The following is a 55,411-nucleotide window of genomic DNA, read 5'->3' as shown; positions in this document are numbered from 1 at the left end:
CCGAGCTCTTCGAGCTGCATCAACACGTACGGAGTGAAGTGGTCGTAGAGCACCGCGAGGTCCATGTCCGTCGGTGTCATTCCCGACTGCGACCAGAGCTGTCCACCGACGACCCCCATCTCCGGCAGCCCGGTGAGGGCGTCGCGGTAGTAGCTGGTCATCACGTACTGATCGGGGCCGCTGCCCTGCGCCGCCGCAGCGATCACAGCGGGCGTCTGCTTCAGGTCACGGGCGCGTTCGGCGCTGGTGATCACCAGCGCCACACCGCCGTCCGACTCCTGGCAGCAGTCCAGCAGGTGCAGGGGCTCGGCGACGTACTTGGACGCCTGATGATCGTCCAAGGTGATCGGTTTGCCGTGGAACCACGCCTTCGGGTTGGTGGCCGCCCGCGCGCGGTCGAGCACGGCGACGCGGCCGAAATCCTCACTGGTGGCACCGTAGTCATGCATGTATCGCCGGGCTGCCATGGCCACGGTGGCTGCGGGCGTCGCGATCCCGGCGGGGTAGTGGAAGGCGTTGTCGATGCCATTGGTGTTCACCTGCTGCGCCGCGGCATTCGAGACCTGCCCGAACCGGTGCCCGGACCGCTCGTTGAAGGCGCGGTAGGCCACCACCACATCGGCCACGCCGGTGGCCACGGCCATGGCCGCCTGCTGCACCGTGGCCGCCGCGGCACCGCCGCCGAAGTTGATGCGGCTGAAGAACTTCAGCTCGGGAATCCGCAGCTCGCGGGCCACGGCGATCTCCGAGTTGGTGTCCATGGTGAAGGTCACCAGGCCGTCGACGTCCTGTGGCGTGAGCCCGGCGTCGTCCAGCGCCGCACGGACGCACTCGACGGCGAGGCGCAGTTCGCTGCGGCCGGAGTCCTTGGAGAACTCGGTGGCGCCGATACCGGCGATCGCGGCCTTACCGCTCAGCGCGCTCATCCCGGCAGCACCACGGTGGCCGTGCCGGTGATGTGGTCGCCCAGACTGTCTTTCGCGGTCACGGCTACGATCACTCGATCGCCGTCGATCTCGGTGACGGTGCCGGAGAAGGTGAGCGTGTCGTAGGCGTAGCAGGGCACGCCGAGCCGGATGTCGATAGCGCACACGAACGCCTCCGGGCCCGCCCAATCGGTCATGTACCGCTGGACCAGCCCGTTGTCGGTGAGGATGTTCACGAAGATGTCCTTGCTGCCGCGCGCGTGCGCGGCGTCCCGGTCGTGATGCACGTCCTGGAAGTCGCGGGTCGCGATGGCCGTGCTCGTCACGAACGTGGGGGAGGCGTCGATCGTCAACGGGGGGAGCGCGGTTCCCACCGTCACCTCGCACAGGCGCAGGGTCTGCGGATAGCTCATGCCACCTCCCAGGCGGGCAGGGTCAGATCGTCGTCGACTTTGAGGAAGACAGCCTTCACGGGCAGGCCGATGCGGACGGCGGCGGGGTCCACGTCGATCAGCTCGCCGAGCACGCGCACGCCCTCGTCGAGTTCCACGAGCGCCACCACGAAGGGCAGGCGCTTGCCGGGCACCTTCGGGTGGTGATGCACCACGAAGCTGAACACGGTGCCGGTACCGGGGGAGACCGCATAGTCCGGGGTCGCGGCGAGATCGCCGCCCGGGTCCATGGGGCCCGGCGGGTGGCGCAGCGTCGTGCCCCAGCGTTGGATCCTGAGTTCGCCGAGCTTCGCACCCTCCCAGTAGAAGGCGGTATCGCGGGAGATCACCGGGCGCAGTACACCGCCGGCGTAGCCGGAAGCGTCGACGATCCGGCCGCTGGGACCCGATGCGGGAATCTCGGGCGGCTCGGCGGAGGGGGGCCGGAACTTGAGCAGCCGGAACACCATCTCGGCCACCACCTCATCGCCCACGCGCCACAGCGTGCGGGTGGTGAAGAACCAGCCTTCGCCGAGCGCGGTCTGCTTGGGGCCCACCACGTCCTCGAGCCGCGACGATGCGGTCACCTCCTCCCCCAGCCGCAGGTGCCGGTGGTAGGTCTGGTTCGAGTTGGTGGCCACCACGGAGGTGTATCCCGCGTCGTCCAGCGCGGCGGTCATGAGGCCGAGAGGATCGTCGTCCGCGCGGGTGCCGTGCAGGCCGTTCATCGACCACACCTGTGCCATCGCAGGCGGGGCCACGGAGCCGCCGAACCGCGAGCGCATGGCGAACTCCGGGTCCGAATACAGCGGATTGGTATCGCCGATGGCCTCGGTCCAGTTATTGATCATCGGTTGGTTCACGGGATCGCGGCCGGGGCGCGGCGCCGATTCGCCGAGCGCCCGGATCCTTTCTGCGGCAGCAAGAACCTGCTCCGTGGTGCTCATCGCGGCACCCGCGGAAGTTGCAGTCCCATGAGGGCGATGAGCTCGCGCTGGATCTCGTTGACGCCACCGCCGAAGGTGAGCACCAGATTCCGTTTCGCCTGCACGTCGAGCCAGTGCAGCAACTCGCCGGTGGCCGCCTCCCCGGGATCGCCGTGCGTGCCGACCACATCCTCGAGTAGTGCGGTGAGGGCCTGAATGCGGTCGGAGCCGAATACCTTGGTGGCGGAGGCGTCCGCCACATCCACGGGGCCACCGGCCTCGGCGGCGGCCACCTGCCAGTTCAGCAGCTCGTTGACGAGCTCGGCGGCACGCACCTGCGCGAGCGCGGCGGCCACATCGGGGTCGGTGTCGACGCCGTGTTCGGTGGCCCAGTCGGCCACGCGGTCGTACAACGACCCGATCCGGCCCGATGGTCCGAGCATCACCCGCTCGTGATTGAGCTGGGTGGTGATCAGCTTCCAGCCCTCGTTCTCGACCCCCACCAGCATTTCGGCGGGGACGCGGACGTCGTTGTAGTAGGTGGCGTTCACGTGATGCGCGCCATCGGCGGTGATGATCGGGGTCCAGGTGTACCCCGGATCGGAGGTGTCCAGGATGAGGATCGAGATGCCCTTGTGCTTGGGTGCATCCGGGTCCGTGCGCACAGCGAGCCACACGTAGTCGGCGTCGTGGCCGCCGGTGGTGAAGATCTTCTGGCCGTTCACCACGTAGTGGTCGCCGTCGCGGACCGCCGTCGTGCGCAGCGACGCGAGATCGGTGCCCGCCTCCGGCTCGGTGTAGCCGATCGCGAAATGTACTTCGCCCGAGAGGATTTTGGGGAGGAACTTCGCCTTCTGTTCTTCGGTGCCGAAGGCTTGCAGGGTGGGGCCCACGGTCTGCAGTGTGACCGAGGGCAGCTGGACGTCGGCGCGGGTGGCCTCGTTGACGAAGAGATACTGCTCGATCGGGCCGAAACCGCGCCCGCCGTACTCGGTGGGCCAGCCCACACCCAGCCGCCCATCGAGGCCCATGCGGCGCACCACGTTCCGGAACACCTCGCCGTGCCGCTGCACCAGCATCGCGGTGCGCTCGTCCGAACTCATCAGGGTGGAGAAGTAGTCGCGCAGCTCGGCCTGCAGGGCTCGCTGCTCGTGCGTGAGCGCGATGAAGCGGCCCTCTCCGGCGGTGCCGACGGCATCGTCGTGGTCGGCGATCGTGAGATCGCGCAAGGTGGCGGTGGCACCCCCCACGAACCGCACCAGATCCTTGAGCGCCGAGGAGAATCGGTGCAGCGGGTAGGTGGCGTCCACGCCGATGCCGCCGTGCAGGTGATGGCACGTCCGTGCCGCCGACGGTGCCTCCGCTGCGAGCCAGTACGCGGCCAGGGCCGTGGCCTCGTCGGCGGCCGAACCGGTGCCCACGCGCCACGCGGCGCTGGTCGCGGCCAGGTGCAGTGTGCGGGAAGCGATGTACACATCGGCGATCTGCTGTGCGACGGCCTGGAACGCGGCCAGCGGGCGCCCGAACTGCTCTCGCTTGCGCAGGTGGTCGACGGTGAGCGCGAGCGCGCCGGCCAGCGCACCGTCGGCGAGCGCTGCGGCACCCACCAGGCCGTACTCGCGCACCGATCGGGCGACGGTGCCGTCGACACCGGACCCGAGCACCGCGTCCGGCGGGAGCTCGACGGCATCGAGAACCACGGTGGCCTCCGGCGCCGCGGATGACGACGGGCTGGGCAGCACGGTGAGACCGGGAGCCCCGGAGTCCACGACGAAGATCGCGGCGCCGGCATCGGTACTCGCGCTCACCAGCAGGTGTGCGGCGTGCTGCGCGTACCCCACCGCCACCTTGCGTCCGGTGAGCGACCAGCCGTCGGCGGTGCGCTCGGCCCGGGTGCGGGGGTGGCGGGGCAGGGCGGCCCCCGCCTCGTTGAGGGCGCCCACGATGAGCTGTTCGCCGCTCAGGGCCGCGGGCAGCAGTCGCTGCTGTTGCTCCGTGGTGCCGTGCGCGGCGACCGGTGCGATGCCGAGCGCTAGGGCCGGGAGCAGTGGTGCTGTGCAGTGCAGTCGGCCCGCCTCGGTGAGCACTGCCGTCATCTCTTCGGCGCCGAGACCGGCGCCTCCGACGGATTCGGGTGCGTGCAGGCCCAGCAGGTCGGCGCGCGCGAGGTCGGTCCAGGTGGCGCGCCAGTCGCCCTGCTCCGTGGAACGCGTGAGCACGTCCGCCGCCAGGCCGGCGACGGCCGCCTGGTTCTCGTCCGGGTGGAAGTCCACGCACACTCCTGGTTCATACGGCTGAAAATCAGTGAAACGTGTTCTATTTTTAGCAAGGTGGGCGTAGCGCCCGCAAGCGAATCGAGAGACGGGACCGACGATGCGATTCACCTACGCGGAGGCGATGACCGATCCGGCCTTCTACGTGCCGTTGGCGCAGGCCGCGGAGGAAGCGGGCTATCACAGCATGTGCGTGGCCGACAGCGTGGCCTACCCCGAGGTCTCGGACTCGAAGTATCCGTACACGCCGGACGGCAGCCGGGAGTTCCTCGACGGCAAGGAGTTCGTCGAGACCTTCGTACTCGCGGCCACGCTCGCCGCGTCGACCACCACCCTTCGATTCACGCCGTTCGTGCTCAAACTGCCTATCCGTCCACCGGTGCTGGTCGCGAAACAGGCGGCCTCGCTCGCCGCTATCAGTGGCAACAGGTTTTCGCTCGGGGTGGGGATCAGTCCGTGGCCCGAGGATTTCGAGATCATGGGGGTCCCGTTCGAGCGCCGCGGTAAGCGGATGGATGAGTGCATCGAGATCGTGCGCGGCCTCTCGACCGGGGAGTACTTCGAGTACCACGGGGAGTTCTATGACATCCCGTCGATCAAGATCTCGCCGGTTCCGTCGGAGCCGCTGCCGATCCTGGTGGGCGGGCATGCCGACGCGGCCCTGCGACGGGCGGTGCGGCTGTGCGACGGCTGGATGCACGCGGGTGGCGACGGGGAGGAGCTCGACCGCATGCTGGCCCGGATCGACGAGTTGCGCGCCGAACATGACAAGAGGGAGTTCGAGATCCATGTGATCTCGCTGGATGCCTACTCCGTCGACGGCGTCAAACGGCTGGAGGACAAAGGCGTGACCGACGTGATCGTCGGCTTCCGCTTGCCCTATCAGCTGGGCCCCGATACGGAGCCGTTGCAGCCGAAGATCGACAACCTGCGCCGCTACGCCGATTCCGTGATCAGCAAGTTCTAGGAGACCTTCGATGAACGAAGACCATCCCGCCGTCCGCGCCGGCCGCGCCTCCCAGGCCGCGGCCAGTGGTCACGACAAGGAGGCCTGGCTCGACCTGTTCGCCGAGGACGGTGTAGTCGAGGATCCCGTCGGCCCCTCCGGCTTCGATCCGGAGGGCAAGGGGCACCACGGGCGCGAGGAGATAGCGGCGTTCTACGACAAGACGATCGGCGTCGCCGAAAGTTTGGAGTTCCGGTTCGGCGACGGGTTCGCGTGCGGCAACGAGGTCGCCTTCACCGGCCTCATCCGCACGTCGATCGGTGGGCACATCATCGATGCCGAAGGGGTGTTCACGTACAAGGTCGATGATGCCGGGAAGATCGTGGCCCTCCGCGCGTTCTGGGAGGTAGACCGCGCGATGGCCACCGCCCGCCCGGCGTGAGCGGGCCCTAGCGGGCGGTGAAGACCGCGTCGGAGAGCACCGGTGCACCGCGTTCCACCGATTCCGCGGTCACCAGGTGTCGGTCGTCGGCGCGCCAGATCCGCACGCGTAGGGTCTCGCCCGGCAGCATGATGCCGGCGAACTTCGCCGACCACGATCCCACCTTCGCGGCGTCGCCGTCGAGCACGGCGTCGGTCACGGCCTTCGCGACGATCCCGTACGTGCACAGACCGTGCAGGATCGGGGCGTCGAAGCCGGCGGCCTTCGCGAATGCGGGATCGGAGTGCAGCGGATTCCGGTCGCCGCATAGCCGGTAGATCAGGGCCTGCTGGCCGATCGTGGGCACGTCCACGATCGCATCGGCGGCTCGATCGGGCAGCTCGATCTTCTCGGACGGCCCGCGATCGCCGCCGAATCCGCCCTCGCCGCGGGCGAATATCGATGATCGGGAGGTCCACAGCGGCTCGCCGGCCTCGTCGACCACCTCGGTCTCCTGCCAGATCACCGCGGCCTTGCCCTTGTCGTGCACATCGATGATCCGGGTGCGCGCCGTGGCACGCCCGCTGGTGGGCAGCGGTCGGTGCGCCGTGACGGACTGGCTGCCGTGCACCACCTTCGCGAGATCGATCTCGATACCGGGAAACGAGACCTTCGGTGGCTCGGTGGCGTGGAAGTTCTGTGCGACGGTCGCGAAACTGGGCAGCACCACGGTGTCCTTCTCGGTGGCGTACCGCAGTTCGCGGGCGGAGAGCGGGTCGGCACCCGCGCCGAGGGCAAGCTGGTAGAGCAGGACGTCGGAGGTGTTCCATGAGAACTCGGCGGTACCGAGGTCGGCGCCGATCGCGACGGACGGATCGATGGGCATGGGTCTCCTACTCGTACGTGATGTGGACGGACTGCGTGCGACGCAGGGATTGGCACGCCAGGATGAGACCGTCGTCGAGGTCGTCCTGATCGAGTACCTCGTTGTGCGCGAGCTCCACCTCGCCCTCGACGATCCGGCAGGCGCACGCGCTACACGCGCCTTCGCGGCACGAGTATGGAGCGTCGAGGCCGGCATTGAGCATCACGTCGAGCAGCTTCTTCTCTGCGGGCCAGGCCAATTCGGTGGTCTTCCCGTCTAGCTCGATGGTCACGGTGCCCCCGTCGTCGGCGGGCGAGGGTGTGTCCTCAGCGGGCAGATCCTCGGCCTCGGCGAGTGCGGCTCTCTCCTCGGCCTCCTCCTTCGACGGTTCGACCTCGAAGGGGTTGCGGGGCAGCGAGCGGAACTTCTCGATGTGCACCTCGCGGCGCCCCTTGCCGAGTGAGGTCATCGCCTCGGAGACCGCGTCCATGAAGGGCCCGGGGCCGCACACGAACACCTCGCGCGAGGCGTAGGGCGCGGCGAGCGCCGCCAGGTTCGCTGCGCTGGGCAGGCCCTGCACCGATTCGAGCCAGTGCACCACGACCAGCCGGTCGGGATACTTCCGGGTGAGTTCGGCCAGGGCGGAGGCGAAGATCACCGATTGCGCATCGCGGTTGGCGTAGATCATGGCCACCGAGCCGGTACCGGTCTCCAGGACGCTACACAGGATCGACAGGATCGGCGTGATACCGCTGCCGCCGGCGAAAAGCAGCATGGCGGTGTCGACGGACTTCGGCGTGAAGATTCCCGCCGGCACCAGCACGTCCAGCTCCATGCCGGGGGTCGCGTTATCGCACAACCAGTTCGACGCGTAACCGTCGGCGGTGCGCTTGACCGCTACCCGCAACGGGCCACCGTCGTGCGGTGCGCTGCACAGCGAATAGCACCGGGCTACCGACCCGGTCTGCTCGCTCGGTACTCGGACAGTGAGGAACTGGCCGGGCTTGTAGGTGAACCGGTCCGCCAGCTCGGCGGGCACCTCGAACTCGATCGAGTGCGCGTCGTGCGTCTCCGCGACCACCTTGGCGACGAGCAGTCGGTGGATGCTCACTTCTGCAACTCTCCTAATCGACTTCCGACGGGACAGAGTCGGCGGGAACGGATTCCGAGGATGGGAGCGGCGTCGGAATCGGGACCGCGCCCAGCTTCGCCGCGCGGGTGATCGATTCCATCAGGCGCGGACAGGTGGCATGCAGGGCGGATCCGGCACCGTCGGAGGCGAATACCGCGCAGTCCCGGGCGGAGCCGCACCACTGGATGGAGGTCTGTTCGCGACTGTTCTTGCGCACCTGCACTGCCACACCGCAGGTGCCGCAGTTCAGCGGGGTGAAGCCGTCGGTGAGGAAGCCCTGTCGATCGGCCACCGTGGCCGGATCCGTGACCGGTTCGCCGAACATCGTCACCGTGGGAGACATGGCGATCAGGCCTCTGCCGTCTGATCGGAAGCCGCATTCGCCGAGGCCTTCTCGGATTCCTGGCGAGCGATGTTGTCCGCGACCTCGGCCTCCCACGCCTCGACGGCGTGGGTGGTGTCGATCTCGAACTCGAAGCGCTGGGTCATATCCTCGGTGACCTGGTCGGCGTCCACGTAGAACTGCTCGTACCAGCGTCGCAGCTGGTAGACGGGCCCGTCCTCCTCGCACAACAACGGATTGTCGATGCGGGTCTTGTTCTTCCAGATCTCCACGTCCTGCAGGAAGCCCAGGCCCACGTTCTTGGCGAACTTGCCGGCCAGGTAGTCGGACTTCTCGTCGTCGAAGCCGGGCAGCTTCTTGACCTTCACCCCGTACATCAACTTGAACGAGTGCTGATCGATCGGGTAGTGGCAGTTGATCAGGATGTTCTCGATCTGGAAGCCCTTGTAGTCGTTGTGCAGGTAGTTGATCATGTACGACGGCCCGAAGTAGTGCGCCTCGGATTTGAGCAGCACGTCGTCGCCGCCGGAGAGCCCGATATCGGTGACGTCGTTGCGGCCCTTGGTGTCCAGGTACTGCGAGGCGATGTGCCCGTCGAAGACGTTCTTGAAGTACGTGGGCAGGCCGTAGTGGATGTAGAAGAAGTGCGGCATGTCGACCACGTTGTCGACGATCTCGCGGCAGTTGCTGCCCTCGATGATGATCTCGTTCCATACCCAGTTGGACCACTCGGGCCCGTCGACGTCGCCGTCGATCTTGGGGATGTCCAGTTCCGCAGGCGGCTTGGAGTTCTCCACGTCGTGCCAGATGAAGAGTTGGTCGTTCTCGATCATGGTGGGCCAGGTGCGGGTCCGGGCCCGCAGCGGTACGCGCTTGGCGTACGGGATGGCCTTGCACTTGCCGTCGCCGCCCCAGCGCCAGTCGTGGAAGGGGCAGGCGATCTCGTTGCCCTTGACGGTGCCCTGGGTGAGGTCGCCGCCCATGTGGCGGCAGTAGCCGTCGAGTACGTTGACTTTGCCGTCCTCGCCGGCGAACACCACGAGCTTGGTGCCGAAGGCCTCGACCGAGTGGGGCTTGCCGTCGGCGAAGTCCTTGAGCAGGCCGAGGCAATGCCAGCCGCGGGCGTACCGAGTGGGTGCGGTGCCGCTATCGATGAGGCGGGCGGCGGATTCGGCGTTGGCGCTCATGAGATCTCCTCTTCCGCACGTGCGGTGGCTGACGGGGAGGACGACGAGGCTGCCATGTCCTCCACGGCGAGGTAGGCGAACACCATCGCGGGGCCGATGGTGGCGCCGGGGCCGGCGTAGGTGTGCCCCATGACCGGGGAACTGGTGTTGCCGGCGGCGTAGAGCCCCTTGATCACGGAGCCGTCTTCGCGTTGCACCCGGCCGGCCACGTCCGTTCGCAGCCCGCCCTTGGTGCCGAGATCGCCGGGAACCATACGGGCAGCGTAGAACGGCCCGGTGGACAATTCGGCGAGACTGGGATTCGGCTTGTTCCGCGGATCGCCGTAATAGTGGTCGTAGGCACTGACGCCGCGGCCGAAGTCCTCATCGCGCCCGACGCGGGCGAATCCGTTGAACCGCTCCACCGTGCTGGCCAGCGTGTCCGCGGGCACGCCCATCTTGTCGGCGAGTTCGGCGAGGGTCTGCGCGCGCACCATGCAGCCCGATTCGAACCAGCGCCTGGGCAGGGGCTGTCGCGGGGGCTGCCCGGCGAACAGGTAGCGGTTGCGGTAGCGCTGGTCGAAAACGAGCCAGCAGGGCACGTTCTCGCCGGGTCCCTCACCCTGGCCGTACGGGCCGCCGTACATCGAGTGCACGGCTTCGACATACGGGGCGGATTCGTTGACGAATCGCTCACCGTCGGTGTTGACCATCAGGCTGCCGGGGAGCGACCGCTCGGACAGGGCGAACCAGGCCATCTTGGGAAGCAGGATCGACGGACCCCACCAGGCATCGTCCATGAACTCCAGCGCTCCGCCGACCGCCTGACCCGCACGAATCGCGTCGCCGGTGTTGGCGGGGACGCCGTTGGTCCACTCGGTGCCGATCGGTTGGCGCTGGTACTGCGCGCGCATCTCTTCGCTGGCCTCGAAACCGCCGGCGGCCAAGATCACGCCGCGGCGGGCGGTGAGCGGCACCTGCTTCCCGTCGCGCTCGACGACGACGCCGGTGATCCGGCCGTCGTCCTCGGTGAGCCCGACGAGCGAGGTGTTCAGCCACAGTGGGACGTTCGCGCGCTGGAGGCCCACCCGCAGTGCGGCGACCAAGGCCTGCCCGCGACCGAGCAGATGCTTGCCGCGAGCTTTGGCGGCGTAGAACCGCCCGCCCACCCGTAGTGCGCGGACGATCCCCTTGGGGTGGCGCATGATCAGGTTGAGCCATTTGAAGTCGGCCTGCGTGACCACCAGGTTCATCGGCGCCTTGGTGTAGTCCGGCTCCAGGTTCTTCAACTCGTCGCCGAGTTGGTTCCCATCGAAGGGCTTGGGTTCGCAGGAACGACCGTGTGCACGGCCGCCCGGTGCCTCGGGGTAGTAGTCGGAGTAGCCGGGTACCCAGGTGAGCTCGAGTGGGCTCATCCGGTGCAGCATCGAGATCACCTCGGGGCCGCGATCGATGTAGGTGTCGATCCGCTCGGCCGGAACCACGTCGCCGATGATCGAGTGCAGGTACGTGCGGGCCTCCTCGGGGCTGTCCTTGACGCCCGCCTTGGCCAGCGCCTCGTTGCCGGGGATCCAGACGCCGCCGCCGGAGCGGGCCGTCGAGCCGCCGTAATGCGGGGCCTTCTCCACGATCAGCGCGCTGAGTCCGCTGTCCGCGGCCTTGAGCGCCGCAGCCATGCCCGCGGCACCGCTTCCCACCACGATCACGTCGTATTCGGTGGCTTCCGCCGTCATCGGCTCTCCTCGTCGATGTAACAGGTTCTCCGGCCTGAGCTGCGGCAATGTGCAGCACGTTCTAGCTCTGTTTGCAGCATAGACTAGAACACGTTTCAGTATCTAGAGATGGTCGAACCTGTTCGCCGAGGTCGGCTCAGCAGGGCAGAGTCATCCGCTCGTAGGTGCCGGTGCTGGGGCGGAAGACCCACTTCTGCCGGGGCGTGCACGGCGCCGAGCGCGGTGCTGTCGTTCGCGGAGGAGCCACGGTCGCCTGCGCCTCGGTGGTGGTCGCCGTGGGAGCGATGACGGGTCGGGTCGGGGCCGGCGCAGCGCCGGGCACCGTCGTCGATGTCGCCGGTGGGGCGGTGGCGCTCGATGCGATGGGCGTCGCCGGGCGCGATGACGGCGACGCCGCCGGTGCGGGGGCCGTGTCGCCGCGCGGGCCCAGACTGAGCGCCACTGCGACGGCGGTCGCACAGATCGCTGCGGCGGCCGCGATCGCGAGGAATCGTCCGGAGTATCCGCGCAGAGGTCCCGCTCCCCTGCCGGACGTGTCGAGGCGGTGGGTCATGCGCCCCAGCCTCCGCGGCGGGCGGCGGACATGTGCGCTGATGTCGCGTTCATAGCGCCATCCTCTCAGCGCTGAAATGACTTTCGTCGCAGGTGCGCGAATCCTCGAATCAGCAAGGGAACACCGGACATTCGGTAAAGGCTACTTCCGTACACCCGTGCGGATCCGTCAGGAATGCGGCCGGAGCCGAAAGCGTCCCTGATGCCGGTGTCCTGCCGGCGCAGGTGCAAAGTCACGGGGCCTTAGGTTGCGGCGGAGATGCCTGCGCGTCGGCCGAAGAAACTTCCGTCACCGAGGCTCGTGCCGCTGGCATAGCCGCCCGCACACACCCCGGAGGTGCACCTGCCCGCGGCGAACAACCCGGGAATCGGCTCGCCGTCCACGTGCAGCACCCGCGATTCGACATCGGTGTGCAACCCGCCGAGGGTGAATCCGGCGGTGAATCCACGCATGTCCCACGCGGCCACGGGCCCGGTGAGCGGGCGCACCCACTGCTTCTTCTTGTGCAGCAGCGGGTCGGTACCGGCCGCGGCATACCGGTTGTAGGTGGCGACGGTGCCTGCGAGAGTGCCGGCGGGCAGGCCCATATCGGATTCCAGTTCGTCGACCGTCTCCGCCGCCCAGGTAGGTGGCTGCCGGAAATACGGGGTGGACGTCTCGGTCGCCAACGCCTCCTCGTGCGACTGCATGTCCATCACCAGGAAAACCGTGTTGTCCTGCTGGATCAGTGCCGCCTGCCCGATCCGGCCGCCGTACGTGTCCTCCGCGATGAACCGCTGGCCGCGCCCGTTGATCAGGATTCCGCGCGCCATCATCTGCGGATCGCCGAAGAATGCCACCTCGGTCGCGTCCATGTGCGCCACCCCGGCGCCCGCGGCCTGTGCCATGAGGATTCCCGCACCGTCGTGTTCCTCGACCGCCGCGGCGGGCCGCCCGATCAGCCGTGGTGCATAGGTCGCGACCATCTCCGCGTTGTAGGCGAAGCTCCCGGTCGCGAGCACGACGCCCCGTCGGGCCCGAATGGTGAGATCCTCGCCGAACCGCCGGGCGGCGAGCCCGCACACTCGCCCCGCGGCGTCGCTGACCAGCGTGTGCGCTCGCACGTCGTACTCGGCGCGCACACCGAGGTCTTCCGCGGTGTCCACCAGTGGTTTCATCAACATGTATCCGGCGCCGCGGACGCCGGTCTGCTTGTCCGCCATCTGCGGCACATGCCCGCGGGGCGCAGGAGCGGCGATCGTGTTGAACGGTGCGGAATTCTCGCCGCCGGAGTACCCGAGGCCTTCGTCGTGCGGGACCTCCCAGCCGGGCTCGCCCCAGAACTCCTCTTTGAAGACCACGCCGCAGTCAACCAGCCAGTCGTAGTGGTCGATGCTGCCGTGGGCGTAGTCGTGGATCTTGGCGGTGTCGACGCCGGGCCCGAGCGCCGCTGTCATGAAGGTCTCCATATTCTCCGCGCTGTCGTCGAAGCCCAGCGAGCGTTGCAACGCGGTGCCGCCGCCCAAGTAGATCCAGCCACCCGAGGCGGCGGCCGCTCCGCCCCAACCGCCGGCCCGCTCGAGAACGAGGACATCGGCCCCTGCCCGTGCGGCCTCGATCGCGGCGCAGACCCCGGCGATGCCGTATCCGGCGATCACCACATCGGCTTCCAGGTTCCAGTCGGTCACGGATTCGGCGGCGATCGGGCGTCGGCGAGTGCTCATCGGGGCTCCTAGGGGCGGTAGTCGAAACCGGGTGAAACAAGTTCGTGTGCCAGATCCGACGGTGCGGTGGCCACGGGAGTTACCAGCAAGATAGGCCGATCGGCGGCGGTGATGTAGCGTTTCGGTCCAGAAAATAAGAACGTGTTCTAGTATCGGTTCCACCGGCCGGCGCGATGCCCGTCCGAATATCGCAGAGAGCGAGGAAACATGAGCGAACAGAGCGTCAGCGCCGTGCTGGCCGAGGTGGCGGAGTTGCTCCCCACGCTCCGGGATCGCGCGCAGGAGACGGAGGACGCGCGTCGCGTTCCCGCCGAATCCATCAAGGCGCTGCAGAAGAGCGGCTTCTTCCGGCTGCTTCAGCCGGTGCGCTACGGCGGTCTCGAAGCCGATCCGGTCGAGTTCTACACCGCGGTGAAGATGCTCGCGAGCGCATGCGGTTCCACCGGCTGGGTGGCATCCATCCTCGGGATCCACCCGTGGAACATCGCCCTGTTCGACGACCGTGCCCAGCAGGAGGTGTGGGGCGAAGACCAGGACACGCTGGTCTCGTCGTCGTATGCGCCGATGGGCAAATCGGAGATCGTCGAGGGCGGCTACCGGCTCTCCGGGAAGTGGAGCTTCTCCTCCGGCTGCGATCACGCCACCTGGGCACTGCTCGGTGGTCCGGCCTTCCAGGACGGCAAGCCGGTCGACTTCCTTACCTACCTCGTACCGATCAGCGACTACCGCGTGAACGACGTGTGGCGCACCGTCGGCCTGCGGGGCACCGGCAGCAACGACATCGTGGTCGAGGACGTCTTCGTGCCTGCGCATCGCGCGTTGAGCTTCCAACTGGTCAGCAAGTGCAAGGGCCCCGGCCAGGAGGTCAACACCAGCCCGCTGTACAAGCTGCCGTTCGGATCGGTGCATCCGTCCACGATCACCGCGCCGATCATCGGCATGGCGCAGGGTGCGTACGACGCGCACGTCGAGCATCAGCGCGGTCGGGTGCGCGCCGCCTATGCCGGTGAGAACGCCAAGGAGGATCCGTTCGCCAAGGTCCGGGTCGCCGAGGCGGGCAGCGAGATCGACGCCGCCTGGCTCCAGCTCACCAGCAACATCGCGGCCGAGTACGCGTTAGTGAAGGCGGGCGAGAAGATCCCGTTCAACCTGCGCCTGAAGGTGCGCCGAGACCAGGTGCGCGGCACCGAACGCGCGATCTTCGCCGTGGACCGGATGTTCGAGAACTCCGGAGGTCGCGCGCTCGCGGAAGGCACCCCGATTCAGCGGTTCTGGCGCGATGCGCATGCCGGGCGGGTCCACGCGGCGAACGATCCGGAGCGGGCGTACAAGATGTTCGGCACCGGCGAGTTCGGCGAGCCGGTGATGGATGGGATGGTCTGACGGTGCCCGAGACCGAGGTCGATGTCCTCAAGGAGGGCAAGTTCGCCACCACCGCAGCCGGTCTCACGCTGCACTACCACGAGGCCGGCGAGGAGAACCGCGACAGCGGCACCGTGGTGCTGCTGCACGGAAGCGGTCCTGGCGTGTCGTCGTGGAGCAACTTCGGGCGCAACATTCCGGTGCTGGCGCAGCGGTTTCACGTGCTCGCGGTCGATCAGCCGGGTTTCGGCCGGTCCGATAAGCCGACCGAGCATCCGCAGTACTTCGTGCACAGCGCCACGGCGCTCGCCGGACTCCTCGACGCGCTCGGCATCACCGAACGTGTGCACCTGGTGGGCAATTCGCTCGGCGGCGGTACGGCCGTGCGGTTCGCGCTGGACTTTCCGGAGCGCGCGGGGCGGCTTGTGCTCATGGGACCCGGCGGGCTCAGCGTGAACACCTTCGCCCCCGATCCCACCGAGGGCTTGCGGACGCTGCAGAGGTTCTACGCCGCACCGAGCAAGGAGCGGCTCGAAGACTTCCTGCGGATCATGGTGTTCGACCAGAAGATGATCACCCCCGAGCTCATCGAGGAGCGGTTCGATCTCGCGCTCGATCCTGAAGCGATCGCCGCCTTCACGGCCATGGGGAAGTCGTTCGCCTCCGCGGATTACGAGAAGGGCATGCTCTGGCGTGATGCCTACAAGCTGCGCCAGCCCGTGCTCATGATCTGGGGCCGGGAAGACAGGGTCAACCCGCTCGACGGTGCGCTGCTTGCGCTCAAGCAGATTCCGCGCGCCCAGTTGCACGTCTTCGGACAGTGCGGCCACTGGGCTCAGCTCGAGAAGTTCGACGAGTTCAACCGGCTCACGGCCGATTTCCTGGCCGGCTGACAAGGAGAAGCACGGACATGGCGATCAAGGCGCTCGGGTACATGCGCATCGAGGCCACCGATATGGCGGCCTGGCGCGAGTACGGGCTCAAAGTTCTCGGGATGATGGAGGGCACGGGCAACGACCCCGATTCCCTCTACTTACGGATGGACGATTTCGCTGCCCGCCTGGTGATCGTGCCCGGGGACAGGGACCGGCTCCTGGCCTCCGGCTGGGAGGTCACCGACGCCCTCGGGCTGCAGGAGCTCCGCGACACCCTCAGCGCTGCGGGCGTCGCTTTCGAGGAGGGCACCAAGGACGAGAAGGCCGAACGCCGCGTCGAGGGCCTGATCCGATTCCAGGACCCCTCGGGTAACACGCTCGAGGCCTTCCACGGCGCGCAGTACCTCGGCCGACGGTTCGTCAGCCCCTACGGCCACCGTTTCGTCACCGGCGAGCAGGGGCTCGGGCACGTCGTGCTCACCTGTACGGACGACGCCGCGGCGCAGCAGTTCTACCAGGGCGTGCTCGGATTCCGGCTCCGCGACTCGATGCGCCTGCCCCCGCAGATGGTGGGCCGCCCCGCCGAGGGGGATCCGGCGTGGCTGCGCTTCTACGGCTGCAACCCGCGTCACCACGCGCTGGCCTTCCTCCCGCTGCCGAACCCCACGGGGATCGTGCATCTCATGGTCGAGGTGGAGAACTCCGACGACGTCGGCCTCGCCCTCGACCGCGCGAACCGTAAGAAGGTCAGGATGTCCGCCACGCTAGGCCGGCACATCAACGACAAGATGTTGTCCTTCTACATGAAGACGCCGGGCGGCTTCGACATCGAGTTCGGCTGCGAGGGGCTGGAAGTCGAGAACGACGACTGGATCGCGCGGGAGTCGACCGCGGTCAGCCTCTGGGGTCACGACTTCTCCGTCGGATTCAAGGGGCAGTGATGACCGCCGCAGAGATGGTGGGACCGATCGAGCCCATCGACTATCGCCCCGCGATGGGGCACTTCTGCACCGGCGTCACGGTGATCACCGCCGCGGACGACGAAGGACCCGTGGGCTTCGCCTGCCAGTCCTTCTCGGCGCTGTCACTCGATCCGCCGCTGGTGCTGTTCTGCCCGATGAAGACCTCCGGCGCCTGGCGCACGATCGAGCGCACCGGCCGGTTCGCGGTGAACGTGCTGTCCGAGCATCAGCAGACGGTCAGCTCGGTGTTCGGGTCGCGTCATCCGGACAAGTTCGGCCAGGTGCGATGGACCCCATCGCGGGGTGGATCGCCCCTGCTCGATGATGCACTGAGCTGGATCGACTGCACGGTGGAAGCGGTGCACGAGGGGGGCGATCACCACATCGTGATCGGCCGGGTTCAGGAACTGAGCCCGCCGAATCCCGGCCGCCCCCTGCTGTTCTACCGCGGTCGGTACACGCAGACCGTCACCGATCCCGGGCAGGCCATTCCGCGAGCCCTGTCTCTCGATGCCTTTCTCACCTGGCCCGTCGGTGACGACTGGATGTAGCGGGATCCCGTTCCACGCACCGTGGCCGAGGCCGTGGCTGTGGCCTGCCTGCCGTTCAGCTGCGAGGTAGCTCCGCGGTGAAGTACTCGATGACGCCGGACAGCCGCGCCGCGTCGTCGGGCAGAACCGCGCCTCCCACGCCGTACCGCTCGCTGAGCTCCACGGGGCCGCCCTCGCGCCGCACCGTCCAGCCTTGGCCGGCCAGGTAGTCCGCCGGATCCTCACGTTCGGCGTCGGCGAGGAACAGCGAGGTGACGTCGAAGTCACCGAGCGGGTTATCGGGCGTTGCGTACTTCTGCTGGAGCGCGCGGAAGCCGTCGAGGTCGAATGCGCCGGTCTGGCCCTCCACGGCTGCCCGGCTACCGGGTGCGGCGAGTTCGACGATCCGCTCGAACAGCAGGGCCTGCGCATCGGCGGGAAGGTAGGGGAGCAGTCCTTCGGCCAGCCAGGCAGACGGTGCAGTCGCATCAAATCCGGTACCCACCAGCGCGGCCGGCCAGTTCTCGCGCAGGTCGATCCCCACGGTGTGCAGGCCGGCGGCCGCAGTCGCGCCGTGCGCGGCGAGGGTCTCCGTCTTGAAGGCCAGTACCTCGGGCTGGTCGAGCTCGTAGACCACGGTGTCGGTGGGGAGATCAAGCCGGTAGCCGCGGGTGTCGAGTCCTGACGCGAGGATGACCACCTGGCGGATGCCGGCGGCGACGGCGTCGGTCACGAAGTCATCGAAGAACTTGGTCCGGATGCCGAGGTGGCGGCTGGCGCTCAGGGGACCGTCGGCACCCTCGGCGGAGTTCAGCATCGCCTGCGTACGCGGATCGCCCGCGGCCTCGATGAAGATCCGCGCGTACGGGTCTCGGGCGAGCGCGTCTGCCCGATCGGCCTCGACGGCCCGTGCCGCGGCCACGAGGAGGGCGGTGAACCCGACGCTGGTGGTGATGTCCCAGGTATCGCCTTCGGTGCGCACGCTGTCCGTCATGGATTCCTCCGCTCGTAGGGTACTTCGCTAACGAAATTACTCGCGTTGCGGTGTGGAGACAAGAACTCGTTTCACGAGTGGGTCAGCGGGCGTAGTGCCAGGAAGGACGCAGGATCGCCGAACAGGTGGGCACTGCCGTGCGCGCGTTTGAAGTAGAGGTGCGCGTCGTGCTCCCACGTGATTCCGATGCCTCCGTGCAGCTGAATCATCTCCGCTGCCACCGCCTGGAATGCCTCGGAGCAATACGCTTTCGCGGTCGCGACCGCCTGCGGTGCATCCGGATCCGCGCGGTCGAGAGACTCGCCCGCCGCGTACGCCGCCGAGCGCGCGGCCTCGACCAGCACGAACATGTCCGCCATTCGGTGTTTGAGCGCTTGGAACGAGCCGATCGCACGGCCGAACTGCACGCGCGACCTCGTGTACTCCACGGTGGACCGCAGCGCGTGCTCGGCGGCACCCACCTGCTCGGCGGCGAGGACGGCGCAGGTCACGTCGAGCGCGTGCGCGAGTGCTGCCTCCGCATCGTCGAGCAGCACGGTACCGCTCGCGCGGTCGACGGTGACCTCGGCGAGCCGCCGAGTCGGGTCCAAGGTCGGCGTGTGCCGGCGGTGTGCCACGCCGCGGTCGGCGCGTAGCAGGACGAGCCGGCCACCGTCTCGCGCCGCGAGGAGGAGGTCATCCGCGGTGTCGCCATCGAGCACGAAACAGGCGGTACCCGAAACACGCCCACCGGACATGATCAGAGGGCGGTCGGTGAAGGCGCGCCCAGCGAAGGCGACCGTTGCCGTACGCGTGCCGGATGCCAGGTCACCGAGTAGATCGCACGCGCCGGTCCCGTTCAGCACCGAGGTAGCGAGAACCGCCGAGCCGAGGAACGGCGATGGGACCAGCCGCCGCCCGAGTTCTTCGGCCACGCTCTGGAGGGCTCGGACGCCGGCTCCCATCCCGCCGGCCGCCTCGGGCACGGCGAGCGCCGCCACGCCCACCTGGTCGCTCAGCACCGACCACAGGCCGGTGTCGTAGCCCGCGGGCGTGTCGATCGCGGTGCGTAGTGCGGCGTCGGACCACCGGCGGTCCAGGACGCTCCGTACCGCGGCGGCCAGGTCTTCGAGCTCTGAGGTCATCGCGCACCGGCCCGTGCCCGCACCGCATTCAGTACCACTGCGCGATGTTCGGATTGCGTTCCCCACGCCGATCGCAGCGCCCGGACCTTGGTGAGCCAGATGCCCAGGTCGTGCTCGGCGGTGTAACCGATGGCGCCGTGCACCTGCAACGCCGTGCGCGCAGCCAGGTTCGCGGCATCCGCCGAGGCGACACGTGCCGCCGAGACATCGCGCGCCGCATCCATACCCACTCCGGGAGAGCCGCTGTGAGAGAGCGCGACTGCGGCACCCCGGACGAGCGGCGCCGCCAACTCCAGCCGAGTCGCCACATCGGCCAGGAGATGCTTGATCGCCTGGTACTCGCCGATCAGGTGGCCGTACTGCGCGCGAGTCTTGGCGTACCCGACCGCCTCGTCGAGCAGCCGCCGTCCCGCGCCTAGCGTCTGCGCCGCCACGCCGAACGTACCGAGCAGCAGTGCCCGATCCCGATCGCCGGGCGACCCCGCGCCCGGTTCCGAGGTCACGAACAGCCGACGAGTGGGATCGATCGATCGTTGGTGGGCGCCTTCGGGAGCAACCGATTCCGCGACTCGGCCGTCTGCGGCCACGGTGAACCGGAGATCCGAGGCATCCGCGTCGAGGAGGTGCGCAGCGCGTGGCGCGATGGCGACGGTACCGATGGCGCCGCCGGCGAGCGCGGGCAGGTGGCGGGCGGCCTGCTCACCCGTCAGCAGTGCGGGAAGCACGGCGATCGACTCGACCACCGGACCCGGAACACCGTGGTAGCCGAGCGCTTCGAGGGCGATCGCCAGATCAGCGGGGTCGCCACCGACTCCGTCGTAGCCCTCATCGATCGCCAATCCGGTGACGCCGAGATCGGCGAGCGCGGACCAGATCGTGCGCCCGGGGCTGTGGTCCCCGGCCGCCCAGGCGCGCGCTGCAGCAGTGGTGCTCGCACCCGACAGCAGGTCGTGCAGCGAAGCGGCGAAGGCGAGATTCTCCTGCGATGGTGCGAATCTCATCGGGCTCCCCGAGGTAGGCCGAGCAGACGTTCGGCGATGGTGTTGCGCTGGATCTGATCGGTGCCACCGTAGATGGGACCGGCCAGTGAGAACAGGTATCCCGCCGGCCACCGGCCGCCGTCGGGTGCGTCGGGTCCGACGAGTTCGCCGCGCGGGCCGAGCAGATCCAGTGCGGTCTCGTGCATACCCACGTCGAGATGGCTCCAGAACAGCTTGTTCACGCTCGATTCGGGGCCGAGCTCGCCGCCTTCCTGCAGCCGGGTGACGGTGCCGAAGGTGTAGAGCTGGTAGGCCCGCGCGCCGATCCAGGCGTCGACGACCCGGTCCGCCGTGGTGCCGGCCGCACCGTCCTCCCGGTCCCACAGGCCAACCAGAGCGTCCGCTGCGGAGAGGAACCGTCCCGGGCTCCGCAACGACAGGCCGCGCTCGTTGTTCGCAGTGGTCATCGCCACCCGCCAGCCCTGGCCGGGCTCGCCGATCACGTCGGCATCGGGTACGAACACCTCGTCCAGGAAGATCTCGGCGAAGCCGGGTTCTCCGTCGAGTTGGGGTATCGGACGAACGGTGACCCCGGGGGCGTGCAGGTCGAACATCAGGTAGGTCAGCCCGCGGTGGCGCTCCGAGCCGGGATCACTGCGGAACAGGCCGAAGGCGCTGTCTGCGAAGGCGGCCCGCGAACTCCAGGTCTTCTGGCCCGAGAGCCTCCAGCCGCCCTCGACGCGGCTCGCGGTCGACCGCAGGGCCGCGATATCGCTGCCGGCCTCGGGTTCCGACCACGCCTGTGCCCACACTCGCTCGGAACGAGCCATGGCGGGAAGAATGCGTGCCCGTTGCTCGTCGGTGCCGTGGCTGAAGAGTGTGGGCGCCAACATGAAAAGGCCGTTCTGGTTCACCCGTAGCGGTGCGCCCGCGGCGTAGTACTCCTCTTCGAACAGCACCCACTGCAGCAGGGTGGCGTCCCGGCCACCGAACTCCGCTGGCCACGAGACCGCGGCGAGGCCGGCGTCGGCGAGCTTGCCCTCCCACCTGCGGTGTGCGGCGAATCCCTCGGCGGTGTCGAAGGACGGCAGCGGTTCGGCTGGGACGTTCGTGGTGAGCCAGCTACGCACCTCGTCCCGGAACGCGACCGTGGCATCGTCGAAATCGAGGTCCACTGCTAAGCCTTCCCGGTCGCATCGCGCGGTGCGGCGCTGCGGGCTCCGGAGGCCATCGATTTGGCGTCCTGGCCGCCGAGAGAATCGCCGCCCGACATCTCGGCGTTGTGGGCGTGGGCGAAATGATGCAGTCCGAACACCGAGTCCATCCCGGCGCGCATTCCCATCAGGTCCTCACACTGGTTCACGGCCTTCTTCGTCAATGCCAGGCCGAAGCTCGGCATTTCCGAGATCCGCTCGGCCAGTGCGAGGGTTTCCTCTTCCAGTTCGTCGCGCGGTACCACCCGGTTCACCATGCCCCACTCCTTCGCCTGCTGCGCGGAGAAGCGGTCGCCGGTGAACAGGAACTCCTTCGCGGCCCGCGGACCCATCACCCACGGATGAGCGAAGTACTCCACACCGGGAATGCCCATGCGCACCACCGGATCGGAGAAGAAGGCATCCTCGGAGGCCACGATCAGGTCGCAGCTCCAGGCGAGCATGAGCGCGCCGGCGATACAGGCACCCTGGACGGAGGCGATCACCGGCTTCGGGATCTCCCGCCACCGCCGGCACATGCCCAGGTACACCTCGGTCTCGCGGGCGAACCGCAGGTCGCCGCCATCGCGGCCCACGTGGTCCCACCACAGCACCGCCTTGTTCTCGAAATGGGTGTCCACATCGCGGCCCGGGGTTCCGATATCGTGTCCGGCGGAGAAGTGCTTCCCCGCTCCCGCCAACACGATCGCCTTGACCGCTGGATCCTCGACGGCGCGGACGAAAGCGGCATCGAGCGCGTACGTCATCGCGGAGTTCTGTGCGTTGCGGTACTCGGGCCGGTTCATCGTGACCACGGCGACCGGTCCGCGGAGTTCGTAGGTCACCACCTCGGTCTCGTCGGTTGCGGGCGTCGGGTTGTCGGTCATCGATTCTTCTCTCCTGGTGCGGGATCGGGCTCGCCGCGGAGAACGCGTTTGAGCACCTTTCCGGTTGCGTTGCGGGGAAGTTCGCTGACGAATTCCACGCTGCGAGGGACTTTGAAGTTGGCGAGCGACTCGCGGCAGTGCGCGATCACCGCATCCTCGGTGAGCTCGCGGCTCCCGGTGAGTACCACGAAGGCTTTGCCCACCTCGCCGAGCCGTGGCTCGGGGACGCCGACGACGGCGCTCTCGGCAACCCCCTCGATCCGCGCGATCACCTGCTCCACCTCGGCCGGATAGACGTTGAAGCCGCCGTTGGTGAACATGTCCTTGATCCGGTCGGTGATCCGGAGATTGCCCGCCTCGTCCATGCTCCCGGCGTCGCCGGTGTGGAACCAACCGTCGGCGTCGAAGGCTCGGGCGGTGGCATCCGGATCTTCGAAGTACTCCGCGATCACGTTGGGACCGCGTACCAGGATTTCGCCATCGTCGGCGATCCGCACCTGCATGTCGCGCACCGCCCGGCCCGATGTGGTGGCGATGACGGCGGGATCGTCGTCGGCCCGGCACATCGTGACCACGGGTGCCTCGGAGAGCCCGTACGCGGTGAGCACGCGGTCGTACCGCAGCTCGTCGCGCATCCGCTCGATGAGTACCACCGGGATCGTGGCGGCGCCGGTGGTCGCGGCGCGCAGACTGGACAGGTCGTACTTCTCACGGTCCGGATGGTCGAGCATCATCTGATGGATCGTCGGTACGCCCGGGAGAACCGAGATGCGTTCGCGGTGAATGAGATCGAAGGCCTGAACCACATCGAAGGTCTGCGCGGGATACATCGTTGCGCCGCGCTGCAGTGCCGCCAGGATGCCCGCCTTGTATCCGAAGATGTGGAAGAACGGGCTCAGGATCAGGTAACGGTCGGTGTCGGTGACGCCGACGAGTTCGGCCCAGTTCGCCGCATTCGCGAGCGTCTGCGCATGCGTGCTCACCGCGCCCTTGCTCCGGCCCGACGTACCGGAAGTGAAGAAGATGTCCGATGGTGACTGCGGAGTGACCTCGGCGCCGATAACGTCGAGTTCCGTGTCGGTGATGCCGGATCCGCGCGCGGCCAACGAGTCCCACTCGGGCAGGCGCAGCACCGTCGCGACGTTTTCGGGCAGTCCCCCGGCGCTCTGGTGTACTAGGTTCAGGCGGTCGACGCCGAGGAACGTGCCGGCGACGACGAAGGCGCGGGCGCGGGTGCGCTCGAGCAGATCAACGATCTCCGGACCCGTGTAGCGGGTGTTCACCGGTACGAGTACCGCACCGATGGTGGCGAGGCCGAGGGCGGCCTCGATCCACTCGTGGCCGTTCGGCGCACAGATCGCCACCCGGTCTCCCGGTCGCACTCCCTCCGCGAGCAATGCCTTCGCCACTGACCGCGACCGATCGCGGAGCGACGCGTAGCTGATGCGCAGATCCCCGTCGACCACTGCGGGGTGGTCCGCGAACCGCTCGACGGCGGTGTGCAGGACCGATGCAATGGTGCCCGACATGCGAAAAGCCTCCTACCTAGCAAGTGCTTGGTAGAACACGTTACAGTGCCGGTGGTTTCTATGTAACCTGATTCCACCAAGCGATCGCTTGGTAATCGGAAGGGAGTGCGGTGGCCACGGCGATGGGCGAATCCGACGCGGACTACCGCGCGCGGATCCGGGAGTGGCTGGCGACGAATCTCGCCGGCGAGTTCGCCGGGCTGCGGGGAGCCGGCGGCCCGGGCCGTGAACACGAGTTCTTCGACGAGCGGGTGGCGTGGGAGCGGCACCTGGCCGCGGCCGGGCTGAACTGCGTGGGGTGGCCCGCACAGTACGGCGGAGCCGGTGCGACGCTTGCGCAGCAGGTGATCTTCCACGAGGAGTACGCCCGCGCAGAGGCGCCGGCCAAGGTCTCCCATCTCGGTCAGGAGCTCCTGGGGCCCACACTGATCGCGTTCGGTAGTACCGAACAGAAGCAGCGGTTCCTCCCGGCGATCCGCGAGGTCCGGGAACTCTGGTGCCAGGGATACTCCGAGCCGGGTGCCGGTTCCGACCTCGCGAACGTCGGCACCACCGCACGGCTCGAAGGCGACGAGTGGGTGATCTCGGGCCAGAAGGTGTGGACGTCGCTCGCACACGTCGCGGACTGGTGCTTCGTGGTGGCGCGGACGGAGCCGGGGAGCGTCCGGCACAGGGGGCTTTCGTATCTGCTCGTCCCGATGGACCAACCCGGCATCGAGGTCCGTCCCATCGTCCAGCTCACGGGTACGTCGGAGTTCAACGAGGTCTTCTTCGACGGTGCGCGCACCGCCGCCGCCAACGTGGTGGGTGACCCCGGAGACGGCTGGCGGGTCGCCATGGGCACGCTCGCCTTCGAACGCGGCGTGGCCACCCTCGGGCAGCAGCTCGGTTTCCGCCGCGAGTTGCAGCATCTGACCGACCTCGCGATCGACAGCGGCGCGGTCGATCGCCCGGAGATCGCCGAATCGCTGCGCCGCGCGTGGACCGAACTCGATGTGATGCGCGCCCACGCGCTGCGCACCCTGGGATCCGCCGAGACGGGCACCGCCGAGGTGGCGAAGCTGTTGTGGGCCAACTGGCACCGCCGGCTCGGTGAGATCGCCATGGCGGTGCGCGGAGCCGCCGGCCTGCTCGCCGATCCCGAGTTCGATGACTGGCAGCGCCTGTTCCTGTTCACCCGCGCCGACACCATCTACGGCGGCTCCAACGAGATCCAGCGAAACATCCTCGCCGAGCGCGTGCTCGGCCTGCCGAGAGAGGCCCGACCGTGAGCAGCGACCGTCCGCCCGCCGTACCCGCGATCCCCGCACCGCCCTACCCCAGGGGCCGCAACATCCTCGAAGACCGCGTCGTCGTTGTCACCGCCGCAGCCGGTACCGGCATCGGCTCCGCGACCGCCAAGCGATGCCTGGAAGAGGGCGCGCGCGTAGTGATCTCGGACTGGCACGAGCGGCGGCTGTCAGAGAAGGCGGACGAGCTCGACGCCGACTTCAGCGGCCGCGTTCATGCCATCACCTGCGATGTGACGATCGAGGAACAGGTGCAGGGCCTGCTCGACGGGGCAGCGGGGCGGTTCGGGCGGGTCGACGTGCTGATCAACAATGCCGGACTTGGAGGCAGCGTTGCGGTTCAGGACATGACCGACGAGCAGTGGTCGCGGGTGCTGGACGTGACGCTTACCGGCACCTTCCGCGCCACCCGCGCCGCGATCAACCGCTTCATCACACAGGGCGGCGGCGGAGTGATCGTCAATAACGCTTCGGTGATCGGCTGGCGTGCCCAGGCCGAGCAGGCGCACTACGCCGCCGCGAAGGCGGGCGTGATGGCGTTGACCCGCTGCTCCGCCGTGGATGCCGCTCCGCACGGCGTACGGATCAACGCGGTCTCGCCCAGCATCGCGATGCACCCTTTCCTGGCGAAGGTGACCTCGGACGAATTGCTCGACGAACTCTCGCGCCGTGAAGTCTTCGGCCGTGCGGCGGAGCCCTGGGAGGTGGCGAACGTGATCGTCTTTCTGGCGTCGGAGTACTCGAGTTATCTGACGGGGGAGGTGCTCTCGGTGAGCAGTCAGCATGCCTAGGCCGGACGCCTCGACTCGTCGCGCGGAACTCCTCGCGGTGTGTGCTCGGCTGTTCGCCGAGAACGGCTATCGCGCGACCACGGTCCGCGATATCGCTGATGCGGCCGGCATCCTCTCGGGTAGCCTCTACCACCATTTCGATTCGAAGGAATCGATGGTCGACGACATCCTGCGCGATTTCTTGGATCGACTGTTCACTCGTTACCGCGCGGTGCTCGACTCCGGCTCGAGTCCGCGGGACCAGCTGCGCGGATGCGTGATCGCATCTTTCGACGCCATCGACGCGGATCCCGAGGCAGTGGCCATCTATCAGGCCGAGGCGCGGTCGCTCGCACACGTCGAGCGGTTCGCCTACATCGCTGATCGGCTTGAGGAGTTCCGGGCCATGTGGCGCGATATTCTCACTCGCGGAGTCGAATCCGGAGACTTTCGCAACGATCTCGATATCGACGTCACGTACCGGTTTCTGCGCGACACGGTCTGGGTAGCGGTGCGGTGGTATCGCCCCGGTGGGGCGCTGACCTCCGATGCTGTCGCCGCCCAGTACCTCGGCATCCTCGAACGGGGCATCGCCGGTCCGAACGAATCCACAAGGGAGAAAACATGACCGCGACTCCTGACGGCGCCTACATCCTCGACGCCGTGCGTACGCCCACCGGGAAGCGAGGCGGTTCGCTGGCCGACGTGCACTCCGCCGACCTGGGCGCCCACGTGCTCCGCGCCACGATCGAACGATCGGGCGTCGATCCCGCTCTGATCGACGATGTGATCATGGGGTGCTGTGACACCATCGGTCCGCAGTCGGGCAATATCGCCCGGACGGCGTGGCTGGCCGCCGGACTGCCCGAGCACGTGCCCGGGGTAACAGTGGATCGGCAGTGCGGATCCAGCCAGCAATCAGTGCATTTCGCGACCCAGGCGGTGCTCTCGGGTACCGCGGATGCAGTGGTGGCCGCGGGAGTGCAGAACATGAGCGCCATTCCGATCAGCGCCGCCATGCTGGCCGGAAAGGACTACGGATTCGACGACCCGTTCTCGGGGTCGATCGGATGGCGAGAGCGGTACGGTGACGTGGAGGTCTCGCAGTTCACCAGTGCCGACATGATCGCCACGAAGTGCGGGATCAGCCGGCGTCGGATGGAGGAGTTCGCGCTGGACAGTCACGAGCGGGCAATCGACGCGATCGACGGTGGCCGATTCGCCGCCGAGATCGCACCGGTCGGCGGTTTCGCGGTCGACGAAACGCCGCGTCGGGGTACCTCTTTAGAGAAAATGGAGTCCCTGCCACCGCTCGCTGAGGGATCGTCCATCACCGCGGCGGTCGCGAGCCAGATCGCCGATGGTGCGGCGGCTCTGGTCGTCGCTTCGGGACGGTTCGTCGACGCGCACGGGCTTCGCCCCCGTGCACGTGTGCATCACATCTCGGTCCGCGCGGCCGATCCGGTGTGGATGCTCACCGGTCCGATTCCCGCGACCAAGTACGCCCTGGAGAAGACGGGCCTGTCCGTCGGCGATATCGACCTCTTCGAGTGCAACGAGGCGTTCGCATCGATTCCGCTCGCGTGGATGGACGAGTTGGGCATCGCGCACGAGAAGGTCAATGTCAACGGGGGCGGTATCGCGCTGGGGCATCCACTCGGTGCGACCGGCGCGAAACTGATGACCACTCTGGTGCACGAGCTCGAACGGCGGGACGGTCGCTACGCCTTGCAGACCATGTGCGAGGGCGGCGGCACGGCGAACGTCACCATCATCGAGCGCCTCTGACATCCGTTCGCCTCACCGCAGAACGTACCCGTATCCGCGGACACTGTGGACGTGGTGCCACTTGGGTGTGTCGATCTTCGACCGCAGCCGTTGCACCGCGTTGTCGACGATGCGCGAGCGTCCCAGATAGTCGTGTCCCCAGGCCTGGCGCAGCAGTGAGTCGCGCGACTGCGGGACGCCGCGCCGCGCCGCGAGGGCGAGCAGAAGTCCGGTCTCGGTCGTGGTCAGCAGGACCGGATCGCCATCGAGGGAGACGCTGCGCGTGGTCGGATCGATCGACAGCCCGCTCTGCTCGATCACTACTGTGCCGCTGGCCGGAGTGCCGCCCGCCTCATGCGTCCGGCAGGTGAGTGTGCAGGATCCGGTCGAGCGGACGCGGCGTCGAATCGCACGCAACCTCGCATCGATCTCCCGGTCCGACACCGGTCGGGCCACGAAATCGTCGGCTCCCACGGTCAGCGCCGTGATGGTGTGGACCTCATCCTTGGCTTGTCCGCCGATCATCAGAATGGGTATGTCGCTGAGGCGGCGCAGCTCACGACAGGCATCGAAGGCGTCGCCGTTGTCGGATTCGATGATGACTGCCCCGACATCGCTGAGTGCGCGTACGGGAACCGGTTCGCCGACGGGCGCGAGGAACACGCTGTGCCCCTGTGCATCCAATCGCGCTTCGGGAGGCACCACGTTGGCCGGGTGGGCCCCGCTGTGTAGGTACAGGATCTGCACGCTTCTCCTCCGCTCCTGTCAATCGACAGATATATGCGCGATCACGAACTCGTTCCGTTAGCACCGCGTCAGGCCTTAGACCTCGATCGATGCCACTTCGTGTCCGAATTGCCGCGCCTCTGTCGCGACACGCCGTGACTCGATCTGATTAAGTTATCTGAGGTTCTCTCAGGCGTCAAGTGTTTACACAGGTGAGAGGCGATGTCGATGTGATAGCAAGCATGTGAAGCCGGGATGAAGATGTCGCAGGCGTGTCGCTGACATGTGTTTTATGTCGCAAAAGACTGGCTACGTGCAGCTTCTGTTTGGCAAATTCTTAGGTGACGTGATTTCCTTTGCATGCTCAATAATGACCTGTATGGAGGAGTGGAAAAGTGCGTCGAATCAAGATCGGTATGGCAGTTGCGGCGGTCGCGGCCTGCGCCGTCTCGGTGATGTCCGTGGGGCCCGCCTCCGCTCAGATCACCCCGCAGAATCCGTCCGGCCCCGTCAAGGGCGGTAAGCAGACGATCAAGTCCGAGGGCGTGAATGCGCAGATCGCGCTGTTCGACCTCAAGGCGAGGCTGTTCCCGCCGCTGGCCGGTGACAACAAGTCGCGCCTGGCCTACGTGGACGGCAAGGCTGAGGGCACCATCACCAAGGCGCCCGGTGAGATCGAGGCCGCCACCGTCGAGGTCGGCTACGTCGTCGCCTGCGGCGTCAAGGACGGCGGCTTCGAGTCCTGGATCGGCTCGAACCAGACGATCGGCGCCGCGGGCGCGATCGCCGGCAGCATCCCCGCCGCGGGTGCGGCGCTGGTCGGCGTCGGCGGTTCGCTGGGCCTGACTCAGAACCAGGTCATCAAGACCGCGCCGGGCGGCATCGTGTATCTGCCCGTGGGTTCGAAGACGATCCAGAAGCCGAAGCCCGGCGAGAACTTCGGTGTCCGGTTCGGTGAGAAGCGCGTGAGCATCGAGGGCTGCATCGGCAGCGTCGACGCCGTCGCCTACTCCACCCTGACCGTCTCGTCGCGCGCCTTCGACGATATGAAGACGGTCTACAGCGAGGTCATGCGCTTCGCGTGATCCCGCAGGGTCAGCGGAGGCTCGAGAGCGCGTCCAAGCGCGCCTCGGCCTCCGCCACGATCCGTTCGATCAGCTCGGCCACCGTCGGTAGATCGTCGATGATTCCGGCTACCTGCCCGGACGCGAGCACACCCGCTTCGGTGTTGCCCTCGACGAGGCCGGCCCGCAATAACATCGGCGTGTTCGCCGACATCATCAGCTGACTCCACGTGCGGTCACCGCCCCTCTTCAGGGCGAGCCCCTCGTCGATCAGCCCCTTCCAGGAGACCCCGGTCAGGGCCTGGAAGCGCAGCGTATTCCGCGCGGCGTGCGCGAGTGTCGCCACCCCGCGCGAGCGTTCGAGGGCCTCCACCAGAGTGGTCCGCAGCACACGGTGCGGCATACCGTCCACCTTGGTGGTGACCACCGTGTCGGTGAGCCCCCGCTGCAGGTACTGCGCCTTCACTGAATCCGGGACCCGGCTGTCTTGTGTCAGGAGGAATCTGGTCCCCATCGCAACGCCGGCAGCTCCGTAGGCTAGCGCCGCGGCCAGTCCGCGGCCGTCGAAGAAGCCGCCGGCCGCGATCACCGGAATGTCCACGGCGTCCAGGACCGACGGCAGCAGCAGGGTAGTGGCGACACCGCCCGTGTGACCGCCGCCCTCGCCGCCTTGGACCAGGACCGCGTCCGCGCCCCAGGAGGCCACCTTCTCGGCGTGGCGCGCTGCGCCGATCGACGGGATCACCACCAGTCCAGCGTCCTTGAGCTGCGCGATCATCTCCTTGCGTGGCGCCAACGCGAACGATGCCACTCGCACGCCTTCCCGGATCAGCAATTCCACCCGCTGCTGCGCGTCCTCGGCGTCGGCCCGGAGGTTCACCCCGAAGGGCCTATCGGTGCGCTCCTTCGTCTTCCGGATCGCTGTTTCCAGCTCCGGATAGGTCATCGTGGCCGAGGCCAGGATCCCCAGCCCGCCGGCGTTCGCAGTGGCGGCGGTGAGATGCGCCCCGGAGACCCACCCCATGCCGGTCTGCACCACGGGATGCTCGACGCCCACCAGCTCGGTGAGCGCGGTGCGCAGCGTCATGCCGGAACCTCCTTGGCGCGCAGAGTCCGCGGGTCGACCACGGTGCGGATCAGTTCCAGTTCGACCTCGTCGGGCAGACGTGTCTGTGGCACGTCGGAGCCGCCCAGATCGAAGCCGGTCGCCTCCCGAACCTGCTGCTCGGTAACGCCGGGATGCACCGACAGCAGAGTCATCACGCCGTCGGCATCGAAACCGAGCACCGCGAGATCGGTGATCACCCGGTAGACGTCGTGGAAGCGCGTGGCGGCCGGACCCGCGGCTCGTGCACTGTCGTGGCCGACACCGCTGATCACGTCGACTGAATCGACGAATACCCGGGTCGAGTGCTTCGGAATCCAGTACGACGTGCGGTTGTTCACGGTGTTGCCCGGTCCGCCGCGGACGCCGAGCAACTGGCGCGACGGCGCGGCATGGTCGCCGATCGCGGAGATGTTCTGGTTCCCGTAGCGGTCGATCTGGCTGGCGCCCATGATCACGTGGCGCTTGCCGTGCGGCACCACCACGTCGAGCACCTTCTTGAAGGGCTGCCAGCCCTCGATCCCCGCGGAGGGGTTCGCGGCGTCGGCCACGAGGTACGCCTCGCCGTCGGACAGCAGCAGATCGGGTTCGAAGGTCAGGCGGGCGAGCCGACCGCCCAGCGACGGGATCAGGCCCATCGGGCTGGCGGTGATCTCGCCGTCGCCGCGGAACAGGTCCGCGATGGCGGTGACGCACACCTCGGCGCGGGTGATGTCGGTCATTTCGCGTCCTCCTGCTCGGCGGACCACGCCGCCACCTCCGCCTGGTAATGCGCCTCGTCGCCGGTGAGGAATCGCTCGGTGAACGTCGCCCATGCGTCGGGGGACTTCGCGCTCGCCGCGTAGTGTCGCTGGAACTTCTCATCCCGTCCGTAGTCCGGGGCGGCGGTGGTGAAGTGGGCGCCGTTCGGCGTCTCGATCACTCCGGTCACGGCGCTGCGGTTGATCAGCAGCGACTGCACGGGCCCACCGGCCGCCAGCTCCTCGGTGCTCACGATCTTCTCGCACGAGACGTAGCAGCGTTCCGCCGCCAGCGCGAAGTCGTCGTCGAAGTAGGGGTCGGGGCCGAGGTACTGCGCGTTGCCGCGGGCATCGGCGCGATTCATGTGGATCAGTGAGGCGTCGAGGTGCAGTGGCGGCACGGCCACCAGCTCCTCGCCATCGGAGTAGGGCGAGCGCACCGTCTTCAGGTCCGGGTTGGTGCTCATGACCGCAGAGCCCAGTCCGGCACGGATCGGCTGGAAGGGAAGGCGTTGCACGGCCGCCTTGAGGCCCGCAGCGAACATGCCCTCGTCCCACTCCGAGACCTCGATGGCACCCGACTGCCGGGCGCGGGCGAAGTTGGGATCGATCGGGACCGAATCGAGGGTCACGAAACCGAAGACGAGCCGGCGGATCTTGCCCGCGGCGGCGAGCAGGCCCACATCGGGGCCCCCGTACGAGACCACGGTCAGGTCCGTGAGATCCGACCGCAGGATGGCGCGGACCAGGGCCATCGGCTTGCGCCGTGAGCCCCATCCGCCGATGCCGAGAGTCATCCCGTCGCGCAGCTGGGCAACCATCTCGTCTGCCGTCATTCGCTTGTCGGTCATGCCTTCTCCTCCCTCGCCTCGCCGACGGTCCGACCGGTCGCGACGAACTCCTGGCGATGCTCGTCGGAGAACCCGGCGAGATTCAGCTCGAAGGTGAAGCCCTGTTCGAAGCGATAGCTGGTGTGCACGTTCACCGGATCGATTCCATTGATGGCCTCCTTGGCCTTGCGGATAACCCTGGTGTCCTTGGCGGCGATCGACCGGGCCACCTCGAGCGCGGTCTCGTCGAGCTGGGCGCGGGGGACCACGCGGTACACCGAGCCGAAATGGTGCAGCTGCTGCGCGGTCACCGTGCCCGCTGTGAAGTACAGCGTGCGCATCAGGTGCTGCGGTACCAGTCGTGCCAGATGTGTTGCGGCACCGAGTGCGCCGCGATCGACCTCGGGAAGTCCGAAGGTGGCGTCATCGGAGGCGACGACCACGTCGGCGTTGCCTACCAGACCGATACCGCCACCCAGGCAGAATCCGTTGACCGCGACGATCACGGGCACGGCGCAGTCGTACACGGCGGAGAAGGCTGCTGCGCAGCCGTGGTTGGCCCCGATCAGCGCCCCGTACCCCTCCGAGGCGTCGATCTCCTTGATATCGACACCGGCGTTGAATCCGCGGCCCTCCGCACGAAGCACCACGACGTGGCAATCGGGGTCGGCCCCGGCCTCGGTGAGGGCGGCCGCGAGGTCGAACCAGCCCTGCACGGTGAGAGCGTTGACCGGCGGCGCGTCCACCGTGATCACATGGATCCCGGGGGCCGCGACGGTGCTCCGGATCAGTGTGGACATACCGCCTCCTTCGAGGTAGACAGGTAGAACGTGATCTAAACCTAGCAATTGCTTGGTACGCTACCACCGTTGTCCGGTGAGCCGGAACGGGAAGGCGGAACAATGACGACGACCACCCCGACGCTGGGCCTCGACGGTCTCGTAGTACTCGTGACCGGCGGTGTGCGCGGGATCGGCGCAGGCATCGCGCGGGTCTTCCTGCGCGCCGGTGCCACCGTGGTGGTGTGCGCTCGGCACAGCCCGGAATCCGCGATCTCGATCGAGGGCAGGTCCGCGGGCTTCGTGGCCTGCGACGTGCGTGAGCCGGAGCAGGTCGACGCACTGATCGGCGGCATCGTCGAGCGTCACGGTCGTCTGGACGTGCTCGTCAACAATGCCGGCGGCGCGCCCTACTCGGACGCGGCCACCGCGTCACCGCGGTTCCACGACAAGGTGATCGGTCTCAATCTGCTGGCGCCGCTGCTCGTGGCCCAGCGGGCGAATGCGGTGATGCAGCAGGCCGGCCGGGGATCGATCATCAACGTCTCCAGTGTGAGCGCGACCCGCCCGTCGCCCGGTACCGCCGCGTACGGCGCGGCGAAAGCAGGGCTGGATTCGCTGACCGCCAGCCTCGCCGTCGAATGGGCGCCCGCGGTCCGGGTCAACGCGCTGGATGTGGGGATGGTGCGCACCGAGGCCGCGGAGCAGCACTACGGCGACGAAGCCGGTATCGCTGCCATCGGGGCCACCGTGCCGTTGGGAAGGCTCGCCGATCCCGAGGAGATCGGTTCCTGTGCAGCCTTTCTCGCTTCACCTCTGGCCTCGTACGTCAGCGGTGCCACGCTGCTCGTCCACGGCGGTGGCGAACGCCCCGCCTTCCTCGCCGCGGCTACCGCCGACCGCGCCTGAATCCGAAACGACTAGGAGAAGACATGACTGGAATCGTCGAGGGCCGCGTGGTCATCGTGACGGGCGCGGGTCGTGGTATCGGCCGCGCCCATGCACTGGCCTTCGCTGCCGAGGGCGCCGCCGTGGTGGTCAACGACTACGGTGTGGGACTCGACGGTGCCGATGCCTCGTCGGGACCGGCCGGTGAGGTGGTCGAGGAGATCCGTGCCGCAGGTGGCAGGGCCGTCGCAAACGCCTCGGACGTCGCCGACTGGGTAGGCGCGCAGAAGTTGGTGCACACCGCGATCGACGAATTCGGACGGCTCGACGTACTGGTCAACAACGCTGGGTTCCTGCGCGACCGGATGCTGGTGAACATGTCCGAACAGGAGTGGGACGCGGTGACCCGCGTGCACCTCAAGGGGCACTTCGCGATGCTACGGCACGCCGCCGGGTACTGGCGTGACGAATCGAAGGCGGGGCGGCAGCCGGACGCCCGAGTGATCAACACCAGTTCCGGCGCCGGACTGCTGGGCAGCATCGGCCAGGGCAACTACGCCGCGGCCAAGGCCGGCATCGCCGCGATGACGATTCAGGCCGCGGCCGAGATGGGGCGCTACGGGATCACCGTGAACGCGATCGCTCCCGCTGCCCGCACCCGGATGACCGAGGTGACCTTCGCCGACGACATGGCCGCACCGGAAGGCGGCTTCGATGCGATGGCCCCGGAGAACATCTCGCCCCTGGTGGTATGGCTCGGCAGTGCCGAGTCCGCCGACATCACGGGCCGGGTGTTCGAAGTGGAGGGCGGCAAAGTGTCCGTCGCGCAGGGGTGGCGCCACGGTGCGGTGCGCGACAAGGGAGCCCGGTGGGAACCTGCTGAGCTCGGTGGTGTGGTGCGCGAGCTGATCGCCACGGGACCAGAGCCGGAACCGGTCTACGGCACCTGAGACGAGGAAGCCGGCCGCGTGGGAGGGGAATCCACGCGGCCGGCTCCGTCTCGGCCGAGGTGGTGCCGAGTCCAGTGCGGTTAAGTCCGCCGGCTGCGGAGTCGGCCGCTCTGCGTGAAGAACTCGACCAGTTGCGCCGCGGTATCCGCGATCGGTCGCGGCGCGTAACCGAGTTCGTTACGCGCCTTGGTGATGTCCACCAGCGGTGAGGCGAACAGCGGCCCCAGAGCTGCTTTGGACAGCACGTCCGAGCCCAGGCGGGCATTGATCGGCTCGAGTAGCGGCATGATCGCCGCGAGCGCGCCGATCGGAACACCGACCTGCGGGCCGGTTCTGCCGGCGGCCGCGGCGGAAAGACGCATCGCGTCGATGATCGGAGTGAACTGGCCCCCCAGCAGGTAGTTCTCGCCTGTGCGTCCCTTTTCAGCGGCGAGCATGACGCCCGCGGCAACATCGCGCACGTCCACCAGATCGAACCCGGCCTTCGAGACGAAGACGGGCATTCGGCCGCGCGCCGCGGTGTGTGCCAGTCGATTGAGGCGCGAGAGCGCGGCGCCGTGATCGGCCGGGCCCCAGACGCCCGTGGGGTTGCAGACGGTGGCGTCGAGACCGTCGTCGATCACCTTGCGGAGCTCCTGCTCGCCCGCCCACTTGGACCGATCGTAGACGGGGATCTCGGGCCGCTCGGAGCGCGGCGCGGACTCGTCGATCACGTCCACCAGGTCTTGATCGAAGGCATGGATCGAACTCAGGTGCACCATCTTCCGCACCCCCGTGTCGAGCGCCGCGCGGGCCACCGTCGCCACGCCCTGAGTGTTGAGCCGCCAGGCGGCGTCGTCCTGCATCCGGAGCGTGATCATTGCGACCAGGTGGTACACCACCTCGACGTCGGCGAGCGCCTCGCGCATCGCCTCCCGATCGAGAACGCTCGCTGGGACCCAGCGCACGCCCTCGGGCGCGTGCGGCGACCGGATCCGGTCGATCGCGACCACGTCGTGGCCCTGGTCGACGAGCAGTTGCAGGAGGTTCCCGCCGACGAATCCGGCCGCGCCGGTGACCGCTACCCGCATGCGTCAGATCCGCTCGATGATCGTGCCCGTGGCCATAGCTCCGCCGCAGCACATCGCGATCAGGGCGGTCGAGGCGTCGCGCCGCTCCAATTCGTGCAGCGCCGTCGTGATCAGGCGCGCGCCGGTGGATCCGACAGGATGGCCCAGCGCGATGGCGCCGCCGTTGACGTTGACCTTGTCGGCGTCGGGGCCGATCACGGACTGCCACGACATGACGACCGAGGCGAATGCCTCGTTCACCTCGAACAGGTCGATATCGCTGAGAGAGCGACCCGAGCGTTCGAGCACGCGCTCCGTCGCACGGATCGGACCGTCCAGGTGGTAGTACGGTTCACCGCCGACCAGAGCCTGCGAGACGATCCGGGCGCGGGGCGTGAGACCGAGCGCGGCAGCTCGGTCGGAGTCCATGAGCAGGATCGCCGCGGCGCCGTCGGATACCTGCGATGACGTTCCGGCGGTGTGGAGGCCGCCATCGAGCATCGGTGTGAGCTTCGCGAGTCCCTCCGCGGTGCTCTCGCGTGGGCCCTGATCGCGGCTGACCAGCGCGGTCTCCCCGGTCGCGGCACCATCGGCCATCACGGGTGCTTTGAGCGGCGCGATCTCGCGGTCGAACCTGCCCTCCGACCAGGCCTGCAGCGCCTTGCGCTGTGACTGGACACCGAAGGCGTCCACCTGTTCGCGGGTGAAGCCGCGGCGCTGTGCGATCCGTTCGGCGGCCTCGAACTGGTTGGGCATGTCGATCGTCCACGAGTCCGGGCGCGGCGTGCCGAGACCGGTGCCGCGGTTGGCGCCCAGAGGGATACGGCTCATCGATTCGACACCGCACGAGACACCCGCGGCGATCGCATCGGTGGCGATCAATCCCGCGATCAGACCGGTGGCCTGCTGTGCGGAGCCGCACTGCGCATCGATGGTAGTCGCGCCGGTCAATTCGGGCAGCCCCGCATTGAGCCAGGCGATCCGGGTCACGTTGCCGGCCTGCTCGCCGGCCTGGGTGACATTGCCGCCGATGATCTGCTCGACCTCTGCGGGATCGACACCTGCGCGGTCGAGCAGAGAGGTCACGGTGGCGCCGAGCAGTTCCGCGGGATGCAGTCCGCTCAGCCATCCGTTGCGCTTGCCGATGGGACTGCGGACGGCCTCGACGATGACGGGGGTTCCCATACCGATCGATCCTCACCTTCTGCTCCGCCTCGATGGGTAGAGCACGTTCTCGATTGTGGCGCTGATCCGGCCTCCTGTCGAGGGGCTCGGCGGCGCGAATGGACTCTGATTACCTCTGTGAATACCGAGCACAGTGCGTCCTGGAGCAATCTAGCTCACGAGGAGCCAGGCTGTGCTTCAATGAGTAGAACATGTTCCAGCTACGCCTGGCCAGTCCCAGGTCGAGACGCTTGAAGGAGGCGCTGTGAGCGTGCACTTCCCCGCGGGATTCGATTTCACCAGCCCCGACCTGTGGTCGGAGCGACGACCGGAGGCCGAATTCGCCGAGCTCCGCAAGTCGGCACCGGTGTGGTGGCAGGACATCCCGCCCGGGACCACCGGCTTCGACGATGGCGGCTTCTGGGTGGTGTCGAAGCTGGAAGACATCAAGGCGATCTCCCGCAATCCGAAGCAGTACTCCAACTGGGAGAACGGCGCGATCGTCCGGTTCGGGCCCGAGATCGAGCGCGAGCAGATCGATGTCCAACGGATGCTGCTGCTCAACATGGACCCGCCGCAGCACACCAAGACCCGCCGGATCATCTCTCGTGGCTTCACACCCAAGGCCGTGCAGTCGCTGCACGACGCTCTCGCGGAGCGGGCCGAGCAGATCGTGCACGAGGCCCGCAAGAGCGGCGGTGGCGATTTCGTCGAGCAGGTTGCGAGCGAGCTGCCGCTGCAGGCCATCGCCGAGTTGCTCGGTGTGCCGCAGGAGGATCGTAAGAAGCTCTTCGACTGGTCGAACTCGATGATGGCCTACGACGATCCCGAGTTCGAGGGCAACTACATGACGGCCATGACCGAGTTCATGGGGTACTCGTGGAACCTCGCTGAGGAGCGCCGGGGCTGCCCGATGGACGACATCGTGACCTCATTGATCCAGGCTGATATCGACGGCGAAGCCCTGGGCAGTGACGAGTTCGCCTTCTTCGTGTTGCTGCTCGCCGTCGCGGGAAACGAGACCACCCGCAATGCGATCAGCCACGGGATGAAGGCGTTCGTCGACTTCCCCGAGCAGTGGGAGATCTACAAGGAGCAGCGCCCGCGCACCGCACCGGACGAGATCGTCCGGTGGGCCACCCCGGTATCGGTCTTCCAGCGCACCGCCCTCGAAGACGTCCAGCTCGGTGAGCAGACGATCAAGAAGGGCCAACGCGTCGCACTGTTCTACGCCTCGGCGAACTTCGATGAGGACGCCTTCGAGGATCCGTTCACGTTCAACATCCTTCGCGATCCGAACCCGCACGTCGGCTTCGGCGGATCGGGCACCCACCACTGCGTGGGCGCGAACCTGGCCCGCTTGGAGATGGACCTGATGTTCAAGGCCATCGCCGATGTGATGCCGAATCTGCGGCAGATCGAAGAACCGCGGCGGCTGCGGTCCGGGTGGCTCAACGGCATCAAGCACTGGAAGGTCGCCTACGAGTAGGCGCTCACCAAGCGAAGCCCCCGGGAACCTCCCGGGGGCTTCGTCGTGGAGCGGTCGTCAGGCGGGCTTGTCGGCGCCTACGAGCCACATCGAGAAGTACTGGGATCCGCCGCCGTAGGCGTGGCCGAGGGCGGTGCGGGCACCGTCCACCTGATAGTCGCCGGCGCGGCCCATCACCTGCTTCGCTGCTTCCGCGAACCGGATCATCCCCGACGCGCCGATCGGATTCGACGACAGCACCCCACCCGACGGGTTCACCGGTATCCGGCCACCGATCTCCGTCTCTCCGGCCTCGGTGAGCTTCCATCCCTCGCCGGGGCCCACGAACCCCAGATTCTCCAGCCACATCGGTTCGAACCAGGAGAACGGGACGTAGATCTCGGCGGCATCGACCTGGGTGAGCGGATCGGTGATTCCGGCGTCGCGCCAGAGCGCGGCTGCGGCGTCACGGCCTGCCTGCGGACTCACGTGCTCGCGGCCGGCGTAGGCGAGCGGTTCGGTACGCATCGACGTCGCGAGCACCCATCCGGGCCGGCGGCCGGTCGTCGTCTCCGACTGCGCCGCCGCCTCTTCGTCGCCGAGGACGATCGCGCAGGCGCCGTCGGAGGATGGGCAGGTCTCGTCGAATCGGATGGGGTCCCACAGCATCTGGGAGGCCTGGACGGACTCGAGCGTGATGTCGGGCTGGTGTAGATGTGCGAAGGGATTCAGTGCGCCGTTGCGCCGATCCTTCACCGCGACCATCGCACCGACGTGTGTGGGCGCACCGGAGAGCCGGATGTACGAGCGCACGTGCGGCGCGAAGTAGCCGCCGGCTCCGGCGCCGACCGGGACGGTGAATGGGACTGGGATCGACAACGCCCACATGGCATTCGACTCGGACTGCTTCTCCCACGCGACGGTGAGCACACGGCGATGTACGCCGGCCTTGACCAGTGCGGCAGCGACCGCCGCGGTCGATCCGCCCACGGATCCTGCGGTGTGCACCCGTAACAGCGGCTTGCCGACGGCGCCGAGCGCATCGGCCAGGAACAGCTCGGGCATCATCACGCCCTCGAACATGTCGGGCGCCTTGCCGATGATGATCGCGTCGATGTCGGCCATCGCGACACCGGCATCGTCGAGAGCGCGGTCGACGGCCTCACGGATCAGTCCGGCCATGGAGACATCGGTGCGCTTGGCGCGGTGGTGGGTCTGGCCGGTGCCGAGTACGGCGGTGCGGTGCGCGCTCACTTTGCCTCCATCACAGCGATCAGGTTCTGTTGTAGCGCGTGGCCGCTGGTGGCGTGGGCCAACACCTTTCCGGCGCTGCCGTCCCACACGGCCCGTGCGGCCTCGCCGATTCGGGCCAGGCCGGCGGAGAACATGGGATTGCCCACCAGCGCACCGCCGGACGGATTGATCCGCGTCGACTCGCCGAGCCCGATCGCCGATCGCAGGATCAGCTCCTGATGGGTGAACGGCGCGTGCAACTCGGCGATCTCGGCGCCGTCGGCTCCTGCGGCGCGGGCGGCCGCGGTGGATGAGGCGCTCGTGGTGAGATCGCGTGAACCGAGAGCCGGAGAATCGATCCGGTGTTCCAGACCGGTGAGGAAGGCCGGGTTCTCGCGGAGCTCTCGAGCGCGGTCGGCTGAGGCCAGGATGACCATCGCGGCACCGTCGGTCACCGGAGCGATGTCGTGCCGGCGCAGCGGATCCGCCCACATCGGCTCGCTCAGTAGCGTTGTCGCATCGACGGTGCGCGCGACCTGTGCGGCGGGGTTCGCGGTGGCATCAGTGAGGCTGCGAGCGGCCACCTCGGCCATCGCGGCCTCGGTCCAAGCGCCGGAATCGATTCCGGCGCGGGCCTGTAACGCAGCGACCGATACCGAATCGGGCCACAGCGGCGCCACCGTGTACGGGTCGAACTGCATCGTGAGGGTGCGGCGCAGGGTGCCGGCGGAGGACTTGCCGAAGCCGTAGACGAGCGCGGTGTCCACCTCCCCGGTACGGATCTTGACCCAGGCCTCGTACAAGGCCCACGCCGCGTCCATCTCGACGTGCGATTCGTTGATCGGCGGTACCGCCCCGATCGAATCGATCGCCGCGATGAACGAGAAGGCGCGACCGGCCAGGTAGTCGGACGAGCCCGAGCACCAGAATCCGATGTCGGACTTGGTGAGACCGGTTTGGGCGAAGACCTCGGTGAACAGCGGGATGAGCATCTCCACGCCGTTGGTGGTGGTCTGCGCGGCGCGCAACCACGGGGTGGCGGCGTACCCGACGACGGCGACGGAGCCGTCGGGGTCGGTGCAGTGTCGTGACATCACAGGTGCTTCTCGTAACTGGAGTAGGGGGCGTCCGGCTCGCCGGTGGGTTCGAAGTGCGAGATGTTGCCGGGACTGCAGGTCCACTCCTCGCGCGGCTTCCATGAGGCGCGTACCCGCATGCCCATCCGGACCTCGGCGGGCTCGCAGCCCAGTACCAGGTGCAGGAACGGGATATCGGCACCGTCGATGAGGACGTACGCCGCCACGTACGGGGGCGTGATGCGTTGCCCCTGGAAGGGAACGTTGACCACGCAGAAGGTGGTGACCACGCCGGTGTCCGGCAGGTCGACCTCCTCGGTGGTGGGAATACCGTCGATCGGGCAGGCGTTGCGCGGCGGAACGTAGACGTTGCCGCATTTTCCGCATCGCTGGCCCAGTAGCCGGCCCTCGGCGAGGGCACGTAGGTAACGGGTCTCCGGCACCGAGGCGGAGTGTTCGAGGTGGAGCTCGACCGGGGTGGTCAGGATCGTGATCGGGTCCTCGGCGGCGGCGGTGCCGTCGGGTACTCCGTGGCCCTCACCCGGCTCGAAGGCGGCGATATCGCCGATCGCGCCGGTGGGATCGGCCACCCACCGCGCCCGGACCCGCATCCCCGTACTCACATCGGCGGGGTCGGTCACGTCGAGGGCGTGCAGCAGGGAGGTATCGGCACCGTCGAGCCGGATCAGGGCATAGGCGAACGGCCGGTCGAAGGGCTGTCCGTCGACCGGGTGCGCATTCCACGACCAGCTCTCCACGGTGCCGGTGTCCGAGACGGGGACCACGTCGGTGAGCGGGGCGTGGGTGTCGGGATCGAATTCGAGCGGCGGCACATGCACGCGCCCGGCGGCGTCGCGGGTGCCGACGATCCGGCGGTCGCGAAGGTTGGTCATGAACGCACTGAGCACCGGCCCGAGCGATCGGGTGTAGTCGAAGGACATGATCATCGGCGCGGAGAGCGTCTGCGGTTCGGTGGTCACCAATCGAGTGAAACATGTTCTAACTTTTTGGCGCAAGGGTATGCCGGAAAAGGGTTTATGGGCTTACCGTGGCTGCATGGACGATCTGCATCGCGAGCCGCTCGCCGGCGATATCCTGCTTCACTCGCTCGACGCCTTCCCCGACCGCACTGCGGTGCACGTGACCGGACCGGCGGGCGACAGCACGTTGACCTATGCGCAGGTGCGGGACGAGATCAGCCGGTACGCGCAGGCCTACGCCGAGGTCGGCCTCGGTGTGGGGAGCCCGGTCGCCATGCTGTCCGGAAACCGGCACGAGGTACTGATCGCCCAGTCCACCAACCTGATCACCGGTGCCCGCTTCGCGGCGCTGCACCCGATGGGATCACTGGATGACCACGTCTACGTCATGGAGGACGCGGGCATCGAGACCCTCATCTATGATCCGCGGATCTACGAGCAGCGCGCAGCCGACCTGCGGGAGAGGGTTCCGGGACTCAAGAACCTTCTTTCCCTCGGCCCCACCGAGGTCGGCACCGACCTGACCGAGGCCGCCGCGCGCTTCGATCCGGCGCCACTGGCCGCGCACACCGCAGATCCGTCGAGTACGGCCAGTCTGGCGTACACCGGCGGCACCACAGGCAAGAGCAAGGGTGTGATGCTCAGCTACGCCGGCGGCGCAGCGCTGCTGCGGATTCAGCGCGCGGAATGGGATTGGCCGCAGGAGATCCGATTCCTGGTCTGTGCCCCGCTCAGCCACGCCGGCGGCGCCTTCTGGAATCCCACCGCGATGTCCGGCGGTTCGATGGTAGTGCTGCCCCGGTTCGAGCCCGAGGCCGTACTCGCCGCGATCGAGAAGTACCGGATCACCGCCACCATGCTGGTGCCGACGATGCTGTACGCGCTGCTCGATCACCCGAAGTTCGGCGACTACGACCTGTCCAGCCTGGAGACGGTCTTCTACGGTGCGTCGGCGATCTCGCCGTCGCGTCTCGCCGAGGCGATCGACCGGATGGGACCCAAGTTCTTCCAGTTCTACGGACAGGCCGAGTGTCCGATGACCATCGCTGTGCTCGATCGCGACGACCATGCGAAGGCCCGGGCAGAGCGCCCGGAGCGGCTCGCCAGTTGTGGCCGCCCGGTGCCGTGGGTGCACGTCGCACTGCTCGATGACGATGGGAATCGGGTCCCCGCAGGAGAACCCGGTGAGATCTGCGTGCGTGGGCCGCTGGTGATGCAGGGGTATCTCAATAAGCCGGAGCAGACTGCCGAGGCCACCGCGCACGAGTGGTTGCACACCGGCGATGTGGGCCGGTTCGACGAGGAGGGATTCCTCTACATCGTCGACCGGAAGAAGGACATGGTGGTGACCGGCGGGTTCAATGTCTTCCCCCGTGAAGTCGAGGACGTCATCTCCACCGATCCGTCGGTTGCCGCCGTCGCGGTGATCGGGGTGCCCGATGAGAAGTGGGGCGAGGCGGTCACGGCGGTCGTCGTGCCCCGCGACGGCGCCGACGTCGATGTCGAGGCGCTGCGGGAGTTGGTGCGCGAGCGCAAGGGGCGGTGTACACCCCCAAGACCGTCGAGATCATCGATGCGATCCCCGTCAGTCCCCTGGGCAAGCCCGACAAGAAGGCGCTCCGCGCCCGCTTCGCCTGAAGCGTCAGCGGCCGTGGAAGACGGGCCTGCGCTTCTCGGCGAAGGCGCGCGGACCCTCCTTCGCGTCCTCGGATGTGAAGACGGCCAGGCCGAGGGCTGCATCGATGCGGAAGGCCTCCTCCTCGTGCAGGCCCTCCGTCTCGCGCATGGTGCGCAGGATGGCCTGAACCGCGAGGGGGCCATTGGCGTTCACCAGCTCGGCGAGCTCGAGTGCCTTGTCCAGAGCGGTGTCGTCGGCCACCACGTGGCCGACGAGGCCGTACTCCAGCGCCTCCGCTGCGGAGATGTGCCGTCCGGTCAGTAGGAGGTCCGCCGCCACGGTGTACGGGATCTGGCGCGGGAGCCGGACGGCGGATCCACCCATCGGGAACAGGCTCCACTTGGCCTCGGACACACCGAACTTCGCGCTCTGCGCCGCGACTCGGATATCGGTTCCCTGCAACAGCTCGGTGCCGCCCGCGATGGCGGCGCCCTCGACCGCGGCGATCAACGGCTTCTTCGGCCGGCGGCCCTTGATCAGTCCGGGGATCCGTGCCGGATCGAAACCGCCGCTCGACATGGTTTCACCCGGATTGGACTTCGTCATGTTCTTCAGATCCGCGCCTGCGCAGAAGGCGCCGCCCGCGCCGGTGAGAATCGCGCTGCGGATCTCGGGATCGGAGTCGATCCGGTCCCACGACTCGGTCATGATGCGCAGCATGTCGCCGGTGAGCGCGTTCTTCGCCTCCGGTCGGTTCATGGTGATGATCAGCGTGTGGCCACGCTGTTCGACGAGGGCGTGTGGGGCGTCGGTCATAGCGCGTTCCTTTACCGATGGGAACTCCAGGATCGGAATCGAACTGGGAAATGCGAGGATTCCGCTTCGCCCGACAGTAACACGTTCTAGTTTGGTGGGAAGGCTCTCGTCAGGAGGAAACACATGCGCACACCCCTGTGCGACGATCTGGGAATCGAGTACCCGATCATCGCGTTCACCCCGTCGGAGCACGTGGCGGCCGCCGTCTCACGGGCGGGCGGGCTCGGCGTTCTGGGTTGCGTCCGGTTCAACGATCCCGCCGAGCTGGACGCCGTTCTCGACTGGATGGATGCCAATACCGACGGCCGCCCCTACGGCGTCGACATCGTGATGCCCAATGCGGTGCCCACCGAGGGATCGGCGGGTGACCTGACCGAGCTGATCCCCGAGGAACATCGGGCCTTCGTCGAGCGCACGCTGCGTGAACTCGGCGTACCGGAGCTGCCCGACGGTGCCGCCGGAGCCGGTGTGCTGGGCTGGCTCCACTCCGTGGCCCGCTCGCATGTCGAAGTGGCGCTGGGACATCGGATCGCGTTGATCGCCAACGCCCTCGGCTCGCCGCCGAAAGACGTCATCGACGCCGCACACGAGCACGGCGTCGAGGTCGCCGCGCTCGCCGGTCGCGCCAAGCACGCCCGCGCCCACGTCGACAACGGCGTCGACATCGTCATTGCGCAGGGCTACGAGGCGGGTGGCCACACCGGCGAAATCGCTTCGATGGTGCTCCTCACGGAGATCGTGGACGAGGTGGGCGACGACGCGACCGTCATCGCCGCGGGCGGCATCGGTTCGGGCCGCCAGATCGCCGCGGCACTGACGCTCGGTGCCGAGGGGGTGTGGATGGGATCGTACTGGCTCACCACCACCGAGTACCTTCAGACGCACACGAAGTCGCAGACCATGCAGGACGCTCTCGTCGCTGCGACGAGTGCCGACACCGTGCGCACCCGGATCTTCTCCGGCAAGCCCGCCCGCCTGCTCAAAACCCGGTGGACGCAGGCCTGGGAACAGCCGGGCGCGCCGTCGGCACTGCCCATGCCCTTGCAGAACCTGCTGGTCGGGGCGGCGCACCAGCGGATCAGTGCCTCGGGTGACCCGACGGTGGTCGCGATGCCGGTGGGCCAGATCGTGGGCCGGATGAACGCTGTGCGCCCGGTCGCCGAGATCATGGCCGAGCTGGTGCGCGAGTTCGATGATTCCGTCGAGCGCCTGAACCTGGCACGCTGACGCCATGGGAACGAATCAGCGCGGCCAGATCCAGATGAGCGAGGCGGAGATCGCCGAGTTCCTCGACCACAGCCGCACCGCGACCATCGCTACGGTCGGTGCGAGCGGTGCGCCGCACCTCGTGGCCATGTGGTACGCCGTGATCGACGGTGATCTGTGGATCGAGACCAAGGGCAAATCGCAGAAGGTGGTGAACCTGCGCCGTAACCCGGCCATGAGCGCATCCATCGAGGCGGGTGACTCGTACGACCAGTTGCGCGGTGTCGCGATCGAAGGCACCGCCGAGATCGTCGACGACGAAGCCACGGTGCGCGCAGTATGCGAGCAGGTCTACGAGCGCTATTTCGGGCCGTACACCGACGAGCTCAGGCCGGCGATCGACGCGATGATGAACAAGAGGGTCGCGGTGCGGCTGCGCACCGCCAGGATCCGCAGCTGGGATCACCGGAAACTGGGTATGGGGGCGATGCCGGTCAGCGGTAGCACCGCGAAGTACCTGTAGCGCGCCATGTCCGGTGATGAGGTGCAGTTGAGCCCGTGTGTCGGCGGTCTGGTGCGTACGTGGGCGACCGACGGCACCGACCGGCTGTGGTCGGTGCCGGACGACGCGTGGCTGCGCGAAACCCAAGGCAGCGGTCGGCTCGGACGGATCGCCTTGACGGAGAACTACTTCCGAGAGAGCGCCGAGTTCGCCGACGCCGGACTGATCCTGCGTCCGCGGCTCCCCGTGCAGGTCGACGGCGATCTGACGATGGCGGCCCAGACGGTGGAACTCCGCGGCCCCAAGCGGGCGTCGCGGGGAACACGGCAGGACTTCCGGGAACTTCTCACCCGCGCCGTACGGCACTGTGTGGACACCTACGAGTTCCTCGTCGTCGGGCCGGGTGCCCAGCGGCCGGGTGGTCCACCGCTGTGCCTGTTCGCCGTGCTTGCGGACGGTGCCGGTCACGTCGCCGTGGTCGAAGCTGCGCCGCCGCCGGCCGAATCGCTGCTCTGGGAACCGTTCCTGGAACCCGGTGCACCCAGTGCGACGGTCAGCGCACCGTCGAATCCGGAGACGGTGGCCCTCGCCCCCACGTTGATGATCGAGGCGATCGGCGGCTGGGGGCTGGACCCGTGGGACCTGGCGCTCACCTTCGGGCGCCGTTAGCCGCGTGCTGCCTCGATGAGCCGGCGCAGGGTGGGTTCGTCGCGGACACCGCTGAACAGCACGGTGGTGACCGGGCTGTCGCGCCAGAGCTGGAGTCGTTCGGCGATGCGCTCGACCGGCCCCGCCAGGGTGATCGAATCCGCGAGCTCGTCGGGTACTGCGGCGATCGCCCCGGCGCGGTCGCCCGCGAGGAATTTCTCCTGCACCGCAACCGCCGCATCGGCGTAGCCCAGCCGGCCGATCAGGTCCAGATGAAAGTTGGTGGACTTGTGCCCCATACCGCCGATGTAGAAGGCGAGGGGGACCTTGGCCTGCGCCAACGCGGCGTCGAGATCGTCGGAGACGATCACTGACACCGTGGCGGCGATCTCGAAGTCATCTGGGCGGCCGGCGAGTGATTCGCCGTAGATCGAGTTCACCTGGGCCGGGTCGATGAACAGGGGGAGCCAGCCGTCGGCGATCTCGGCCGAGAGCGCCACGTTCTTCGGTCCCTCGGCCCCGAGGAAGATCGGGATGCGCGGCCGAACCGGCAGCGCGATCGACTTCAGCGGCTTTCCCAAGCCGGTCCCGCCGGGATACGGGAGCGGGTAGTGCGGGCCGGGGCTGGTCACGGGCTGCTCCCGCGCGATCACCCGGCGCACGATGTCGACGTATTCACGGGTACGAGCCAGTGGCTTCGGGAACGGGGTGCCGTACCAGCCTTCGGCGACCTGCGGACCGGACGCTCCGAGCCCCAGCACCATCCGACCGGCGGAGAGGCCGTCGATGGTGAGCGCGTGCATGGCCGTGGCCGTCGGCGTGCGGGCGGGGATCTGCGCCACCGCGGTGCCCAGCTTGATCCGCCTGGTCCGCGACCCGTACCACGCCAGTGTCGAGAAGGCATCCGAGCCGTAGGCCTCCGCGGTGAAGGCGTAGTCGTAGCCCAGGTCGTCGGCGGTGATCACCGCCTCGGAGTGGTCCTCGGGACCGCGGGTCCAGTAGCCGAGGTTGAGTCCTACTCTGAGATCGTTGACCATCTCCCGAATCTAGAACAAGTTCTAGGATTTGGGTTAGAGTTCGGTATGGCTTCGCCCACACAGCTCCGCAATACCCTGCCTCCGCGCGTCACCGACGAGCTGATCGGGAACCTCACCGGCCTCGTCGACGCCGACGGCAGTCGCGACCCCCCTTCCCCATGATCGAGGTGTTCACCGGGGCACCCATCGGACCGCTCCCGCAATCCACGCCCGCCGATGTGACAGCCGCCTTCGAGACCGCGCGATCGGCTCAGCAGGAGTGGGCGCAGCGACCGTTGGAGCAGCGGCTCGCCGTGTTCAAGCGATTGCACGAGTTGATCCTGGAGAACAACGAGCTACTGGTCGACCTGATACAGAGCGGTACCGGCAAGAACCGGCGGATGGCCTTCGAGGAATCCTGCGACGTCCCGATGGTGATCAGCCACTACCTCAAGGCGGCGCCGCGGCTGTTGCGCACCCGCCGGCGCGGTGGCCCCGTGCCGGTGTTCAGCAATTCGGTCGAGCTGCATCGCCCCAAGGGCGTGATCGGCGTGATCGCGCCGTGGAACTTCCCCTTCGCGATGGCACTCTCCGATGCCGTTCCCGCCCTCATCGCCGGCAACGGCGTGGTGCTCAAGCCCGACAACAAGACCGCCCTCGCAGCGCTCTACGGTGTGGAACTGCTCCGGCGCGCCGGCGCGCCGGAGGGGCTGTTCCGCGTGGTCTGCGGGCAGGGACCGGACGTGGGCCCCACACTGATCGACGAGTCCGACTTCGTGATGTTCACCGGTTCCAGCGCGACCGGAGCCACCGTCGGCGAACGGGCCGGCAAGAACCTGATCGGCTGCAGTCTGGAACTCGGCGGTAAGAACCCGATGATCGTGCTCGATGACGTCGACCTCGACGAGGCGGTCACCAGCGCCATCTTCGCGGTCTTCGCCAACGCGGGCCAGGCGTGTATGCACATCGAGCGGATGTACATCCACGACAGCATCTTCGACGAGTTCTCGCGCCGTTTCGTCGCCGCCGCCGGTGCCCTGAGCCTGGGAGCCGGTTACGACTACGAAGCCGATATGGGCTCGCTCGCCTCGCCCGACCAGCTGCGCCGCGTGTCCGCGCACGTCGAGGATGCACGTGCCAAGGGCGCCACGGTGCTGTGCGGTGGCCGGCCGCGCACCGATATCGGGCCCTCGTTCTATGCGCCCACGGTGCTCACCGGCGTCACGCCGGACATGCACCTCGCCACCGCCGAGACCTTCGGCCCCGTCGTGTCCCTGTTCCGGTACTCCACCGATGAGGAAGCGATCCGTCTCGCCAACGACACCCGCTACGGTCTCAACGCCAGCGTCTGGGCCAAGGACCTCGGCCGGGCCGCGCGGATCGGCGCCCAGCTCGAAGCCGGGAACGTCAATATCAATGACGGGTTCGCCGCGTCCTTCGCCAGCAAGGGCACCCCTTCGGGTGGCTGGAAGGCCTCCGGCGTGGGCGTGCGGCACGGCGACGCGGGCCTGCTGAAGTACACCGACACCACCAATCTCGCGACGCTGAAGAAGCAGGTCTACGGCGCGCGTCCCGGTCAGACGTACGCCCAGTACGCGAAGCAGACGGTGCAGGTGCTGCGCTTGATGCGCCGACTCCGTATCCGCTGAGCGGGCGCCCCGGACTACGCCGGTCCGGGTGCACGGCGGCATCGCACCCTGCACGCGGTGATCGAGTGGAGTTGGGACCTGCTCGACGATGATGGCCGGCTCGCTGCGCCGGCAACGGTGCCCGAGTGCGCTGTCGTCGGCTTACGCCGCGGTTGTCGGACCCCTACGCCACAATCAGGAGGTGCTCTTCGCCGACGTCGTCGCCGCATCCACCGAGGTCGGGGCGACCCGTGCCCGCACCGCCAAGATCGCGGCGCTCACCCGATTGCTGCGCGATGCCGATGCCGCGGATGTCCGGCCGGTGGTGGCGTGGCTCTCGGGCTCGCTGCTGCAGGAGCGCCTGGGCACCGGGTGGCGTGGGGTGGCGAAGATACTGGACGAGCAGGTGGCCGCGGCGACCCCGTCTCTCACGGTCGCGGACGTCTCCTCGGCCTTCGACGAGTTGGCGGGCACAGCGGGCGCGGGATCGGTGGCACGGCGGGGAGAGCTGCTCGGTGCACTGTTCGGGCGCGCCACGGCCGACGAACAGCGGCTGCTCGTCGGATTGATCACGGGCGAGGTGCGCCACGGGGCGCTCGCCGGGGTGATGACCGACGCGGTGGCCCATGCAGCCGGTGTACCGCTGGCAACGGTCCGCCGCGCCGCCATGCTCTCGGGCTCGCTGCCCCAGACCGCGTCCGCCGCACTGGCGGGTGGGGCAGACGCACTAGCCGGATTCGGGCTGGAGGTGCTGCGCGGGGTATCACCGATGCTGGCCTCTCCCGCGGACGATCTGCCCGCCGCACTGGCCGATCTGGGACCCGAGGTCAGCGTGGAGTTCAAGCTCGACGGTGCGCGGATCCAGGTGCACCGCAACGGCGATGCGGTGCGGGTGTACACCCGCACGTTGCGCGATATCACCGACGCGGTCCCCGAAATCGTTGAGACTGCGATGGCGCTGCCGTGTACCTCCGTCGTGCTCGACGGCGAATCCCTCGCGCTCACCGACGCGGGGCGGCCCCGGCCCTTCCAAGAGACCATGAGTCGGTTCGGCTCCGCGGGATCGATGGAGGACGAGCGCTCTGTATTGCGGCCGTTCTTCTTCGACTGCCTGCACCTCGACGGTCGCGACCTGCTCGATGAGCCGCTCTCGGCGCGCCTCGCGGCGCTCGAACAGGTGGCGGGCGATCTGCGCATCCCCGCGTTGACACGGCCATCGGTGGAGCAGGCCTCCGCGCACCTGGAGGCGGCGCTCGCGGCGGGACACGAGGGCGTGATGGTCAAGGGGCTGGACTCGCCCTACGCTGCGGGCCGGCGGGGTCGTGCGTGGCAGAAGGTGAAGCAGTCGTACACGCTCGATCTCGTGGTGCTGGGCGCCGAATGGGGATACGGCCGGCGAACCGGGCTGCTCTCGAACCTGCACCTGGGCGCCCGCGATCCGGATGGCGGCGAGCCGATCATGGTGGGTAAGACCTTCAAAGGATTGACGGATGCGCTTCTGCGCTGGCAGACGGAGGAGTTTCCGCGCCACGAGAGACAGCGGAGCGAGCACACCGTGTACCTGCGGCCGGAGATCGTGGTCGAGATCGAGCTCGACGGGGTGCAACGCTCCCGCCGCTATCCGGGAGGCGTCGCCCTGCGCTTCGCACGGGTGCTGCGATACCGGCCCGACAAGACGGCGGCCGAGGCCGACACCATCGACGCCGTGCGCGCACTCCTACCCGGGTAACGGCACCGTCGCCGCGATCCCGTCCGCCTGCAGTGCCCGTTTGAGCACCTTGAACGACGGGGTGCGCGGCAGCTCGTCGACGATGCGTAGCCGCCGGGGACGTTGTCGCGGACCCAGATCTGTTTAATCGCGGACGAACTCCGCGATCTCGGCTACGGTCAGTGCGGCACCCGGTGCGAGGACCACGGCCGCGGCGACCTGATCTCCCACCCGGTCCGGTAGCCCGTACACCGCCGCTTCCGCGATCAGCGGATGCCGCACCAGCGCCCGCTCGATGGGCCCGGCGCCCAGGTTCTCCCCGCCCACTCGCATCCAGTCACCGGTGCGGCCCGCGAAGTAGACGTAGTCGTCCTCGTCGACGTAGGCGAGGTCGCCCGTGCGGTAGACGCCGCCCGCCGAGCGGGCGGCCTCGGCCTCGGGATCCTTGTAATAACCGGAGAATCCGCCCCGGCCGGACGTGTTCACCAGCTCGCCGATCGCCTCATCGGGATTGAGTACCGCACCGTCGGCGGCGAGCCGCGCACGCGGGCACTCGTCCGTGGTGCCCACCCGCCACACCGCGATACCCGGCGGCAGCGGCCCCAACGCGGTGCGTGGTGTGTTCGGGGTGCGGGCGATCGCGACCCCGTTCTCCGAGGATCCGTAGCCGTCCTGCACGTGGCAGCCGAATCGGGCGGCGAACGCGGCGATATCGTCCGCACGCCCTTCGTTGCCGTAGAGCACCCGCAACGGATTGTCGGCATCGTCGGGCAGCTCGGGCGTGGCCAGAATGTACGACAGCGGAGTGCCCACGTAATTGGCGTAGGTCGCGCCGTATCGACGGACGTCGTCGAGGAACCGGGACGCCGAGAAACGTTCCGCGAGGGCGATGGTGGCGCCCGCCGCGAGTGCCACCGACCACCCGGCGAGAAGCGCGTTGGAGTGGAACAACGGCATCGAGACGTAGGCGACATCGTCGCCTGTGAGGCCGAAGCGGTCCGCCAGCATGGTGCCCGCGCCCTCGAACTTGCCGTGCGTGGCCTGCACGGCCTTCGGATCCCCGCTCGTCCCCGAGGTGAACACCAGAGCCAGCAGCCGGTCCGGGCCGTAGGACGACGGTGGCGGGGCCGCGTCGCGGTCCACGAGGTCGGACCAGGCGGTGCCGTCGAGGTCGATCACCGGGACGCCGAGGTCGAGTCCATCGAGGAGCGCGGCATGCCGCCCCTGGGTGAAGACCACCTGGCAGTCGGCGAGGGCGATATCGCGGGCGAGAGCCGTACCGCGACGGGTGGGATTGAGGCCCACCAGGACCGACCCGGATAGGGCGGCCGCGCCCAGAAGCAATGAGAACTCCGGCACGTTGTCGGCGAGAACCCCGAAGTGCGCAGGCGCACCGTCGGGCAGGAGATCGTCGAGCGCGGCCGCCCGGCGGGCCGAATCCGCGACGTGCTCGGCCCAGGTCCAGGAGAGCTCGCCTGCTCGCAGGCCGACACGGGGGTCGTCTGCGCGGGCCAGCAGCAGGTCGGCGATGCTCACGAAAAGGTCAGGCGCCCAAGAACCGTGCGCACATCTCACCGATCATGTACGACGGCGCGTTCGTGTTGCCTCCGGTGATGGACGGCATGATCGACGCATCCGCCACGCGCAGGCCTTCGATGCCTATCACGCGGAGCTCGGGGTCGACGACGGCGCGCTCGTCGGTGCCCATCCGGCAGGTGCCCACCGGGTGGTACACCGAATGCACGCGATTGGGTAGCTCGCGTCGCATCGCCGCATCGTCCTTCAGGGCCGCGCCCGGCGTGAACTCCTCGCTCACCTTGCCGCGGACCGCCGGATGGTTCATCACCTCGCGGACCATGCCGATGCCCTCCATCAGCACCTCGGTGTCCTGCGGATCACTGAGGTACGCGGGATCGATCATCGGCGAGTCCAACGGGTCGGCCGAGTTCAGGCGCAGTTCGCCGCGGCTCTTCGGGTAGATCAGCGTGGGCAGGATGGTCAGGCCCGGGCGCGGATCAACCATGTGCAGTTTGTCGGCATCCTGGTTGGGCACCGGGTAGTTCCAGGGGAGACAGTGGATCTGCAGGTCCGGGATGTCCTTGGCGAAGGAGGTGCGCACGAAACCGACGGCGTCGAAGACGGTACGCGCCATCCAGGTGGTACCGGGCCTGCGGACCTCGGCGGCGAGTCCCTTGGCGAAGTAGGCGGGTGTGCCCTTGTTGACGGCATCCCTCATCAGGAAGGTAGTGGGGACGAACAGATGGTCGTGGAGATTCTGGCCGACAGGCAGGTCGGCCTGAACGCCGATTCCCTTCTCCCGCAAGTGTGGCGCGGGTCCGACGCCCGAGAGCATGAGGATCTGTGGGCTGCCGATCACACCGGCCGAGACGATCACCTCACGGTTGGCGCGGATGGTGTGCACGCCCCTGCCTTCGAGGACCTCGACACCCGTGGCGCGACCGTTGTCGATGATCACGCGCTTGACGTGGGCGTTCACGTGCACGCGGAGATTGGGGCGAGCGGTGCGGAGGTAGCCCTGCGCCGAGCTGTACCGGGTACCGTTCGCGGCGCTCTCCTGAAAGACGCTCACGCCCTCCTGAGAGGGGCCGTTGTAGTCCTCGATCTTCGGTGCGTCGAGCGTGTCGGAGAGCGCGTCCATGTACGACGTCGTGGCCTCGGTGAGGTCGCGCTGGCGGGTCACCTCGATCGGGCCACCGCTGCCGCGGAGGTCGTTCGCGCCGCCTTCCCAGTTCTCCAGCCGCTTGAAGGCCGGCAGCACCCCCTGGTAGTCCCATCCGGTGGCGCCTTCCGCGGCCCAGGAGTCGTAGTTGGCTCGATTGCCACGCACGAAGAGCATCCCGTTGATCGAACTGGAGCCGCCGAGGATCTTGCCGCGGGTCATCGGAATCGCCCGGTCATTGGCGAACTTCTGCGGCACGCTGTACTGCTTCCACGCTACCCGCGACTTCATCTGCGGAACGGTGTGCACCATCGTGATCATGCCGGGCACCTGTGTCATCCGGGTGTTGTCGGCAGGCCCGGCCTCCAGCAGTGCGACGGTAGCGCCGGTGTCGGCGAGCCGTCCGGCCACCACCGAGCCGGCGCTACCCGAGCCGACCACGATGTAGTCGACCGTCTCGGAGTCCGATACCGGGACTGTGGCGGTCTTGTACAGCTTGCGGATCATGCGGGGTTCCTTCCGGCGAGTACTGCGCCCAGGGCGCGGAGGTGGGCGGTCGCTCCGCCGAGTGCGAACTCGGCGCGCTTGGCGGCCACGAAGTAGCGGTGGGTGGGGTGGTCCGTGTCGATTCCGACACCGCCATGGACGTGGACGGCGGTGTGCGCCACCCGATGCCCGGCTTCTGCGGCCCAGAACTTGGCGGTGGCGATCTCGGCGACGGCATCGAGGCCTTCGGATTCGCGCCAGGCCGCCTCCAGTGCGGTCAGCCGTACGGCCTCGACGTCGATGTAGGCGTCGGCGAGACGCTGGCGCACCGCCTGGAACGAGCCGATCGGCTTGCCGAACTGCTCGCGGGTGCGAGCGTAGTCGGCGGTGAGTTCCAGAGCCCGCTCGGTGACGCCGGCCTGCCAGGCGCACCACCCGATGGTCGCGAGGCGCCGAGCGCGGGTGGGCGCGTCGCCTCCGGCGAGGCGCGCGTCGGACGCCAGTGGCACCGCAGCGGCTTCGACCAGGGCGGTATCGGTGCCGTTCACCACATGCTGCCGGGTGATGCTGATGCCCTTGGCATCCCGGGGCACCAGGAACAGGGCGGATCCTTCGGGAGTAGTGGCCTCGATGAGCAGTGTGTCGGCGAAGGCGGCGGACGAGACGGCGGTTTGGGCGCCGTTGAGGCGCCAGCCGTCTGTGGTGACGGTCGCGGTGAAGCCGGTGTGGTCGTCACCGAAGACGACGGCGACGGTGTCTTCTCCGCGCAGCACGGGGACGGCCCACCGTTCGATCTGTGCAGGGGTGCCGTACGCGATGATCGTCTCGGCGCCGACGAGGATCGTATCGAGATACGGTGCGGGAGCCACGGTGCGGCCGAGCTCGGTGAGCACGGCGGCATGCGCGGTGAGTCCCAGTCCTCCGCCGCCGACGGTGGTGGGCAATGCCGCGTCGAGTATCCCGGACCGCGCCAGGGTGCTCCACACCTCGCGGTCGAACCCGGAATCGCCGGGAAGGGGATTCTTCGCGGAGCAGCCTTCGGCGATACTCCGGGTGAGGGCGGCGAGGTCGGCCTCCGCCTCGGGAACGGTGAAGTCCATCGGTTCCTCCTTCGCGTCTTAGCGGCTCACGGGCAGGCGCAGTCCGGCACCCGCGATCAGGTCGCGTTGGACCTCGTTGGTGCCGCCACCGAAGGTGAGGATCAGCGAGCTGCGGTGCAGCCGTTCGATCCGGCCCCGCAGCAGGGTGCCCGGTGATGTGGCGCGGACGATGCCGGCGTTGCCCAGCACCTCCATGAGCAGGCGGTACCCCTCGGTGGCGTACTCGGTGCCGAACACCTTGGTGGCCGAGGCATCGGCCGGGCCCAGTTCG

General features: G+C 68.0%; 51 protein-coding genes and 3 pseudogenes (2 of these 54 running past the window's edge). 20 read left to right on the top strand and 34 right to left on the bottom strand.

Annotated elements, in window-relative coordinates:
- From TPAU_RS19290 to TPAU_RS23790, 5 genes and pseudogenes are all read right to left on the bottom strand, one after another.
- Positions 1-926: the 5' portion of a lipid-transfer protein gene (locus TPAU_RS19290; protein WP_013128429.1), read on the bottom strand. It extends 247 nt beyond the left edge of the window; 926 of the gene's 1,173 nt are visible here — the first part of the coding sequence; its start codon is at positions 924-926; its stop codon lies off the left edge, out of view.
- Complete coding sequence (locus TPAU_RS19285) at positions 923-1,339, bottom strand: MaoC family dehydratase (protein ID WP_013128428.1); 417 nt, start codon at positions 1,337-1,339, stop codon at positions 923-925. The genes TPAU_RS19290 and TPAU_RS19285 overlap by 4 nt, the downstream gene beginning before the upstream one ends.
- A complete protein-coding gene (locus tag TPAU_RS19280; RefSeq protein WP_013128427.1) occupies positions 1,336-2,304 on the bottom strand; it encodes a bifunctional MaoC family dehydratase N-terminal/OB-fold nucleic acid binding domain-containing protein in 969 nt (322 codons plus the stop codon). The genes TPAU_RS19285 and TPAU_RS19280 overlap by 4 nt, the downstream gene beginning before the upstream one ends.
- Entirely contained in the window at positions 2,301-3,497 is a 1,197-nt protein-coding gene (locus TPAU_RS23795) for an acyl-CoA dehydrogenase family protein (protein ID WP_342612283.1), read from the bottom strand. The genes TPAU_RS19280 and TPAU_RS23795 overlap by 4 nt, the downstream gene beginning before the upstream one ends.
- Positions 3,498-3,515: 18 nt before the next feature.
- A pseudogene (locus tag TPAU_RS23790) lies at positions 3,516-4,502 on the bottom strand (acyl-CoA dehydrogenase family protein); the annotation flags it as partial.
- A gap of 154 nt (positions 4,503-4,656) precedes the next feature.
- Here TPAU_RS23790 and TPAU_RS19270 point away from each other — a divergent pair.
- Positions 4,657-5,523, top strand: coding sequence for a TIGR03619 family F420-dependent LLM class oxidoreductase (locus TPAU_RS19270; RefSeq protein WP_013128425.1), 867 nt, complete (start codon positions 4,657-4,659; stop codon positions 5,521-5,523).
- A gap of 10 nt (positions 5,524-5,533) precedes the next feature.
- The gene (locus TPAU_RS19265) at positions 5,534-5,944 is read left to right on the top strand and encodes a nuclear transport factor 2 family protein (protein WP_013128424.1); all 411 of its coding nucleotides are present in this window, start codon (positions 5,534-5,536) and stop codon (positions 5,942-5,944) included.
- A gap of 7 nt (positions 5,945-5,951) precedes the next feature.
- On the opposite strand, the gene TPAU_RS19260 is transcribed toward TPAU_RS19265, so the two are convergent.
- The 7 genes from TPAU_RS19260 to TPAU_RS19230 form a co-directional block, all read right to left on the bottom strand.
- Positions 5,952-6,809, bottom strand: coding sequence for a MaoC/PaaZ C-terminal domain-containing protein (locus TPAU_RS19260; protein ID WP_013128423.1), 858 nt, complete (start codon positions 6,807-6,809; stop codon positions 5,952-5,954).
- A gap of 7 nt (positions 6,810-6,816) precedes the next feature.
- Positions 6,817-7,899, bottom strand: coding sequence for a ferredoxin--NADP reductase (locus TPAU_RS19255; protein WP_013128422.1), 1,083 nt, complete (start codon positions 7,897-7,899; stop codon positions 6,817-6,819).
- A 13-nt stretch (positions 7,900-7,912) separates the two neighbouring features.
- Entirely contained in the window at positions 7,913-8,263 is a 351-nt protein-coding gene (locus TPAU_RS19250) for a hypothetical protein (protein WP_013128421.1), read from the bottom strand.
- A 5-nt stretch (positions 8,264-8,268) separates the two neighbouring features.
- Entirely contained in the window at positions 8,269-9,450 is a 1,182-nt protein-coding gene (locus TPAU_RS19245) for a 3-ketosteroid-9-alpha-monooxygenase, oxygenase component (RefSeq protein WP_013128420.1), read from the bottom strand.
- Positions 9,447-11,162: a 3-oxosteroid 1-dehydrogenase gene (gene kstD, locus TPAU_RS19240; protein WP_013128419.1), complete on the bottom strand. Its 1,716-nt coding sequence runs from the start codon at positions 11,160-11,162 to the stop codon at positions 9,447-9,449. The genes TPAU_RS19245 and kstD overlap by 4 nt, the downstream gene beginning before the upstream one ends.
- Before the next feature lie 136 nt (positions 11,163-11,298).
- Complete coding sequence (locus TPAU_RS22990) at positions 11,299-11,715, bottom strand: hypothetical protein (RefSeq protein WP_013128418.1); 417 nt, start codon at positions 11,713-11,715, stop codon at positions 11,299-11,301.
- Positions 11,716-11,957: 242 nt separating this feature from the next.
- Positions 11,958-13,418, bottom strand: coding sequence for an FAD-dependent oxidoreductase (locus tag TPAU_RS19230; protein ID WP_013128417.1), 1,461 nt, complete (start codon positions 13,416-13,418; stop codon positions 11,958-11,960).
- Positions 13,419-13,625: 207 nt separating this feature from the next.
- Here TPAU_RS19230 and hsaA point away from each other — a divergent pair, with 207 nt between their 5' ends.
- Genes hsaA through hsaB form a run of 4 tightly spaced genes read left to right on the top strand, consistent with a single transcriptional unit; the run spans position 13,626 to position 17,168 of the window.
- Positions 13,626-14,801 (top strand): 3-hydroxy-9,10-secoandrosta-1,3,5(10)-triene-9,17-dione monooxygenase oxygenase subunit, encoded by a 1,176-nt coding sequence (hsaA, locus tag TPAU_RS19225; protein WP_013128416.1) that lies wholly within the window; start codon positions 13,626-13,628, stop codon positions 14,799-14,801.
- Positions 14,802-14,803: 2 nt separating this feature from the next.
- On the top strand, positions 14,804-15,673 hold the full coding sequence (hsaD, locus tag TPAU_RS19220; protein WP_013128415.1) for a 4,5:9,10-diseco-3-hydroxy-5,9,17-trioxoandrosta-1(10),2-diene-4-oate hydrolase: 870 nt from the start codon (positions 14,804-14,806) through the stop codon (positions 15,671-15,673).
- 17 nt (positions 15,674-15,690) lie between these two features.
- On the top strand, positions 15,691-16,596 hold the full coding sequence (gene hsaC / locus TPAU_RS19215; RefSeq protein WP_013128414.1) for an iron-dependent extradiol dioxygenase HsaC: 906 nt from the start codon (positions 15,691-15,693) through the stop codon (positions 16,594-16,596).
- Between the two features lie 14 nt (positions 16,597-16,610).
- Positions 16,611-17,168 carry a 3-hydroxy-9,10-secoandrosta-1,3,5(10)-triene-9,17-dione monooxygenase reductase subunit gene (gene hsaB / locus TPAU_RS19210; protein ID WP_218022149.1) on the top strand — a complete coding sequence of 186 codons (558 nt, stop codon included), beginning with the start codon at positions 16,611-16,613 and terminating at the stop codon, positions 17,166-17,168.
- A 55-nt stretch (positions 17,169-17,223) separates the two neighbouring features.
- On the opposite strand, the gene TPAU_RS19205 is transcribed toward hsaB, so the two are convergent.
- The 6 genes from TPAU_RS19205 to TPAU_RS19180 form a co-directional block, all read right to left on the bottom strand.
- Entirely contained in the window at positions 17,224-18,141 is a 918-nt protein-coding gene (locus TPAU_RS19205) for an SAM-dependent methyltransferase (RefSeq protein WP_013128412.1), read from the bottom strand.
- Positions 18,142-18,212: 71 nt separating this feature from the next.
- Entirely contained in the window at positions 18,213-19,265 is a 1,053-nt protein-coding gene (locus TPAU_RS19200; RefSeq protein ID WP_013128411.1) for an acyl-CoA dehydrogenase family protein, read from the bottom strand.
- The gene (locus TPAU_RS19195) at positions 19,262-20,266 is read right to left on the bottom strand and encodes an acyl-CoA dehydrogenase family protein (protein ID WP_013128410.1); all 1,005 of its coding nucleotides are present in this window, start codon (positions 20,264-20,266) and stop codon (positions 19,262-19,264) included. Before TPAU_RS19195 ends, TPAU_RS19200 begins: the two co-directional genes overlap by 4 nt.
- Positions 20,263-21,420, bottom strand: a complete 1,158-nt coding sequence (locus tag TPAU_RS19190) for an acyl-CoA dehydrogenase family protein (RefSeq protein ID WP_013128409.1) — start codon at positions 21,418-21,420, stop codon at positions 20,263-20,265. Before TPAU_RS19190 ends, TPAU_RS19195 begins: the two co-directional genes overlap by 4 nt.
- Before the next feature lie 2 nt (positions 21,421-21,422).
- Positions 21,423-22,325 (bottom strand): enoyl-CoA hydratase, encoded by a 903-nt coding sequence (locus tag TPAU_RS19185; RefSeq protein ID WP_013128408.1) that lies wholly within the window; start codon positions 22,323-22,325, stop codon positions 21,423-21,425.
- Positions 22,322-23,854, bottom strand: coding sequence for a FadD3 family acyl-CoA ligase (locus tag TPAU_RS19180; protein ID WP_013128407.1), 1,533 nt, complete (start codon positions 23,852-23,854; stop codon positions 22,322-22,324). Before TPAU_RS19180 ends, TPAU_RS19185 begins: the two co-directional genes overlap by 4 nt.
- Positions 23,855-23,976: 122 nt before the next feature.
- On the opposite strand from TPAU_RS19180, the gene TPAU_RS19175 reads away from it, so the two are divergent.
- Genes TPAU_RS19175 through TPAU_RS19160 form a run of 4 tightly spaced genes read left to right on the top strand, consistent with a single transcriptional unit; the run spans position 23,977 to position 27,701 of the window.
- Positions 23,977-25,125, top strand: coding sequence for an acyl-CoA dehydrogenase family protein (locus TPAU_RS19175; RefSeq protein WP_013128406.1), 1,149 nt, complete (start codon positions 23,977-23,979; stop codon positions 25,123-25,125).
- A complete protein-coding gene (locus TPAU_RS19170) occupies positions 25,122-25,934 on the top strand; it encodes an SDR family oxidoreductase (protein ID WP_013128405.1) in 813 nt (270 codons plus the stop codon). The genes TPAU_RS19175 and TPAU_RS19170 overlap by 4 nt, the downstream gene beginning before the upstream one ends.
- Positions 25,927-26,541: a TetR/AcrR family transcriptional regulator gene (locus TPAU_RS19165; protein ID WP_013128404.1), complete on the top strand. Its 615-nt coding sequence runs from the start codon at positions 25,927-25,929 to the stop codon at positions 26,539-26,541. Before TPAU_RS19170 ends, TPAU_RS19165 begins: the two co-directional genes overlap by 8 nt.
- Positions 26,538-27,701, top strand: coding sequence for an acetyl-CoA C-acetyltransferase (locus TPAU_RS19160; protein ID WP_013128403.1), 1,164 nt, complete (start codon positions 26,538-26,540; stop codon positions 27,699-27,701). Before TPAU_RS19165 ends, TPAU_RS19160 begins: the two co-directional genes overlap by 4 nt.
- A 12-nt stretch (positions 27,702-27,713) precedes the next feature.
- On the opposite strand, the gene TPAU_RS19155 is transcribed toward TPAU_RS19160, so the two are convergent.
- The gene (locus tag TPAU_RS19155) at positions 27,714-28,427 is read right to left on the bottom strand and encodes a response regulator transcription factor (RefSeq protein WP_013128402.1); all 714 of its coding nucleotides are present in this window, start codon (positions 28,425-28,427) and stop codon (positions 27,714-27,716) included.
- A 374-nt stretch (positions 28,428-28,801) separates the two neighbouring features.
- Between TPAU_RS19155 and TPAU_RS19150 the strand changes: the two genes are divergently transcribed.
- The gene (locus TPAU_RS19150; protein ID WP_013128401.1) at positions 28,802-29,491 is read left to right on the top strand and encodes an MspA family porin; all 690 of its coding nucleotides are present in this window, start codon (positions 28,802-28,804) and stop codon (positions 29,489-29,491) included.
- 10 nt (positions 29,492-29,501) lie between these two features.
- On the opposite strand, the gene TPAU_RS19145 is transcribed toward TPAU_RS19150, so the two are convergent.
- From TPAU_RS19145 to TPAU_RS19130, 4 genes are read right to left on the bottom strand one after another with little or no spacing between them, the layout of a single operon-like run.
- On the bottom strand, positions 29,502-30,557 hold the full coding sequence (locus tag TPAU_RS19145; protein WP_013128400.1) for an NAD(P)H-dependent flavin oxidoreductase: 1,056 nt from the start codon (positions 30,555-30,557) through the stop codon (positions 29,502-29,504).
- Positions 30,554-31,297 carry a CoA-transferase subunit beta gene (locus tag TPAU_RS19140; protein ID WP_013128399.1) on the bottom strand — a complete coding sequence of 248 codons (744 nt, stop codon included), beginning with the start codon at positions 31,295-31,297 and terminating at the stop codon, positions 30,554-30,556. The genes TPAU_RS19145 and TPAU_RS19140 overlap by 4 nt, the downstream gene beginning before the upstream one ends.
- Positions 31,294-32,166 carry a CoA transferase subunit A gene (locus TPAU_RS19135; protein ID WP_013128398.1) on the bottom strand — a complete coding sequence of 291 codons (873 nt, stop codon included), beginning with the start codon at positions 32,164-32,166 and terminating at the stop codon, positions 31,294-31,296. Before TPAU_RS19135 ends, TPAU_RS19140 begins: the two co-directional genes overlap by 4 nt.
- Entirely contained in the window at positions 32,163-32,945 is a 783-nt protein-coding gene (locus TPAU_RS19130; protein WP_013128397.1) for an enoyl-CoA hydratase family protein, read from the bottom strand. The genes TPAU_RS19135 and TPAU_RS19130 overlap by 4 nt, the downstream gene beginning before the upstream one ends.
- Positions 32,946-33,047: 102 nt before the next feature.
- On the opposite strand from TPAU_RS19130, the gene TPAU_RS19125 reads away from it, so the two are divergent.
- Positions 33,048-33,833 (top strand): SDR family oxidoreductase, encoded by a 786-nt coding sequence (locus tag TPAU_RS19125; RefSeq protein ID WP_013128396.1) that lies wholly within the window; start codon positions 33,048-33,050, stop codon positions 33,831-33,833.
- A gap of 23 nt (positions 33,834-33,856) precedes the next feature.
- On the top strand, positions 33,857-34,762 hold the full coding sequence (locus tag TPAU_RS19120) for an SDR family oxidoreductase (protein ID WP_013128395.1): 906 nt from the start codon (positions 33,857-33,859) through the stop codon (positions 34,760-34,762).
- 80 nt (positions 34,763-34,842) lie between these two features.
- Here TPAU_RS19120 and TPAU_RS19115 read toward each other — a convergent pair whose 3' ends face one another.
- Positions 34,843-35,832, bottom strand: coding sequence for an NAD-dependent epimerase/dehydratase family protein (locus TPAU_RS19115; RefSeq protein ID WP_013128394.1), 990 nt, complete (start codon positions 35,830-35,832; stop codon positions 34,843-34,845).
- 3 nt (positions 35,833-35,835) lie between these two features.
- Positions 35,836-36,996 carry a steroid 3-ketoacyl-CoA thiolase gene (locus tag TPAU_RS19110; RefSeq protein ID WP_013128393.1) on the bottom strand — a complete coding sequence of 387 codons (1,161 nt, stop codon included), beginning with the start codon at positions 36,994-36,996 and terminating at the stop codon, positions 35,836-35,838.
- Between the two features lie 244 nt (positions 36,997-37,240).
- On the opposite strand from TPAU_RS19110, the gene TPAU_RS19105 reads away from it, so the two are divergent.
- Positions 37,241-38,464 carry a cytochrome P450 gene (locus TPAU_RS19105; protein WP_013128392.1) on the top strand — a complete coding sequence of 408 codons (1,224 nt, stop codon included), beginning with the start codon at positions 37,241-37,243 and terminating at the stop codon, positions 38,462-38,464.
- Positions 38,465-38,521: 57 nt separating this feature from the next.
- Here TPAU_RS19105 and TPAU_RS19100 read toward each other — a convergent pair whose 3' ends face one another.
- Genes TPAU_RS19100 through TPAU_RS19090 form a run of 3 tightly spaced genes read right to left on the bottom strand, consistent with a single transcriptional unit; the run spans position 38,522 to position 41,699 of the window.
- Positions 38,522-39,697, bottom strand: coding sequence for a thiolase domain-containing protein (locus TPAU_RS19100; RefSeq protein ID WP_013128391.1), 1,176 nt, complete (start codon positions 39,695-39,697; stop codon positions 38,522-38,524).
- The gene (locus tag TPAU_RS19095; protein ID WP_013128390.1) at positions 39,694-40,770 is read right to left on the bottom strand and encodes a thiolase domain-containing protein; all 1,077 of its coding nucleotides are present in this window, start codon (positions 40,768-40,770) and stop codon (positions 39,694-39,696) included. Before TPAU_RS19095 ends, TPAU_RS19100 begins: the two co-directional genes overlap by 4 nt.
- Positions 40,770-41,699, bottom strand: coding sequence for a Zn-ribbon domain-containing OB-fold protein (locus TPAU_RS19090; protein ID WP_049826017.1), 930 nt, complete (start codon positions 41,697-41,699; stop codon positions 40,770-40,772). Before TPAU_RS19090 ends, TPAU_RS19095 begins: the two co-directional genes overlap by 1 nt.
- 109 nt (positions 41,700-41,808) lie before the next feature.
- Between TPAU_RS19090 and TPAU_RS19085 the strand changes: the two are divergent.
- Positions 41,809-43,370 (top strand): annotated as a pseudogene (locus TPAU_RS19085) (AMP-binding protein).
- A gap of 4 nt (positions 43,371-43,374) precedes the next feature.
- On the opposite strand, the gene TPAU_RS22065 reads toward TPAU_RS19085, so the two are convergent.
- Complete coding sequence (locus tag TPAU_RS22065) at positions 43,375-44,166, bottom strand: crotonase/enoyl-CoA hydratase family protein (RefSeq protein ID WP_013128388.1); 792 nt, start codon at positions 44,164-44,166, stop codon at positions 43,375-43,377.
- 123 nt (positions 44,167-44,289) lie between these two features.
- Between TPAU_RS22065 and TPAU_RS19080 the strand changes: the two genes are divergently transcribed.
- The 3 genes from TPAU_RS19080 to TPAU_RS19070 are packed head-to-tail and all read left to right on the top strand — an operon-like array spanning position 44,290 to position 46,543.
- The gene (locus tag TPAU_RS19080) at positions 44,290-45,393 is read left to right on the top strand and encodes an NAD(P)H-dependent flavin oxidoreductase (RefSeq protein WP_013128387.1); all 1,104 of its coding nucleotides are present in this window, start codon (positions 44,290-44,292) and stop codon (positions 45,391-45,393) included.
- Positions 45,394-45,397: 4 nt separating this feature from the next.
- The gene (locus TPAU_RS19075; protein ID WP_013128386.1) at positions 45,398-45,895 is read left to right on the top strand and encodes a pyridoxamine 5'-phosphate oxidase family protein; all 498 of its coding nucleotides are present in this window, start codon (positions 45,398-45,400) and stop codon (positions 45,893-45,895) included.
- A 6-nt stretch (positions 45,896-45,901) separates the two neighbouring features.
- The gene (locus TPAU_RS19070; RefSeq protein WP_013128385.1) at positions 45,902-46,543 is read left to right on the top strand and encodes a hypothetical protein; all 642 of its coding nucleotides are present in this window, start codon (positions 45,902-45,904) and stop codon (positions 46,541-46,543) included.
- On the opposite strand, the gene TPAU_RS19065 is transcribed toward TPAU_RS19070, so the two are convergent.
- On the bottom strand, positions 46,540-47,559 hold the full coding sequence (locus TPAU_RS19065) for an LLM class F420-dependent oxidoreductase (RefSeq protein WP_013128384.1): 1,020 nt from the start codon (positions 47,557-47,559) through the stop codon (positions 46,540-46,542). The two genes, TPAU_RS19070 and TPAU_RS19065, sit on opposite strands and share 4 nt — an antisense overlap.
- Positions 47,560-47,717: 158 nt before the next feature.
- Here TPAU_RS19065 and TPAU_RS19060 point away from each other — a divergent pair, with 158 nt between their 5' ends.
- Both TPAU_RS19060 and TPAU_RS19055 read left to right on the top strand, forming a co-directional pair.
- On the top strand, positions 47,718-49,187 hold the full coding sequence (locus TPAU_RS19060) for a succinic semialdehyde dehydrogenase (RefSeq protein WP_245537811.1): 1,470 nt from the start codon (positions 47,718-47,720) through the stop codon (positions 49,185-49,187).
- A gap of 181 nt (positions 49,188-49,368) precedes the next feature.
- Complete coding sequence (locus tag TPAU_RS19055; RefSeq protein WP_041945282.1) at positions 49,369-50,895, top strand: ATP-dependent DNA ligase; 1,527 nt, start codon at positions 49,369-49,371, stop codon at positions 50,893-50,895.
- Here the strand turns inward: TPAU_RS19055 and TPAU_RS19050 are convergent.
- The 4 genes and pseudogenes from TPAU_RS19050 to TPAU_RS19035 all read right to left on the bottom strand — a co-directional run.
- Positions 50,884-52,410, bottom strand: a pseudogene (locus TPAU_RS19050) (long-chain-fatty-acid--CoA ligase). The gene TPAU_RS19055 and the pseudogene TPAU_RS19050 overlap by 12 nt on opposite strands.
- 7 nt (positions 52,411-52,417) lie before the next feature.
- A complete protein-coding gene (locus TPAU_RS19045) occupies positions 52,418-54,061 on the bottom strand; it encodes a GMC family oxidoreductase (protein ID WP_013128382.1) in 1,644 nt (547 codons plus the stop codon).
- Positions 54,058-55,140, bottom strand: coding sequence for an acyl-CoA dehydrogenase family protein (locus TPAU_RS19040; RefSeq protein ID WP_013128381.1), 1,083 nt, complete (start codon positions 55,138-55,140; stop codon positions 54,058-54,060). Before TPAU_RS19040 ends, TPAU_RS19045 begins: the two co-directional genes overlap by 4 nt.
- 18 nt (positions 55,141-55,158) lie before the next feature.
- Positions 55,159-55,411 carry the 3' end of an acyl-CoA dehydrogenase family protein gene (locus tag TPAU_RS19035; RefSeq protein WP_013128380.1) on the bottom strand. It continues 932 nt past the right edge of the window, so the window shows 253 of its 1,185 coding nt (coding positions 933-1,185); its start codon lies beyond the right edge, outside the window — the gene reads right to left on this strand; its stop codon occupies positions 55,159-55,161.

It is taken from the genome of Tsukamurella paurometabola DSM 20162 (genome assembly GCF_000092225.1).
Classification (GTDB): Bacteria; Actinomycetota; Actinomycetes; order Mycobacteriales; family Mycobacteriaceae; genus Tsukamurella; species Tsukamurella paurometabola.
Note: the sequence above shows the minus strand (reverse complement) of the source record. Positions and strands in the feature narration are given on the sequence as shown.

Excerpts from the sequence above, each read along its gene's own strand:
- TPAU_RS19285 (WP_013128428.1), bottom strand. The coding sequence starts at position 1,339 with ATGAGCTATCCGCAGACCCTGCGCCTGTGCGAGGTGACGGTGGGAACC.
- TPAU_RS19280 (WP_013128427.1), bottom strand. The coding sequence starts at position 2,304 with ATGAGCACCACGGAGCAGGTTCTTGCTGCCGCAGAAAGGATCCGGGCG.
- TPAU_RS19270 (WP_013128425.1), top strand. The coding sequence starts at position 4,657 with ATGCGATTCACCTACGCGGAGGCGATGACCGATCCGGCCTTCTACGTG.
- TPAU_RS19265 (WP_013128424.1), top strand. The coding sequence starts at position 5,534 with ATGAACGAAGACCATCCCGCCGTCCGCGCCGGCCGCGCCTCCCAGGCC.
- TPAU_RS19260 (WP_013128423.1), bottom strand. The coding sequence starts at position 6,809 with ATGCCCATCGATCCGTCCGTCGCGATCGGCGCCGACCTCGGTACCGCC.
- TPAU_RS19250 (WP_013128421.1), bottom strand. The coding sequence starts at position 8,263 with ATGTCTCCCACGGTGACGATGTTCGGCGAACCGGTCACGGATCCGGCC.
- TPAU_RS19245 (WP_013128420.1), bottom strand. The coding sequence starts at position 9,450 with ATGAGCGCCAACGCCGAATCCGCCGCCCGCCTCATCGATAGCGGCACC.
- kstD (WP_013128419.1), bottom strand. The coding sequence starts at position 11,162 with ATGACGGCGGAAGCCACCGAATACGACGTGATCGTGGTGGGAAGCGGT.
- TPAU_RS22990 (WP_013128418.1), bottom strand. The coding sequence starts at position 11,715 with ATGACCCACCGCCTCGACACGTCCGGCAGGGGAGCGGGACCTCTGCGC.
- TPAU_RS19230 (WP_013128417.1), bottom strand. The coding sequence starts at position 13,418 with ATGAGCACTCGCCGACGCCCGATCGCCGCCGAATCCGTGACCGACTGG.
- hsaA (WP_013128416.1), top strand. The coding sequence starts at position 13,626 with ATGAGCGAACAGAGCGTCAGCGCCGTGCTGGCCGAGGTGGCGGAGTTG.
- hsaC (WP_013128414.1), top strand. The coding sequence starts at position 15,691 with ATGGCGATCAAGGCGCTCGGGTACATGCGCATCGAGGCCACCGATATG.
- hsaB (WP_218022149.1), top strand. The coding sequence starts at position 16,611 with ATGGTGGGACCGATCGAGCCCATCGACTATCGCCCCGCGATGGGGCAC.
- TPAU_RS19205 (WP_013128412.1), bottom strand. The coding sequence starts at position 18,141 with ATGACGGACAGCGTGCGCACCGAAGGCGATACCTGGGACATCACCACC.
- TPAU_RS19200 (WP_013128411.1), bottom strand. The coding sequence starts at position 19,265 with ATGACCTCAGAGCTCGAAGACCTGGCCGCCGCGGTACGGAGCGTCCTG.
- TPAU_RS19195 (WP_013128410.1), bottom strand. The coding sequence starts at position 20,266 with ATGAGATTCGCACCATCGCAGGAGAATCTCGCCTTCGCCGCTTCGCTG.
- TPAU_RS19185 (WP_013128408.1), bottom strand. The coding sequence starts at position 22,325 with ATGACCGACAACCCGACGCCCGCAACCGACGAGACCGAGGTGGTGACC.
- TPAU_RS19180 (WP_013128407.1), bottom strand. The coding sequence starts at position 23,854 with ATGTCGGGCACCATTGCATCGGTCCTGCACACCGCCGTCGAGCGGTTC.
- TPAU_RS19175 (WP_013128406.1), top strand. The coding sequence starts at position 23,977 with ATGGGCGAATCCGACGCGGACTACCGCGCGCGGATCCGGGAGTGGCTG.
- TPAU_RS19165 (WP_013128404.1), top strand. The coding sequence starts at position 25,927 with ATGCCTAGGCCGGACGCCTCGACTCGTCGCGCGGAACTCCTCGCGGTG.
- TPAU_RS19160 (WP_013128403.1), top strand. The coding sequence starts at position 26,538 with ATGACCGCGACTCCTGACGGCGCCTACATCCTCGACGCCGTGCGTACG.
- TPAU_RS19145 (WP_013128400.1), bottom strand. The coding sequence starts at position 30,557 with ATGACGCTGCGCACCGCGCTCACCGAGCTGGTGGGCGTCGAGCATCCC.
- TPAU_RS19140 (WP_013128399.1), bottom strand. The coding sequence starts at position 31,297 with ATGACCGACATCACCCGCGCCGAGGTGTGCGTCACCGCCATCGCGGAC.
- TPAU_RS19135 (WP_013128398.1), bottom strand. The coding sequence starts at position 32,166 with ATGACCGACAAGCGAATGACGGCAGACGAGATGGTTGCCCAGCTGCGC.
- TPAU_RS19130 (WP_013128397.1), bottom strand. The coding sequence starts at position 32,945 with ATGTCCACACTGATCCGGAGCACCGTCGCGGCCCCCGGGATCCATGTG.
- TPAU_RS19125 (WP_013128396.1), top strand. The coding sequence starts at position 33,048 with ATGACGACGACCACCCCGACGCTGGGCCTCGACGGTCTCGTAGTACTC.
- TPAU_RS19120 (WP_013128395.1), top strand. The coding sequence starts at position 33,857 with ATGACTGGAATCGTCGAGGGCCGCGTGGTCATCGTGACGGGCGCGGGT.
- TPAU_RS19115 (WP_013128394.1), bottom strand. The coding sequence starts at position 35,832 with ATGCGGGTAGCGGTCACCGGCGCGGCCGGATTCGTCGGCGGGAACCTC.
- TPAU_RS19110 (WP_013128393.1), bottom strand. The coding sequence starts at position 36,996 with ATGGGAACCCCCGTCATCGTCGAGGCCGTCCGCAGTCCCATCGGCAAG.
- TPAU_RS19095 (WP_013128390.1), bottom strand. The coding sequence starts at position 40,770 with ATGTCACGACACTGCACCGACCCCGACGGCTCCGTCGCCGTCGTCGGG.
- TPAU_RS19090 (WP_049826017.1), bottom strand. The coding sequence starts at position 41,699 with ATGATCATGTCCTTCGACTACACCCGATCGCTCGGGCCGGTGCTCAGT.
- TPAU_RS22065 (WP_013128388.1), bottom strand. The coding sequence starts at position 44,166 with ATGACCGACGCCCCACACGCCCTCGTCGAACAGCGTGGCCACACGCTG.
- TPAU_RS19080 (WP_013128387.1), top strand. The coding sequence starts at position 44,290 with ATGCGCACACCCCTGTGCGACGATCTGGGAATCGAGTACCCGATCATC.
- TPAU_RS19075 (WP_013128386.1), top strand. The coding sequence starts at position 45,398 with ATGGGAACGAATCAGCGCGGCCAGATCCAGATGAGCGAGGCGGAGATC.
- TPAU_RS19070 (WP_013128385.1), top strand. The coding sequence starts at position 45,902 with ATGTCCGGTGATGAGGTGCAGTTGAGCCCGTGTGTCGGCGGTCTGGTG.
- TPAU_RS19065 (WP_013128384.1), bottom strand. The coding sequence starts at position 47,559 with ATGGTCAACGATCTCAGAGTAGGACTCAACCTCGGCTACTGGACCCGC.
- TPAU_RS19060 (WP_245537811.1), top strand. The coding sequence starts at position 47,718 with ATGATCGAGGTGTTCACCGGGGCACCCATCGGACCGCTCCCGCAATCC.
- TPAU_RS19045 (WP_013128382.1), bottom strand. The coding sequence starts at position 54,061 with ATGATCCGCAAGCTGTACAAGACCGCCACAGTCCCGGTATCGGACTCC.
- TPAU_RS19040 (WP_013128381.1), bottom strand. The coding sequence starts at position 55,140 with ATGGACTTCACCGTTCCCGAGGCGGAGGCCGACCTCGCCGCCCTCACC.